The 57,102-nt window shown below is 69.9% G+C and carries 48 protein-coding genes, 3 tRNA genes and 2 pseudogenes (2 of these 53 only partly in view); 31 read left to right on the forward strand and 22 right to left on the reverse strand.

From position 1 onward, the window contains the following. The 3 genes from MNO14_RS05410 to MNO14_RS05420 form a co-directional block, all read right to left on the reverse strand. A protein-coding gene (locus MNO14_RS05410) for a PhoH family protein (protein WP_241946269.1) crosses the window boundary here: on the reverse strand, positions 1-1,003 show its 5' portion. It extends 398 nt beyond the left edge of the window; the window shows 1,003 of its 1,401 coding nt (coding positions 1-1,003); the start codon lies at positions 1,001-1,003; its stop codon lies off the left edge, out of view. 175 nt (positions 1,004-1,178) lie between these two features. Continuing rightward, positions 1,179-1,655, reverse strand: a complete 477-nt coding sequence (locus MNO14_RS05415; RefSeq protein WP_241945721.1) for a peroxiredoxin — start codon at positions 1,653-1,655, stop codon at positions 1,179-1,181. A gap of 85 nt (positions 1,656-1,740) precedes the next feature. Beyond that, positions 1,741-2,307, reverse strand: coding sequence for a glycine cleavage system protein R (locus MNO14_RS05420; protein ID WP_221187474.1), 567 nt, complete (start codon positions 2,305-2,307; stop codon positions 1,741-1,743). A 228-nt stretch (positions 2,308-2,535) separates the two neighbouring features. Between MNO14_RS05420 and dapA the strand changes: the two genes are divergently transcribed. Next, positions 2,536-3,438 carry a 4-hydroxy-tetrahydrodipicolinate synthase gene (gene dapA, locus MNO14_RS05425; protein ID WP_241945722.1) on the forward strand — a complete coding sequence of 301 codons (903 nt, stop codon included), beginning with the start codon at positions 2,536-2,538 and terminating at the stop codon, positions 3,436-3,438. Between the two features lie 21 nt (positions 3,439-3,459). Then, the gene (locus MNO14_RS05430) at positions 3,460-3,969 is read left to right on the forward strand and encodes a hypothetical protein (protein ID WP_241945723.1); all 510 of its coding nucleotides are present in this window, start codon (positions 3,460-3,462) and stop codon (positions 3,967-3,969) included. Between the two features lie 95 nt (positions 3,970-4,064). On the opposite strand, the gene fdxA is transcribed toward MNO14_RS05430, so the two are convergent. Continuing rightward, positions 4,065-4,388, reverse strand: coding sequence for a ferredoxin FdxA (gene fdxA, locus MNO14_RS05435; RefSeq protein ID WP_183426102.1), 324 nt, complete (start codon positions 4,386-4,388; stop codon positions 4,065-4,067). 239 nt (positions 4,389-4,627) lie between these two features. After that, positions 4,628-4,703, reverse strand: a tRNA-Glu gene (locus tag MNO14_RS05440). Between the two features lie 161 nt (positions 4,704-4,864). On the opposite strand from MNO14_RS05440, the pseudogene pcnB reads away from it, so the two are divergent. The 6 genes and pseudogenes from pcnB to pgi form a co-directional block, all read left to right on the forward strand. After that, a pseudogene (gene pcnB, locus MNO14_RS05445) lies at positions 4,865-6,154 on the forward strand (polynucleotide adenylyltransferase PcnB); the annotation flags it as partial. Between the two features lie 23 nt (positions 6,155-6,177). Continuing rightward, positions 6,178-6,668, forward strand: a pseudogene (folK, locus tag MNO14_RS05450) (2-amino-4-hydroxy-6-hydroxymethyldihydropteridine diphosphokinase). A gap of 4 nt (positions 6,669-6,672) precedes the next feature. Continuing rightward, on the forward strand, positions 6,673-7,491 hold the full coding sequence (panB, locus tag MNO14_RS05455) for a 3-methyl-2-oxobutanoate hydroxymethyltransferase (protein ID WP_241945725.1): 819 nt from the start codon (positions 6,673-6,675) through the stop codon (positions 7,489-7,491). A 41-nt stretch (positions 7,492-7,532) separates the two neighbouring features. Next, positions 7,533-8,399: a pantoate--beta-alanine ligase gene (gene panC, locus MNO14_RS05460; RefSeq protein ID WP_241945726.1), complete on the forward strand. Its 867-nt coding sequence runs from the start codon at positions 7,533-7,535 to the stop codon at positions 8,397-8,399. Between the two features lie 110 nt (positions 8,400-8,509). Next, the gene (panD, locus tag MNO14_RS05465) at positions 8,510-8,890 is read left to right on the forward strand and encodes an aspartate 1-decarboxylase (protein ID WP_241945727.1); all 381 of its coding nucleotides are present in this window, start codon (positions 8,510-8,512) and stop codon (positions 8,888-8,890) included. Further along, positions 8,890-10,419, forward strand: coding sequence for a glucose-6-phosphate isomerase (gene pgi / locus MNO14_RS05470; RefSeq protein WP_241945728.1), 1,530 nt, complete (start codon positions 8,890-8,892; stop codon positions 10,417-10,419). The genes panD and pgi overlap by 1 nt, the downstream gene beginning before the upstream one ends. Before the next feature lie 279 nt (positions 10,420-10,698). Here the strand turns inward: pgi and queG are convergent, their stop codons facing one another. Beyond that, positions 10,699-11,781 carry a tRNA epoxyqueuosine(34) reductase QueG gene (queG, locus tag MNO14_RS05475; protein ID WP_241946270.1) on the reverse strand — a complete coding sequence of 361 codons (1,083 nt, stop codon included), beginning with the start codon at positions 11,779-11,781 and terminating at the stop codon, positions 10,699-10,701. A 44-nt stretch (positions 11,782-11,825) separates the two neighbouring features. Here queG and MNO14_RS05480 point away from each other — a divergent pair, with 44 nt between their 5' ends. The 5 genes from MNO14_RS05480 to MNO14_RS05500 all read left to right on the forward strand — a co-directional run bounded on the left by MNO14_RS05480 (position 11,826) and on the right by MNO14_RS05500 (position 18,673). Then, entirely contained in the window at positions 11,826-13,358 is a 1,533-nt protein-coding gene (locus MNO14_RS05480) for an NAD(P)H-hydrate dehydratase (protein WP_241945729.1), read from the forward strand. After that, the gene (tsaE, locus tag MNO14_RS05485; protein ID WP_241945730.1) at positions 13,358-13,843 is read left to right on the forward strand and encodes a tRNA (adenosine(37)-N6)-threonylcarbamoyltransferase complex ATPase subunit type 1 TsaE; all 486 of its coding nucleotides are present in this window, start codon (positions 13,358-13,360) and stop codon (positions 13,841-13,843) included. Before MNO14_RS05480 ends, tsaE begins: the two co-directional genes overlap by 1 nt. 74 nt (positions 13,844-13,917) lie before the next feature. Continuing rightward, positions 13,918-15,396, forward strand: a complete 1,479-nt coding sequence (locus tag MNO14_RS05490; RefSeq protein ID WP_241945731.1) for an N-acetylmuramoyl-L-alanine amidase — start codon at positions 13,918-13,920, stop codon at positions 15,394-15,396. A gap of 89 nt (positions 15,397-15,485) precedes the next feature. Next, complete coding sequence (gene mutL / locus MNO14_RS05495) at positions 15,486-17,399, forward strand: DNA mismatch repair endonuclease MutL (RefSeq protein WP_241945732.1); 1,914 nt, start codon at positions 15,486-15,488, stop codon at positions 17,397-17,399. 95 nt (positions 17,400-17,494) lie between these two features. After that, positions 17,495-18,673 carry a TraB/GumN family protein gene (locus MNO14_RS05500; RefSeq protein WP_241945733.1) on the forward strand — a complete coding sequence of 393 codons (1,179 nt, stop codon included), beginning with the start codon at positions 17,495-17,497 and terminating at the stop codon, positions 18,671-18,673. Between the two features lie 11 nt (positions 18,674-18,684). On the opposite strand, the gene rnfB is transcribed toward MNO14_RS05500, so the two are convergent. Continuing rightward, positions 18,685-19,104 carry an Rnf electron transport complex subunit RnfB gene (rnfB, locus tag MNO14_RS05505; protein WP_241945734.1) on the reverse strand — a complete coding sequence of 140 codons (420 nt, stop codon included), beginning with the start codon at positions 19,102-19,104 and terminating at the stop codon, positions 18,685-18,687. Positions 19,105-19,272: 168 nt separating this feature from the next. Here rnfB and MNO14_RS05510 point away from each other — a divergent pair, with 168 nt between their 5' ends. Both MNO14_RS05510 and asnB read left to right on the forward strand, forming a co-directional pair. After that, complete coding sequence (locus MNO14_RS05510) at positions 19,273-20,685, forward strand: cation:dicarboxylase symporter family transporter (protein WP_241945735.1); 1,413 nt, start codon at positions 19,273-19,275, stop codon at positions 20,683-20,685. 260 nt (positions 20,686-20,945) lie between these two features. Continuing rightward, positions 20,946-22,652, forward strand: a complete 1,707-nt coding sequence (asnB, locus tag MNO14_RS05515) for an asparagine synthase B (protein ID WP_241945736.1) — start codon at positions 20,946-20,948, stop codon at positions 22,650-22,652. 102 nt (positions 22,653-22,754) lie between these two features. On the opposite strand, the gene MNO14_RS05520 is transcribed toward asnB, so the two are convergent. Then, the gene (locus tag MNO14_RS05520) at positions 22,755-23,303 is read right to left on the reverse strand and encodes a cytochrome b (protein ID WP_241945737.1); all 549 of its coding nucleotides are present in this window, start codon (positions 23,301-23,303) and stop codon (positions 22,755-22,757) included. 187 nt (positions 23,304-23,490) lie between these two features. Here MNO14_RS05520 and fabV point away from each other — a divergent pair, with 187 nt between their 5' ends. Then, the gene (gene fabV / locus MNO14_RS05525) at positions 23,491-24,702 is read left to right on the forward strand and encodes an enoyl-ACP reductase FabV (protein WP_241945738.1); all 1,212 of its coding nucleotides are present in this window, start codon (positions 23,491-23,493) and stop codon (positions 24,700-24,702) included. A gap of 61 nt (positions 24,703-24,763) precedes the next feature. Here fabV and MNO14_RS05530 read toward each other — a convergent pair whose 3' ends face one another. Then, positions 24,764-24,979 (reverse strand): hypothetical protein, encoded by a 216-nt coding sequence (locus MNO14_RS05530; RefSeq protein ID WP_241945739.1) that lies wholly within the window; start codon positions 24,977-24,979, stop codon positions 24,764-24,766. Position 24,980: 1 nt separating this feature from the next. Continuing rightward, complete coding sequence (locus MNO14_RS05535) at positions 24,981-25,547, reverse strand: TlpA disulfide reductase family protein (protein WP_241946271.1); 567 nt, start codon at positions 25,545-25,547, stop codon at positions 24,981-24,983. A gap of 380 nt (positions 25,548-25,927) precedes the next feature. On the opposite strand from MNO14_RS05535, the gene MNO14_RS05540 reads away from it, so the two are divergent. Beyond that, complete coding sequence (locus tag MNO14_RS05540) at positions 25,928-26,554, forward strand: alpha-ketoglutarate-dependent dioxygenase AlkB (RefSeq protein WP_241945740.1); 627 nt, start codon at positions 25,928-25,930, stop codon at positions 26,552-26,554. On the opposite strand, the gene MNO14_RS05545 is transcribed toward MNO14_RS05540, so the two are convergent. Beyond that, positions 26,551-29,088: a penicillin acylase family protein gene (locus MNO14_RS05545; RefSeq protein ID WP_241945741.1), complete on the reverse strand. Its 2,538-nt coding sequence runs from the start codon at positions 29,086-29,088 to the stop codon at positions 26,551-26,553. The genes MNO14_RS05540 and MNO14_RS05545 overlap by 4 nt on opposite strands. A 73-nt stretch (positions 29,089-29,161) precedes the next feature. Next, entirely contained in the window at positions 29,162-30,538 is a 1,377-nt protein-coding gene (locus MNO14_RS05550) for an Hsp70 family protein (protein WP_241945742.1), read from the reverse strand. Positions 30,539-30,676: 138 nt separating this feature from the next. On the opposite strand from MNO14_RS05550, the gene bfr reads away from it, so the two are divergent. After that, positions 30,677-31,174, forward strand: coding sequence for a bacterioferritin (bfr, locus tag MNO14_RS05555; RefSeq protein WP_241945743.1), 498 nt, complete (start codon positions 30,677-30,679; stop codon positions 31,172-31,174). A 31-nt stretch (positions 31,175-31,205) separates the two neighbouring features. Here bfr and MNO14_RS05560 read toward each other — a convergent pair whose 3' ends face one another. Both MNO14_RS05560 and parC read right to left on the reverse strand, forming a co-directional pair. Then, positions 31,206-31,856, reverse strand: a complete 651-nt coding sequence (locus MNO14_RS05560; protein WP_241945744.1) for a thiopurine S-methyltransferase — start codon at positions 31,854-31,856, stop codon at positions 31,206-31,208. Positions 31,857-31,899: 43 nt separating this feature from the next. Next, the gene (gene parC, locus MNO14_RS05565; protein WP_241945745.1) at positions 31,900-34,143 is read right to left on the reverse strand and encodes a DNA topoisomerase IV subunit A; all 2,244 of its coding nucleotides are present in this window, start codon (positions 34,141-34,143) and stop codon (positions 31,900-31,902) included. 130 nt (positions 34,144-34,273) lie between these two features. Here parC and MNO14_RS05570 point away from each other — a divergent pair, with 130 nt between their 5' ends. From MNO14_RS05570 to MNO14_RS05580, 3 genes are all read left to right on the forward strand, one after another. Continuing rightward, the gene (locus tag MNO14_RS05570) at positions 34,274-35,050 is read left to right on the forward strand and encodes a Crp/Fnr family transcriptional regulator (protein ID WP_241945746.1); all 777 of its coding nucleotides are present in this window, start codon (positions 34,274-34,276) and stop codon (positions 35,048-35,050) included. A gap of 103 nt (positions 35,051-35,153) precedes the next feature. Further along, a complete protein-coding gene (locus tag MNO14_RS05575; RefSeq protein WP_241945747.1) occupies positions 35,154-39,263 on the forward strand; it encodes a chemotaxis protein CheB in 4,110 nt (1,369 codons plus the stop codon). 105 nt (positions 39,264-39,368) lie between these two features. After that, entirely contained in the window at positions 39,369-39,584 is a 216-nt protein-coding gene (locus MNO14_RS05580) for a hypothetical protein (protein WP_241945748.1), read from the forward strand. 26 nt (positions 39,585-39,610) lie between these two features. Here MNO14_RS05580 and MNO14_RS05585 read toward each other — a convergent pair whose 3' ends face one another. Continuing rightward, a complete protein-coding gene (locus MNO14_RS05585; RefSeq protein WP_241945749.1) occupies positions 39,611-39,838 on the reverse strand; it encodes a hypothetical protein in 228 nt (75 codons plus the stop codon). A gap of 247 nt (positions 39,839-40,085) precedes the next feature. Between MNO14_RS05585 and MNO14_RS05590 the strand changes: the two genes are divergently transcribed. From MNO14_RS05590 to MNO14_RS05625, 8 genes are all read left to right on the forward strand, one after another. Beyond that, positions 40,086-40,172, forward strand: a tRNA-Leu gene (locus MNO14_RS05590). 186 nt (positions 40,173-40,358) lie between these two features. After that, the gene (locus MNO14_RS05595) at positions 40,359-41,651 is read left to right on the forward strand and encodes an MFS transporter (RefSeq protein ID WP_241945750.1); all 1,293 of its coding nucleotides are present in this window, start codon (positions 40,359-40,361) and stop codon (positions 41,649-41,651) included. 72 nt (positions 41,652-41,723) lie between these two features. Beyond that, positions 41,724-41,810: transfer RNA gene (locus MNO14_RS05600), tRNA-Leu, on the forward strand. A gap of 464 nt (positions 41,811-42,274) precedes the next feature. After that, positions 42,275-44,755, forward strand: a complete 2,481-nt coding sequence (gene rnr, locus MNO14_RS05605) for a ribonuclease R (RefSeq protein ID WP_241945751.1) — start codon at positions 42,275-42,277, stop codon at positions 44,753-44,755. Positions 44,756-44,833: 78 nt separating this feature from the next. Continuing rightward, positions 44,834-45,598, forward strand: a complete 765-nt coding sequence (rlmB, locus tag MNO14_RS05610; protein WP_241945752.1) for a 23S rRNA (guanosine(2251)-2'-O)-methyltransferase RlmB — start codon at positions 44,834-44,836, stop codon at positions 45,596-45,598. A 66-nt stretch (positions 45,599-45,664) separates the two neighbouring features. Next, positions 45,665-45,931, forward strand: a complete 267-nt coding sequence (locus MNO14_RS05615; RefSeq protein ID WP_241945753.1) for a hypothetical protein — start codon at positions 45,665-45,667, stop codon at positions 45,929-45,931. Between the two features lie 180 nt (positions 45,932-46,111). Then, the gene (gene sugE / locus MNO14_RS05620; protein WP_241945754.1) at positions 46,112-46,426 is read left to right on the forward strand and encodes a quaternary ammonium compound efflux SMR transporter SugE; all 315 of its coding nucleotides are present in this window, start codon (positions 46,112-46,114) and stop codon (positions 46,424-46,426) included. A gap of 427 nt (positions 46,427-46,853) precedes the next feature. Further along, a complete protein-coding gene (locus MNO14_RS05625; RefSeq protein ID WP_241945755.1) occupies positions 46,854-47,984 on the forward strand; it encodes a metallophosphoesterase in 1,131 nt (376 codons plus the stop codon). Here MNO14_RS05625 and rnt read toward each other — a convergent pair. The 7 genes from rnt to pstS (MNO14_RS05660) all read right to left on the reverse strand — a co-directional run bounded on the left by rnt (position 47,959) and on the right by pstS (MNO14_RS05660) (position 54,849). Next, complete coding sequence (rnt, locus tag MNO14_RS05630) at positions 47,959-48,654, reverse strand: ribonuclease T (RefSeq protein ID WP_241945756.1); 696 nt, start codon at positions 48,652-48,654, stop codon at positions 47,959-47,961. The two genes, MNO14_RS05625 and rnt, sit on opposite strands and share 26 nt — an antisense overlap. Before the next feature lie 64 nt (positions 48,655-48,718). Next, positions 48,719-49,423, reverse strand: a complete 705-nt coding sequence (gene phoU / locus MNO14_RS05635) for a phosphate signaling complex protein PhoU (protein ID WP_183426068.1) — start codon at positions 49,421-49,423, stop codon at positions 48,719-48,721. Between the two features lie 160 nt (positions 49,424-49,583). Beyond that, the gene (pstB, locus tag MNO14_RS05640) at positions 49,584-50,411 is read right to left on the reverse strand and encodes a phosphate ABC transporter ATP-binding protein PstB (RefSeq protein WP_241945757.1); all 828 of its coding nucleotides are present in this window, start codon (positions 50,409-50,411) and stop codon (positions 49,584-49,586) included. A 52-nt stretch (positions 50,412-50,463) separates the two neighbouring features. Beyond that, a complete protein-coding gene (gene pstA, locus MNO14_RS05645) occupies positions 50,464-51,357 on the reverse strand; it encodes a phosphate ABC transporter permease PstA (RefSeq protein WP_241945758.1) in 894 nt (297 codons plus the stop codon). Then, a complete protein-coding gene (gene pstC / locus MNO14_RS05650; RefSeq protein WP_241945759.1) occupies positions 51,357-52,331 on the reverse strand; it encodes a phosphate ABC transporter permease subunit PstC in 975 nt (324 codons plus the stop codon). Before pstC ends, pstA begins: the two co-directional genes overlap by 1 nt. Before the next feature lie 167 nt (positions 52,332-52,498). Then, positions 52,499-53,590, reverse strand: a complete 1,092-nt coding sequence (pstS, locus tag MNO14_RS05655) for a phosphate ABC transporter substrate-binding protein PstS (protein ID WP_241945760.1) — start codon at positions 53,588-53,590, stop codon at positions 52,499-52,501. A gap of 224 nt (positions 53,591-53,814) precedes the next feature. Further along, positions 53,815-54,849: a phosphate ABC transporter substrate-binding protein PstS gene (gene pstS / locus MNO14_RS05660; protein ID WP_241945761.1), complete on the reverse strand. Its 1,035-nt coding sequence runs from the start codon at positions 54,847-54,849 to the stop codon at positions 53,815-53,817. A 295-nt stretch (positions 54,850-55,144) separates the two neighbouring features. On the opposite strand from pstS (MNO14_RS05660), the gene MNO14_RS05665 reads away from it, so the two are divergent. Beyond that, positions 55,145-56,446: a porin gene (locus MNO14_RS05665; RefSeq protein WP_241945762.1), complete on the forward strand. Its 1,302-nt coding sequence runs from the start codon at positions 55,145-55,147 to the stop codon at positions 56,444-56,446. Between the two features lie 277 nt (positions 56,447-56,723). Further along, on the forward strand, positions 56,724-57,102 hold the 5' end (the start) of the coding sequence (locus MNO14_RS05670; protein ID WP_241945763.1) for a M20/M25/M40 family metallo-hydrolase. Its footprint extends 1,208 nt past the window's final position; only the first 379 of its 1,587 coding nucleotides appear in the window; the start codon lies at positions 56,724-56,726; its stop codon lies beyond the right edge, outside the window.

The raw sequence follows: 57,102 nt of genomic DNA on the forward strand, positions 1-57,102 counted from the left end.
TCCACGGCGTCATCTTCTCTTCCTCGGTGCCGGGCAGAAAGCCGATATCCTCGCCGACGCTGACCGTCGCGCGGGTCATGATGATCTCGCGATAGCGCTGCTGGTCCATCGTCTGCGCCAGCCCCGCCGCCAGCGCGAGCAGGGTTTTGCCGGTGCCGGCGGTGCCCAGCAAGGTGACGAAGTCGACGTCCGGGTCCATCAGCGCATTGAGCGCGAAGTTCTGCTCGCGGTTGCGCGCCAGGATGCCCCAGACCGAATGCTGATTGTGGCGGAAATCGTCGACGATCTGCAGCGTCGCGCGGCCGTTCTCGACCGCCACGACCCGGAACTCCGACTCCTCGTCGCCGGGCAGGTACAGGAACTGGTTGGGATACCAGCCGTCCTCTTCGTCGGCGGCGAGTTCGTAGAACGTGCGGCCCTTATCGGTCCACGAGCGCAGGTCCTTGCCGTGCCGGGTCCAGAAATCCTCCGGCAATGCGGTCGCGCCGGTGTAAAGCAGGCTGAAATCGTCCAGCGCGCGATCGTTCTCGTAATCCTCGTTGGCGATGCCGGCGATCGCGGCCTTGATCCGCAGGTTGATGTCCTTGGAGATGAACACCACCGTGTCGTCGGGCTCGTCGCGCTTGAGGGCGAGGATCGCGCCGAGAATGCGGTTGTCGGGGGCGACCGCACCGAACGAGGTCTTGTCCTCCTTGGGCACCGTGGTCTGGAAGCGCAGGTGGCCGACGCTGGCGGCGCCGCGCAACTGCAGGCCCTGCGGATGGGCGAGCGGCAGACCCGAGGCGATGCGCTCGCTGCCCGAGGCTTCGATCAGTTCGTTGATGAACCGGCTGACCTGCCGGGCATTGCGGCTCGATTCGCTGGTGCCCTTCTTGGCGTTGTCGAGCTCCTCGATCACCTGCATCGGCAGGTAGACATCGTGCTCCTCGAACTTGAACAGCGCCGTGGGGTCGTGCATCAGCACGTTGGTGTCGAGGACGTAGACACGCTTGCCTTGGGTCATCATCGTGGTCGCGGCGCTCCGTGACAGGGCGGGGAGAGAAACACACTTGAAGCCAGCATCCGCGCCGGCAGTCGAGAACGGGTGAGGCCGGACAGCTGGCCGGGGTCGAGCGCCCACGGCAGCGCCGCCATGGCCCGGAATCCGGGACGGCGGCCGCCGGGGCGGGCGAGTGCGATCACCTGGATTGCGCGGCCTGCAGCGCGTCGAACACGGCCTGGGCGTGGCCGGCGACGCGGACCTTGCGCCATTGGGCTGCGATGCAGCCCGACGGGTCGATCAGAAACGTGCTGCGCTCGATGCCCAGCACCTTGCGGCCGTACATGGTTTTTTCGCGGATGACGTCGAACGCGCGGCACAGCGCTTCATCGGTATCGCTGACCAGCGGGAAGGCGAAGCCCTGCTTGGCGCAGAAGTTGTCGTGCGCGCGCACCGAATCGCGCGACACACCGAGCACGTCGGCGCCCAGTGCGTGCAGCCGTGGCAGCAGCGCATTGAACTCCAGGCCCTCGGTCGTGCAGCCGGGCGTGGCGTCCTTGGGATAGAAATACAGCACCAGCCAGCGGCCCGCGTAGGCGGCGAGCGTGGTGGTCGTGCCGCCGGACAGGGCCAGCGGCAGCTGCAGCGTCGAGGCGGCGAGAGGCGTGGCGCTCATCGAACAGTCGGCCGTTCCATGCCGGTGGGGCTGCGCATCACGATGCGGCAAGGCGATGCGGGAGGCAAGCGGTGCGCCATCGGCATCAGAACTTCATCGGGTCCATGATGGCATCGAGATTGAGGTGGTCGCAGAACTCGAGGAAATCGTCCCGCAACGCCGCGATGTGCATGTTCGACGGAATACCAATGGTGACCTGGGCCGAGAACATGTCCGCGCCGGTCTGCATGGCGCGATAGCGCGAGGAGTGCAGGCTCTCGATGGTGATGCCTTGGCGGTCGAAGAAATCCGCCAACTGGTACAGGATGCCCGGCTTGTCGGCCGCGACGACCTCCACCACGTAGGGCAGCAGGTTCGATTGCACTGGCTTGGGGCCGGTGCGGTACCAGATCAGCTTCAGGCCTTCCTCGCGCTCCAGGCGTGTGAGCATCGCCTCGAGCTTGGCAACCGCGTCCCAGGGGCCATTGGCCAGCGCGGTGACCGAGACATCGCGGCCCACAGTGGACAGGCGGGTGTCGACGAGGTTGCAGCCGCTGTCTGCGATCCGGCGCGACACCGACAGCAGCGGCGAGGCCGGATGCGTGGTGTAGGCATTGATGAGCAGGTAGTTCTCGTTCGGCGCAGGCCGTGAAGCGGTATCGGAATCAGTCAAGGCGGCGTCCGCGGCGGGAATCTGGTCGACGGCAAGCGCGTCGGGGGGCGACTGGAGGGTGAACGGCAACCCGGCCGGGGCCGGTGCTGCGGTCAGCATACTTGCCCGCGCTTCGCGGCCGCAAGTAACATCGACCGGCATTTTCCGCGTGTTTCCGCCGCTCGTGCGCCCATCGGGCGGGTTCCGGCGAGCACGCCCGTCCCGTCCTCACGCCTTGGATGCCTCATCTTGCGACTCTCCGGCAGCATCACCGCTCTCGCCACCCCGTTCTCGCCCTCCGGCGCGCTCGACCGGTCGGCGTGGAAACGCCTGGTGGATGCGCAGCTGGCAGCGGGGACGCAGGGGCTGGTGGTCGCCGGCTCGACCGGCGAGGCGGCGACGCTGGAGGACGAGGAGTACGACTGGCTGATCGCCGATACCGTGGCGCGGGTCGCCGGCCGTGTGCCGGTGCTGGCCGGGACCGGGCAGCCGGGCACGTCGAAAACGGTCGCACTGACCCGTCGCGCGGCGGCGCTCGGCATCGATGCGGCGCTGGTCGTGGTGCCGGCCTACGTGCGCCCGACCCAGACGGGCCTGGATGCCCACTTCCGCGCGGTTGCCGATGACGGCGATGTGCCGGTGGTGCTGTACAACGTGCCGGGGCGGACCGGCACCGACCTGCTGCCCGAGACCGTCGCCGGCCTGGCGGCGCATCCGCGCATCGTCGGCATCAAAGAGGCGCACAACGGACAGGCGCGCATGCAGGCGCTGCTGGCGCTGCAGGGCGAGGAATTCTCGGTGCTCAGCGGCGACGATCCCACGGCCGCGCGCGCGATGCTGGCCGGTGCCGACGGCACGATCTCGGTGATCTCCAACATCGTGCCGGCTGCGTTCCGGCGCCTGTGCGATCTGGCGCGCGCCGGACGTGTGGACGAGGCCGTGGCCTGGGATGCGCAACTGCAGCCGATCCATGCGTTTTCGGGCATCGAGCCCAATCCGATCCCGGTCAAGGCAGTACTGGCGCGCCAGGGCTTCGGCCACGGGCTGCGTCTGCCGTTGACCCCACTGGCCGAGGCGCATCGCGCGCAGGCCGACGACGCGACGCGACTGGCGGCAGACCTCGAAGGGTCCTGCCGCGCGCGCGCCGCCTGATTTCCCAGGAGAACTCCACCCATGCGTCGATCCCATTCCCCCATCCGTTACGTCGCCATCGCCGTCCTGGCCGTCGCGGTCGTGGGCGCCAGCGGCTGCCGCTGGTTCAAGAAGGACAACGCGCTGTATGCGCAGAGTCCCGAGAGCCGGCCGCTGGAAGTGCCGCCCGACCTCGACCAGCCGCGTACTGACGGCGCGATGGCGTTGCCGCAGACCGGCGGCTCGGCGACCCAGTCGGCGACGGTCGCGGCCGCCTCGTCAAATGTCGCCTTCACCGTGGCCGGCGAGCGCGACGCGGTGTTCGCCCGCGTCGGTCAGGCACTGGCCGGGATTGAGGGCGTGGCCGTCAACAGCCAGTCGCAGGCCCTGGGCACCTACGAGGTCAGCTATGCGGGCAGCCAGTTCCTGGTGCGCGTGGGCGCCGGGCAGGGCGGGGCAACGGTGTCGGCGGTCGATCCGCGCGGTGTCGCGGCGAGCGGCGCAGGCCCCGAGCGCGTGATCGCGGCGTTGCGCGCGGCACTGGCCAACTGAGGGCAGGGCGCCGGTCGGTTCGGACCGGCGTCGGGCCGCAAACGCAGAACGGGCGCCTCGCGGCGCCCGTTTTCGTTGCAATACCCGGTCTGGCCTCAGCGCTCGAGCAGCGGCAGCTTGCCCGGCTTGCCTTCCCAGTCCTTGGCGTCGGGCAGCGGGTCCTTGCGCGTGGTGATCACCGGCCAGACCTGGGCCAGTTCGGCGTTCAGCGCGACGTACTGTTCCTGGCCGGCGGGGACGTCGTCCTCGGGGTAGATCGCGTTGATCGGGCACTCGGGCTCGCACAGGGTGCAGTCGATGCACTCGTCCGGGTCGATGACCAGGAAGTTCGGGCCCTCATGGAAGCAGTCCACCGGGCAGACTTCGACGCAGTCGGTGTACTTGCACTTGATGCAGTTTTCGGTGACGACGAAAGGCATGGAGATCTTCGAGCGCGCGGCAATACGTCAAGTTTAAGGCAGCGCTCCGCGCTCCGGTGGAAAGGATTCGCATTTGCGCGCCCGGCCGTGATGTTGGACGAGCGAGAAAGCGCTTGTCCTGCGGGGCGGTGGTGCGCCTTTCCGCGAAACCGAACCCCGGTTTCGGGCGATGGCTGGCGTTGCGCTGCGCGTCGGCGGAGCCAAGAAAAGGCCCGCTTGCGCGGGCCTTTTTTTGAAGATGGCGCTCCCTACGGGATTCGAACCCGTGTTTTAGCCTTGAGAGGGCCACGTCCTAGGCCTCTAGACGAAGGGAGCTGGGTGTACCGCCGAAGCGGCGACCGGTTGGACGACCGGTCTGCAGTCCGTCGGAAGACGTGTGCAGCTTGCTAGTATAGCAGGCTTGCGGGCCCCGTAACGGGTCGCCCACGGAAAAATTTCATTTGATGCACGACGACATTTCGACTCCGGGCTCCGCGCTGCGGACCATCCCTCGCGACCAGCACATCATCTCGCGCCGGCAGATCAGCCAGAGCGCGCTGCGTGTGCTGTACCGGCTGCACGAGGCCGGGCATGCCGCCTATCTGGTCGGCGGTGCGGTGCGCGACATCCTTGTCGGCCTGGCGCCCAAGGATTTCGATGTCGCGACCGACGCGACGCCCGAGCAGGTCAAGGCGCTGTTCCGCAACTGCCGGCTGATCGGGCGGCGATTCCGGCTGGCGCACGTGGTGTTTGGCCGCGAGATCATCGAAGTCGCCACCTTCCGCGCCAACGTCGACGACGGCAGCGGCGACCGCGAGGTCCACGACGATGGCCGCCTGCTGCGCGACAACGTCTACGGCACGATCGAGGACGATGCGATCCGCCGCGACTTCACCGCCAACGCGCTCTATTACGCGATCGCCGATTTCTCGGTGCGCGACTACGTTGGCGGTTTCGAGGACGTCGAGAACCGCGTGCTGCGGCTGATCGGCGATCCGGACACGCGCTACCGCGAGGACCCGGTGCGGATGCTGCGCGCGGTGCGGTTGGCGGCCAAGCTGGGCTTTTCGATCGCGCCTGAGACCGCAGCGCCGATCCCGCAACTCGCCGGGCTGCTGTCCGAAGCGGCGCCCGCGCGGCTGTTCGAGGAATGCCTGAAGCTGTTCCTGTCGGGGCACGCGGTGGCGAGCTTCGAGGGGCTGGAGCGGCACGGCCTGCTGGGTGCGCTGTTTCCCGAGACCGCCAAGGCGTTGGCGAGCAATCGCAGCGGCGCGTTGCGCACGATGGTGATCGCGGGCCTGCGCTCGACCGATACCCGCATCGCCGCCGGCGATCCAGTGTCGCCGGCGTTCTTGTTCGCGACCCTGCTGTGGCCGGCGTACTGCCGCACGTTGATGAAGTTGCAGGCCGAGGGCGTACAGCCGGTGGATGCGCAGCGTCGGGCCGCGGATCGGGTGACGCTGCACCAGTTGTCGACCGTCGCGCTGCCGCGCCGGTTCTCGTTGCCGATGCAGGAGATCTGGCTGCTGCAGGCGCGCTTCCCGCAGCGCCAGCGCAAGCGCGTGACCCGGATGCTGTCGCACCCGCGCTTTCGCGCCGCCTTCGATTTTCTGGTGTTGCGCAGCGCCGCGTCCGATGCCCATGCCGCCGATGTCGCGTTCTGGGAGGAAGCTCAGCGCGATCCCGACCATGCGCTCGCGCTGTTCCCCGGCGACGAGGACGGCGACAGCGAGGGGCAGGCCCCGCGCCGCAAGCGCCGCCGTCGGCGCGCGCCCGCAGCCGGGTGAGCGCCAGGCCGTCGGCGCCGCGCGTGCGCGCCTGCGTCGGGTTGGGCGCCAATCTCGGCGACGCCGTGGCGACGTTGCATGAGGCGGCGCGCGCGCGCTGGCGGCCTTGCCCGGTATTTCGGGGTTTGCGCTGTCGCGCTTCTATCGCACACCCGCGTGGGGCGTGACCGACCAGCCGGCCTTCGTCAACGCCGCGGCGGCGTTCGAGACCGACTTGCCTCCGGCGGCGCTGCTCGAAGCGCTGTTGTCGATCGAAACCGCGCTGGGGCGACGCCGCGCGTCCGATGGCAGCGACCGCTGGGGGCCGCGCACACTCGACCTCGATCTGCTGCTATATGGCGATGCCGTGCTCGCATTGCCGGGACTCACCGTGCCGCATCCGCATCTGCATGCGCGCGCGTTTGCGCTGGTGCCGCTGCTCGATGTTGCGCCCGATGCGCAGATTCCGGGCATCGGCGCAGCCGCCGATGTCCTCGCAGGCATGGATCGAAACGGCATCGAAGCGATACCCTAGGGCGATGACCACTCCCCACACGTCCGCGCCGGTGACCGTGCCCGCGCTGTTCGAGGCCCGCGCCGCGGGTCGCCGGCTCTCGATGCTCACCGCCTACGACGCCGGATTCGCGCGCACATTCGATGCGGCGGGGGTCGAACTGCTGCTGGTCGGTGATTCGCTGGGCATGGTGGTGCAGGGGCACGGCTCGACGTTGCCGGTCACCACCGACGACATGGTCTATCACACCGCCTGCGTGGCGCGGGCGACCCGGCGCGCACTCGTCATCTCCGACCTGTCGTTCCAGGCCGATGCGACGCCCGAGCGTGCGCTCGAGGCGTCAACCCGGTTGCTGCAGGCCGGTGCCGGCATGGTCAAGCTCGAAGGCGCGACGGCGAACAAGCGCGAGGTCGTGCGCTTCCTGGTCGAGCGCGAGATCCCGGTCTGCGCGCACTTGGGGCTGACCCCGCAGTCGGTGCTGCGCTTCGGCGGATTCAAGGTGCAGGGCCGCGACGAGGCCGCCGCGCAGGCGCTGCGCGAGGACGCACTCGCGATCGCCGAGGCCGGCGCCTCGCTGATCGTGCTCGAGGGCGTGCCGGCCGCGCTGGCCGCCGAGATCACTGCCGCGTCGCCGGTGCCGACGATCGGCATCGGCGCCGGCCCAGGCTGCGACGGCCAGGTGCTGGTGCTGCACGACATGCTCGGCCTGGACAGCGGCCATCGCCGGCCGAAGTTCGTCCGCGACTTCCTGGCCGAGGGCGGCTCGGTCGCCGGCGCGGCGCGCGCGTACGTCGCCGCGGTGCGTGACGGCAGCTTCCCCGGTCCCGAACATTCCTACAGCTGAGCGCCGCGCCGCCGGCCTTCGCCTCCCAGTCCGCACGCCCCATGATCGAAACCGTCGACCGCCTGACCGTCCTGCGCGCCCGCATCGCGGCGTGGAAGCGCGCGGGCCTGCGCGTGGGCCTGGTGCCGACGATGGGCAATCTGCACGCGGGACACTTTTCGCTGGTCGCGGCCTTGCGCGCGCAGGTCGATCGCGTCGTCGCCAGCGTGTTTGTCAACCCCACGCAGTTCGGGCCCAACGAGGATTTCGCGCGCTACCCGCGCACGCCCGAGCAGGATGCGCAGGGGCTGGACGCCGCGGGCTGCGACCTGCTGTGGCAGCCATCGGTGGAGACGATGTATCCGCTGGGGCTGGCGAATACGGTCACCGTGCGCGTGCCCGGCATCACCGAGGTGCTCGACGGCGCGCATCGGCCGGGGCACTTCGATGGCGTGGCGACGGTCGTCACGCGCCTGTTCAATCAGGTGCAGCCCGACGTCGCCGCGTTCGGACGTAAGGATTACCAGCAACTGGCGGTAATCGCCCACTTGGTCGCCGAACTCGCGTTCCCGGTGGAGGTGCTGCCGGTCGCGATCGCTCGCGATGCCGACGGGCTGGCGCTGAGCTCGCGCAACCAGTATCTGGACGCCGACCAACGCGCACTGGCGCCGCAGCTGTATCGCACCTTGCAGGCGATGCGCGACGGCCTGCGCGCCGGTCGCGCGCCGGCCAAGGTCGAGGCCGACGCGCAGGCGCAGCTCAGTGCGCTGGGTTTCGCAGTCGACTACGCGGTCGTGCGCACGCCCACGCTCGGGTCGCTGGCACCGGGCGATGGCGAGGCGGTCGCATTGCTCGCGGCCCGGCTGGGCGCGACCCGGTTGATCGACAACCTCGAATTCAGCCTGGCGCCGGCGTCCACGGCCAGCTGAATCGCCGCCCGCGCGGCCGGGGCGCATGTTGCGATGCCGCACGCGGCGCCTATACTTGCCGACTCCTGCGGAACGCCCGCGTCTGCCAAAGGCCGCACCCGGCCGCCGCCATGCAACTGACCCTGCTCAAAGCCAAGATCCACCGCGCGTCCGTGACCCACGCCGAGCTGCACTACGAAGGCTCGTGCGCGATCGACGGCCATCTGCTCGACCTGTCGGGCATCCGCGAATACGAGCGCATCGAAATCTACAACATCAACAACGGCGAGCGGTTCGCGACCTACGCGATCCGCGCCGAGGCCGGCAGCGGCATCATCTCGGTCAACGGCGCTGCCGCGCACAAGGCCGGCGTCGGCGACCTGGTGATCATCTGCGCCTACGGCGTGCTCGACGAGGCACAGGCGGCCCAGTTCAAGCCGACCCTGGTCTACGTCGACCGGCAGAACCGGATGACCCACACCAACGATTCGATCCCGGCGCAGGCGGCCTGATGACGACGGCGGCGCAGCGGATCGAGGACACGCTGGCGCCGCACGCGCGGCGCCTGGACGCGGCGCGCATCGCCGACCTCGTCGCTGCCGATGCCGCGCGCCCGCGCGACTTCGCGCTGCGCGTGGGCGGGCTCTACGCCAGCTTCGCGCGCCAGCGCTTCGATCGCGATGCGCGCGATGCGCTGCTCGCGCTCGGCGCGTCGGCCGAACTGGCGACCGCGATGCGCGCGCTGTTCGACGGCGCCATCGTCAACACGTCCGAGCAGCGCCCGGCGCTGCACGTCGCACTGCGCTCGGCGCTGTCGCAGGCACCGGCGGCGCGCGATGCACGCGAGCAGGCGCTCGCAGCGCGCACGCGCATGCGCGAACTGGTCGCGCAGCTCGAGGCCTCCGGAGTCACCGACATCGTCAATGTCGGCATCGGCGGGTCCGATCTCGGCCCGCGGCTGGTGGTCGATGCGCTCAAGGACTTCGGCACCGGTCGCTTCCGTGTGCATTTCCTGACCAACGTCGATGGCAGCGACGCCCAGCACCGCCTGGCGAAGCTGGATCCGGCGAAGACCGCGGCGATCCTCGTCTCCAAAACCTTCGGCACCCAGGAGACCTTACTCAACGGCGCGGTCGTGCGCGACTGGTTGGGCGGCAGCGAGCGGCTGTATGCGGTCAGTGCCAACGTGCCGCGCGCGCAGGCCTTCGGCGTCGCGTCCGAGCGCGTGCTGCCGATGTGGGACTGGGTCGGCGGTCGCTACTCGCTGTGGTCGGCGGTGGGCTTCTCGATCGCGCTGGCGATCGGTGCCGACGGTTTCGATGCCTTGCTCGATGGCGCGGCCGAGATGGACGCGCACGCCCTGCAGACGCCGCTGGCCGGCAACCTGCCATTGCTGCACGCGCTGACCGCCATCTGGAACCGCAATGCGCTGGGCCTGGCCACGCACGCCGTGCTGCCCTACGACGAGCGGCTGGCGCTGCTGCCGGCCTACCTGCAGCAGTTGGTGATGGAGAGCCTGGGCAAGTCGGTCACGCCCGAGGGCGAGCCGGTCGGGCTCGACACCGTGCCGGTGCTCTGGGGCGGGCCGGGCACCAACTCGCAGCACAGTTTTTTCCAGGCGCTGCACCAGGGCACGCAGACGGTGCCGGCCGATTTCATCGGCGTGGTGAATCCGGCGCACCCGCATGCAGACAACCACGCCGCGCTGCTGTCGAATCTGCTGGCTCAGACCGAAGCGCTGGCCAATGGCTATGCCGCCGAGGACCCGCAGAAGGCGTATCCGGGCAACCGGCCGTCGACCTTGTTGCTGCTCGACCGGCTCGACCCGCGCAGCCTGGGCGCGCTGATCGCGCTCTACGAGCACAGCGTCTACGCGCAGTCGGTGCTGTGGGGCATCAACGCGTTCGACCAATGGGGCGTCGAGCTGGGCAAGCGCATCGCCGGCGAACTGCTGCCCGCGGTCCAGGGCCAGGACGTCGAGATCGCCGACCCGGTCACCCGCGCCGTGCTCGACGAACTGCGCGCACGCCGCAACGCCTGATCCGTCGTGATCACCTCCCCGCATGCGGGGAGGGCGACGTGCGTAGCGCGCCTGGTGGGGCATGGGCTTGTCGCGCAAAGCGCCCCCGATCCCAACCTTCCACCCGTGAAGGGCGCAATGCCCCGTAAACGGGGGAAGGGGCAAAAAGCCATCATCGCGCGCCGGGTGGGGGCAAGGGCGTCCGGCCCTGTCATTGCGCCGACGCTCGCCTGCCGCAGGGCAACCGTCGTTCGTGCCAAGCCGTGATCGACCGAACGCCACACGCGACGTGCGGCGTCGTCAGCGCGCGTCGTGCCGCGCCAGTGCCCATTCGACGTGCTCGTCGACCAGCGCGTCGCCCGAGTGCCGGCGCGTGCGCAGGGCGGCGATGGTGTCGGGGGCAGTGGGCGCGTTGCCCAGCGCGACAGCGATGTTGCGCAGCCAGCGACGATGGCCACTGCGGCGCAGCGGTGAACCTTCGGTGCGCTGCAGGAATTCGGCCTCGTCCCAGGCGAACAGGTCGGCCAGAGTCGCGGTGTCCAGGCCGTTGCGTGCGCGGAAGTCGGGTTCGTTGTGGCGCTTGGCGAACTTGTTCCATGGGCAGACAAGCTGGCAGTCGTCGCAGCCGAAGATGCGGTTGCCGATCGGCGCGCGCAGCGGTTCGGGAATTGCGCCGTCATGTTCGATCGTCAGATAGGAGATGCAGCGGCGCGCATCGAGCCGGTAGGGCGCGACGATGGCCTGGGTCGGGCAGACATCGATGCAGCGCGTGCAGGTGCCGCAGTGCGCGCTCGCCGGTGGGTCGATCGGCAGCGGCACGTCGACGTAGATCTCGCCGAGGAAGAACCACGAGCCGCCGCGCTTGTCGATCAGGCAGGTGTGCTTGCCGATCCAGCCCAGGCCGGCGTTGCGCGCGAGTGCGCGCTCGAGCACTGGCGCCGAATCGACGAACACCCGATGACCGAACGGGCCGATCTCCTCGGCGATGCGGTGCGCGAACGTCTGCAGCCGGTTGCGCATGAGCTTGTGGTAATCGCGGCCGAGCGCGTAGCGCGCGACATAGGCGCGGCGGCCGTCGGCCAGCGTGTCCCAGGCGCTGTCGTCGTCGTTGCGGCCGTAGTCGAGCCCCACCGAGATCACCCGCACGGTGCCGGGCAGCAGTTCGGCGGGACGTGCGCGCAGCGTGCCGTGGCGCGCCATCCAGTGCATCGTGCCGTACAGCCCCTGGGCCAGCCAATCGCGCAGGTGGGCCTCGTCCTCGGCGAGTTCGATGCCGGCGATGCCGCAGCGCTGGAATCCCATCTCGGCCGCGATCGCGCGGATGCGCGCGGCCACCTGCTGCGGCTCGGGCGGGCGGCGCGCCGGTGGCGCAGCGTCGGGGATGTCGGGGCAGGGACTCACGATGCCTGAAGTATAGAATCGACGCGATGAGCCCCCCCTGTGCCTCGACTGCGGCGTCTATGCCGGGAACCCTGCTGTACGACGCGGCGGCGTTGCGCGCACTCGAGACCGCGGCAATCGCAGCCGAGGGCGGCGATGCCGGCGTGCTGATGGCGCGCGCCGGGCAGGCCGCGTGGCGTCTGATGCAGCAGCGCTGGCCGCAGGTGCGCACCCTCGTCGTGGTCTGCGGACCGGGCAACAACGGCGGCGACGGCTACGTGCTCGCGCGCCACGCGCAGTCGGCCGGCTGCGAGGTGCAGGTGGTCCGGCTCGACACGCACGCGCCACGGACCGACCTGGCGCGCGCCGCTTGCGCGGCCTTCGTCGAGGCCGGCGGTCGTATCGCGACGTTTGGTGGCGGCCCGCTCCCGTCGGCCGGGCTGGTCGTCGATGCCGTGTTCGGCATCGGCCTGTCGCGTGCGCCCCAGGCCGACGCCGCAGCCTTGATCGCCGCGATCGATGCGGCGCCCGCGCCGGTGCTGGCGCTCGACGTCCCCAGCGGCCTGGACGGCGATCGCGGTAGCGTGCCCGGCGTCGCAGTGCATGCCGAGGTCACGCTGCAGTTCCTCGCCGCGCGCGTCGGTCTGCAGACCGGCGACGGTCCAGATCATGCCGGCGAGCTCGCACTCGATACGCTCGGCGTCGATCCGGCCCTGATGGCAGCCGCCGGGCCCGGTGTCGCGCGCCGGATCGAGGCCGGCGATCTCGCGCACTGGCTGCGCCCGCGTCCGCGCAACAGCCACAAGGGGATCTCCGGCCGCGTACTGGTCGTCGGCGGAGACCACGGCATGGGCGGGGCGGTGATGCTGGCCACCGAGGCCGCGCTACGCGCCGGGGCCGGGCTGGTGTCGGTCGCGACCCAGGCGGCGCATGTCGCCCCGCTGCTGGTGCGCAGTCCGGAGGCGATGGCCCGCCGCATCGACAACACGTCCACCCTCGCGCATCTGCTCGATGCCGCCGACGTCGTCGCGCTCGGTCCGGGGCTGGGGCGCGGTGCCTGGGGCCACGGGGTGTACGACGAGGTGCTGGGCAGCGGCCGGCCGCTGGTGCTCGACGCCGATGCGCTGCGCCTGCTGGCGGCCATGCCCCGCGCGCTGCCGCCCGGCACCGTGCTGACCCCGCACCCGGGCGAGGCCGGGCGCCTGCTCGGCGCCGCGGCCGCCGACATCCAGCGCGACCGGCCCGCTGCGGTGCGTCGACTCGCCGCCCAGACCGGCGCAGTCGTCGTGCTCAAGGGCGCGGGCACGCTGGTCTGTGCGCCGGGCGGCACGCCGTGGCTGATCGCCGCCGGCAACCCGGGCATGGCGACCGGCGGCATGGGCGACGCGCTGACCGGTGTGATCGCCGCGCTGCGCGCGCAGGGGCTCGACCCCGAATCCGCCGCGGCCTGCGGCGCGCTGCTGCATGCCGCTGCCGGCGACGTCGCAGCGCGCAGCGGGGGCGAGCGCGGCCTGTTGCCGGTCGACCTGGTCGCCGCACTGCGTCCGTTGGCCAATCCGGCGCCCCGGGAGGCGTGGTGATGAGCCTGTGGCAACTCGACGGCGAGGCCGCGACGCAGGCCTTCGCGCAGGCGCTCGCCGCCACGGCCCCCACACCGGCGGTGGTGCATCTGCAAGGCGATCTGGGTGCCGGCAAGTCCACGCTGGCGCGCGCCTGGCTGCGCGCACTGGGCGTGACTGGCACGGTGCGCAGTCCCACCTACACCCTGGTCGAGCGCTACCCGGTGGCAGGCGGCGAGGCGCTGCACCTGGACCTGTACCGCATCGGCGACATCAGCGAGCTGGAATTTCTCGGCCTGGACGACGTCGCGGCGCGGCTGTGGCTGATCGAGTGGCCCGAACGCGGTGCCGACGCGTTGCCGCGGCCAGACCTGCGGGTCACGCTGGCGTTGTCGGGCCATGGCCGCAGCGTCCGCCTGGATGCCCTCTCGGATGCCGGCCGGGGCTGGTGCGAGACAGTCGCCGCGACCGTCCGTTTGCCAACTGTTGCTGAACCGAAACCGTAGGAAGGACACGCAGGCTGCGGATTTGCAAGGGAAAACGGCTTGCATTGTCCTGGCGGCGATGATTGACTAGCCGCATGCGTATCCGGGGGATCAATCTGTCTCAGGCCTTGCTGGCGCTCGCGCTGCTCGCGGCGCTGTGCTGGAACCTGGCTTACGGCGCTGAATTGCGCGGCGTCGACCTGCAGACCGGCGCGACCGGAACGCGGGCCGAACTGCGGCTCGACGGCAAGGCCGAGTTCTCGGTGATCTCGCTGGCCAACCCCGACCGCCTCGTGGTCGACCTGCCCGGTACCAAGCTCCGCGGCGGCCTGGCGCTCCCGGCCGCGCGCGGCGTCGTGCGCAGTGTCCGGACCGGCCAGCCGGTGGCCGGCACCACCCGGATCGTGTTCGATCTCGCCAGCCCGATCGTGGCGATGACGCCGCGCCTGGAAGAGGGCGGCGACGGGGCCCGCCTGGTCGTCGAGTGGCCGGGCGACGGCGATGCGGATCCGATCGCGCGGGTCGCCGCGCAGACCGCGACACCGCCGCCGGCCGCCGCCGGCGTGGCGCCCGCCGGCAGTGCCCCGGCCGCCAGCACGCCACCGGCCGATCCTGCGCTCGCCTCCAACGATGCCACCTCGCGGCTGATCGCCGAGATGGCGCGAGCCCGTGCACCGGCCACGCCTGCACCGCAGCCCGCCGCGCCGACCCCGGTGCCGGCATCGTCTGCGGCCGCGCCCGTCGCGCAGGCGCCCGCGCCGACCCCCGAGGCCGCCGCACCGGCGCCGCGCAGCGCCGCCCCGCCACTGCCGACCACGGTCGGGCCGGGCATGCGTCCGCTGGTGATCGCGATCGACCCGGGCCACGGCGGCCAGGATCCCGGGGCGATCGGACCGGGCGGCACCTACGAGAAGCACGTCGTGCTGGCGATCTCGCGCGAGCTCGCGCGCCAGATCAACGCCACGCCCGGCATGCGCGCGCACCTGATCCGCGACAACGACAGCTACGTCGAACTGCCGCAGCGCGCACGTCGCGCACGCCAGGCCAAGGCCGATATGTTCGTGTCGATCCATGCCGACGCCGCGCTCAACCGCGCTGCCTACGGCTCTTCGGTCTACACCCTGTCGCTGCGCGGGGCATCCTCGCAGCAGGCGCGCTGGCTGGCCGACCGCGAGAACAGCGCCGACCTCGTCGGCGGCGTGCGCCTGGAGAAGGACACGCTGTCGAACGTTCTGCTCGAGATGGCGCAAAGCGGCCATATGCGCGCATCGCAGGAGGCCGCGACGCATGTGCTGACCGGGCTGCGCGATGTCGGCAAGACCCACAAGTCGAATGTCGAGTACGCGAACTTCTCGGTGCTGCGCAACGCCGATATGCCGGCGATGCTGGTCGAGACCGGCTTCATCTCCAATCCCGATGAAGAAAAGCGGCTGCTCGATCCCGGGCACCAGAGGCGCGTCGCCGCCGCCGTGCTGCAGGGGATCAATGCCTTCTTCACCAGCCAGCCGCCCCCGGGCACGCTCTACGCGGCGCGCGCCGCCGCGGCCGCGGCCGGTGGCGGCGGCAGCCCCTGAATCGGCCGGATCGCGCTGTCGGGCAGGCCCACCCCGCGCCCGCTATCATCCCCATCCCCTTGCTGAAAGCGCCTTGGCGCCGTCGTGCCGTGCCCATTCGTCAACTGCCCGACATCCTGATCAACCAGATCGCCGCAGGCGAGGTCGTCGAACGACCGGCCTCGGTGGTCAAGGAACTGGTCGAGAATGCGCTCGATGCTGGCGCGCGCCGGGTCGACATCGAGCTCGAGGAAGGCGGGGTCCGTCTGATCCGCGTCCGCGACGATGGCGGCGGCATCGCGCCCGAGGAACTGTCGCTGGCGGTGTCGCGGCATGCGACCAGCAAGATCGGCTCGCTCGACGATCTCGAATCGGTCGCCACCCTCGGCTTCCGCGGCGAGGCGCTGCCGTCGATCGCCTCGGTCAGCCGCTTCTCGCTGGCCTCGCGCCGCGAAGACGATGCGCATGGCAGCGTGCTGCAGGTCGACGGCGGGCGCGTCGGCGACCTGGCCCCCAAGCCGCATCCGCGCGGCACGACCGTCGAGGTCCGCGACCTGTTCTTCAACGTGCCGGCGCGCCGCAAGTTCATGCGTGCCGAGCGCACCGAGCTCGGCCACATCGAAGAATGGCTGCGTGCGCTGGCGTTGGTGCGGCCGGATGTCGAGCTGCGCGTGAGCCACAACGGCAAGCCCGCGCGCCGCTACAAGGGCGACGAGGACCTGTTCTCGGGCGCGCGCCTGGTCGAGACGCTGGGCCGCGAGTTCGCCGATGCGGCGCTGCGGATCGACCATGCTGCGGCTGGCCTGCGGCTGTCGGGCTGGATCGCCCGCCCGGCGTACTCGCGCGCCAGCGCCGATCAGCAGTATCTGTACGTCAACGGCCGCTCGATCCGCGATCGCAGCGTCGCGCACGCGGTCAAGCAGGCGTTCGCGGATGTGATGTACCACGGGCGGCAGCCGGCCTATGTGCTGTTTCTTGAACTCGATCCGACCCGGGTCGACGTCAATGTGCATCCGGCCAAGCACGAGGTGCGGTTCCGCGACGCGCGACTGGTGCACGATTTCGTCTATCGCACGCTGCACGAGGCGCTGGCCGATACGCGGGCGGGGCAGACGGGCGATGTGGCGACCGAGGTGCCGTCGCCCGGCGCGACGTTCGCCGCCGGGCCGACGAACGGCGGCTCTGCGGCCGCCTGGTCGCGGCCAATGCCGCAGACGCACCTGGCGCTGCGCGTGGGCGAAGCGCGTGCGGCCTATGCCAGCCTCTACGGCGGCGGCATGGGCGGCGGTGATACCGGGGCCCCCACAGGGACGGACGCGACCTTCGCGCCGGGCCCCGCGGTCGGCGATGCGTGGCCGGGCGCAGGCGGCACGAGCGCCGACGGCATGGCCCTCGACCGCGCGGCCGCCGACAGCAGCACCGCTGACAGCACGGCCTTCGTCCCGCCGCTCGGCTACGCGGTCGCGCAGTTGCACGGCATCTACATCCTCAGCCAGGCGGCCGACGGCATGATCGTTGTCGACATGCACGCCGCCCATGAGCGCATCGGCTACGAGCGGCTCAAGACCGCGCACGACGGCGAGGGCGTGCGCATGCAGCCGCTGCTGGTGCCGCAGACCGTCGCGGTCTCCGAGCGCGAAGCCGACGTCGCCGAACAGGAAGCGGGCACGCTCGCCGACCTGGGTTTCGAGGTCACGCGCACCGGACCGCAATCGCTGCTGCTGCGCGGCGTGCCGGCACTGCTGGTCGATGGCGACACCGAGGCGCTGTTGCGCGATGTGCTGGCCGATCTGCGCGAGCACGGCGAAAGCCGGCGGGTGCGCGCGGCGCGCGACGAATTGCTGTCGACGATGGCCTGCCATGGCGCGGTGCGCGCGAACCGACGACTGACGGTGCCCGAGATGAATGCCTTGCTGCGGCAGATGGAGGCGACCGAGCGCTCGGGGCAGTGCAATCATGGGCGTCCGACCTGGGCGCATTTCCCGCTCGCGGAGATCGACCGTTGGTTCCTGCGCGGGCGTTGAGCGCGCGTCCGCTCGCAGCGCCTGGGCACGTGTCAGAAGACGCGCGCGCGACGACGACTGTCCGCGTTCCGAACCGTTTTCATTCTGGAGTCCGCATGCGTTTGCTCCCTGTATTGCGCGCCGCCCGTGTCGCCGCGCTCGCATTCGTGTTCCTTGGCCTGGCGCCGACGGCATGGGCGCAGTCGCCCGCCGCCGTGGACGAGGTCGCGCCGTCCGCGGTGCCCCACATCGCCGAGGTGCCGGCGCCGGCGCCGCCGGTCCCGCTGCTGTGGAAGGTCTCGGGCGATCACGGTGCGCTGTACCTGCTGGGCTCGTTCCATTTCCTGCAGCCCGCGGACTATCCGCTCTCCGAGGACGTCGCCCGGACGCTGGCTGCGGCAGGCGAGGTGGTCTTCGAGCTGTCTCCCGAGGAACTGGAGTCGCCGACGCTGGCGATGCAGATGATGCAGGCCGGGCTGCGCAGCGATGGCAGCCGCCTCGACGACGACCTGCCGCCGGCGCTCGCCGCCGACCTGGCGGCCTGGGGCCAGGCGAACCTCGCCGCGCAACCGACCGGCGGCATGAGCGCGCAGAGCCTGCAGTTGTTCAAGCCGTGGTTCGCCTCGCTGCTGGTGACCACGACCGAACTGGGCCGCTATGGCCTGCAGGCGCAACTGGGCATGGATGCGTATCTGGCGCGGCAGGCGCGCGAGGCGGGCAAGGCGACCGCGGGGCTGGAGACTGCGTCCGAGCAGATTGGCTTTCTCGACGGCCTGGGCCAGGTCGAGCAGGTGGAGATGCTGCGCGAGGCGCTGGATCAGGCGCAGGGCGGGCAGGCGTCGATCGAGACGCTGCATGGCGCCTGGCGTGCGGGCGACGCGGCGCAGCTGTGGAACGGCATGGCGCTGGACATGCGTGCGCGCTTTCCCGCGCTGTATCGGCGGATCAACACCGAGCGCAACGATGCCTGGTTGCCCAAGCTCGAGCAGATGCTGCAGCAGGACGGCGAGATCCTGGTCGTCGTCGGCACGCTGCACCTGCTGGGTGAGGACGGCGTGGTCGAGAAGCTGGCGGCCAAGGGCTACGAAGTCGAGCGCATCTGCAGCGCCTGCGCGCCCCCGCCGACGATCGAGATCGGCGACGGCACCGCGCCGTTGCCCGAGGAGCGCACGCCTGCCTCGTCGCCGATGACCGCGCCGAAGGACGAAGCGCCCGTACCGCCGGCCGATGCAGACGACGCACCGCCGCCGCAGCCCGATCTGCCCGCGCGCGACCCCGCCCCGCCGGAACGGTGAACCTGGCGGCCTCAGGCCGCCTCGACCATGACGATACAGTCGACCGGACACGCCGGGACGCACAGGGCGCAGCCGGTGCACAGCGGTTCGACGACCGTATGCATCAGCTTGGAAGCGCCGACGATCGCGTCGACCGGGCAGGCCTGGATGCACTTGGTGCAGCCGATGCAGTCCGCTTCGATGACCAGCGCGACCGGCGGGTGTGGGTGGTGCGGGCCGCGGCTGCGATCGAACGGCCGCGCCGGCACGCCGAGCAGGGTCGCGAGCGCGCGCGCGCCGGCATCGCCGCCTGGCGGACACCGGTCGATGTCCGCCTCGCCGCGCGCCATCGCCTCGGCATAGGGGCGGCAACCGTCGAAACCGCACTGGCCGCACTGGGTCTGCGGCAGCAGGCGATCGAGGCGTTCGACGAGATCGGGAGCGGGGGACATGCGGCTGGGGTGAGGCGGGCGGCGCACAGGGTAGCGCGCCGCGCCCGCATGCGCTGCGCTGTGTCGTCAATGGCGGGCCCGACAACACGCCTGCAGGCTATTCCTGACTGCGCGGTCTAGTTCGAATGTATGACCGCGCAGGACGGCGCGGTCTGGCAGGCTCGCCTCATGCCTACCGATATCACGCCTCCGATCGCGCCCGACGCGACGCTCCGCACCGCCGTCCGCCCCCGCAAACCGCTGTGGCACCACCTCTACTTCTGGGTCCTGCTGGGGATTGCCGCCGGCATCGTCATCGGCCTGGCCGCGCCGCAGGTCGGCGCACAGATGAAATGGCTGGCCGACCTGTTCATCAAGCTGGTCAAGGTCGTCATCGCACCGACGATCTTCGCCACCGTGGCGGTCGGCATCGCCGGCCTGGGCAATCTCGCCAAGGCCGGCGGGCTGGCGCTCAAGACCGTGGTCTACTTCAACGTCACCACGGTGTTTGCGCTGGGCATCGGCCTGGTCGTGGTCAACCTGCTCGGACCCGGCCGCAACCTCGGCCTCGACATCGAGACCTTCGACGCCTCGGCCGCGCAGGGCACGCTCGCCAGCGCAGGGGCTGCGGCCGGCGACGGCATCACCGGCTTCCTATTGCATCTGGTGCCCAGTTCGTTCTTCGCGGCCTTCGTCGAGGGCCAGCTGATCCAGGTCCTGGTGATGGCGATCCTGGTCGCCTGTGCGATCACGATGCTCGGCGAGCGCGGCAAGCCGGCGGTCGCCGCGCTCGACACGATCGCCCAGGTGATGTTCGGCGTGATCAAGATCGTGATGTGGTTCGCGCCGCTGGGCGCGATGGGCGGCATGGCGTTCACGATCGGCGAGTACGGCGGGGCGATCCTCGGCTCGCTCGGCTACTTCATGCTCAGCTTCTGGCTGACCTGTCTGCTGTTCCTGTTGCTGGTGCTCGGGCCGATCTGCTGGTGGTCGGGCTTCAGCGTATTCAAGTACATCCGCATGATCCGCGACGAACTGCTGATCGTGCTCGGCACCTCGTCGTCGGAAACCGTGCTGCCGCGCATGCTGGCCAAGCTCGAAGCAGCCGGTGTGCCCAAGTCGGTGGTCGGCCTGACGATTCCCACCGGGTACTCGTTCAACCTCGACGGCACCGCGATCTACATGGCGATGGGCGCGATCTTCATCGCGCAGGCCTTCGGGATCGAGGTGCCGATCGGCACGCAGATCGCGCTGCTGGTGTTCATGCTGATCTCCTCCAACGGCGCGGCGGGCGTGTCGGGCGCCGGACTGGTGACGCTGGCCGCCTCGCTGGCAGCGTTCGAAAGCGTGATTCCGCTGGCCGGCATCGCGCTGATCGTCGGCATCGACCGCTTTATGTCCGAAGGCCGCGCGCTGACCAACCTGACCGGCAACGGCATCGGTACCCTGGTGATCGCGCGCTGGACCGGCCAGCTCGACCGCGAGCGACTGGCGACGGTGCTCGACAACCCGCAGCTGGTCGACCCGGATCGGGTGCTGGCCGAGCAGGCGGCGCGCGATGCCGGCCCGTCGGTCGAGACGGCGCCGGCGCGGCCGGCCTGACGCACGGGGCGGGCGGTTGCGCACGCAACCGTTGCGCGGCGCGCGCGCACCGGGTAGGGTCGATCCCATGTCGCGCCTGTCCGCCCGCAATACCAACCGCAACGCCCCGCGCACGAATAATCATGCGCGGCCGAGGCGGGTGTGGGAGCGGGCGCAGGGATAAGGCAACACGCGCAAGGCACCAGACACACCACCCGCATCGGCCGCGATGCGGGTTTTTTGTGGCCCGCGCGCGGCTCCTCACCCCAAGGAGCCTCACCATGTGTTCGATCTTCGGCATCTTCGGCCTGCAGCCCGGCGATGACATCGCCTCTCTGCGCCGGCAGGCGCTCGCCTGTTCGCAACGCCAGCGCCATCGCGGTCCCGACTGGAGCGGCGTGCACGCCGACGACCGGGCGATCCTCGTGCACGAGCGCCTGGCGATCGTCGATCCGGCCGGCGGCGCCCAGCCACTGCGCTCGGCCGATGGCGCACTGGTGCTGGCGGTCAACGGCGAGATCTACAACCATCAGGCATTGCGCGCCGACCTGCCTGCGCCCTATGCGTTCACGACCGCGTCCGACTGCGAGGTGATCAACGCGCTGTATCGCGAGCATGCGGCCGACCCTGCGGGCCCAACGACCTGGCTCGAACAGCTCAACGGCATCTTCGCGTTCGCGCTGTGGGACCGCACCTCCGGCCGCGCGATCATCGCCCGCGATCCGATCGGCGTGGTGCCGCTGTACTGGGGCCACGACCGCGAGGGCCGGCTGCGTGTGGCCTCGGAGATGAAGGCGCTGGTCGACAGCTGCGCCGATGTCGCGCAATTTCCGCCCGGCCACTGGTACGACAGCGCGACCGGCACGCTGACGCGCTACTACGCGCGCCCCTGGCGCGAGCACGACGCGGTGGCCGGGCACGCGCCGTCGTTGCCGGCGCTGCGCGAGGCCTTCGAGGCCGCCGTGCATCGGCAGCTGATGACCGACGTGCCGTACGGCGTGCTGTTGTCGGGCGGGCTGGATTCCTCGCTGGTCGCCGCGGTCGCCGCGCGCTATGCGCGCCATCGCATCGAGGACGGCGACCGCAGCGAGGCCTGGTGGCCGCGGTTGCATTCGTTCGCGATCGGCCTGACTGGCTCGCCGGACCTTGCCGCCGCCGCGGTCGCGGCTGAGGCGCTGGGCACCGTGCACCACGGCTTCGAGTACACGTTCGAAGAAGGCCTTGACGCGTTGCCGGACGTGATCCGGCACATCGAGACCTTCGACGTGACCACGATCCGCGCGTCCACGCCGATGTTCCTGCTCGCGCGGCGGATCAAGGCCATGGGCGTGAAGATGGTGCTGTCGGGCGAGGGCTCTGATGAGATCTTCGGCGGCTACCTGTACTTCCACAAGGCGCCCGATGCGCGGCAGTTCCACGAGGAACTGGTGCGCAAGCTCGACGCCCTGCATGGCTACGACTGCCTGCGCGCGAACAAGGCGATGATGGCCTGGGGCGTCGAGCCGCGCGTGCCATTCCTCGACCGTGAGTTCCTCGACGTGGCGATGGACATCGACGCCGCGTACAAGATGATCGACCGCGGCAGCGAGGAGTATCAGCGCATGGAGAAGGGCCTGCTGCGCGCCGCATTCGACGGGGCATTGCCCGACGAGATCCTGTGGCGGCAGAAGGAGCAGTTCAGCGACGGCGTGGGCTACGGCTGGATCGACGGCCTCAAGGCACACGCCGAGGCCCAGGTCAGCGACCGCGAGCTGGCGGCCGCCGCGAGCCGCTTCCCGCACGCGCCGCCGCAGACCAAGGAGGCGTATCTGTATCGCAGCCTGTTCGAACAGGCGTTCCCGACGCCGGCCGCAGCGGCGACCGTGCCGGGCGGCAAGTCGATCGCGTGTTCGTCGCCCGCCGCGATCGCCTGGGACGCCGCGTTCGCGAACGCCGCCGACCCGTCGGGCCGCGCGGTCGCCGGCGTGCACAACGCCGCGGTGGCCTAAGGCCACGTCACCGTCACCGCATGGATCACCTTCCCCGCAACGCGGGGGAGATCGGTCCGCATCGCGGACCGGGTGGGGGCCGGGACGGCGCAGCCCGCGCGTCTACAGCCGGCCGGCCATCCGTGCGAGCGTGGTGTCGCGCCAGAGCAGATGGTGCAGCGCGACCATCAGCACGTGACCGAGCACCAGCGCGAGCAGCGTCCAGGCGAGTACGCCGTGCGACAGGTTGGCCGGCGCCATCAACGCCGCCTGCTTCACGCCGGTGGCCGGGAACAGCGGGATCCCCCACGGCGCGAAGCCCTTGCCCGAGCCGTACTCGCGCAGCAACGCCACGGTCGGCACCCAGGCCATCAGCGCGTACAGCGCCGCATGCCCAGCCAGTGCCGCGCGTCCCACCCAGGTCGGCGGGTGCGGCGGCCGGCGCCGCCATTGCGACAGGCCCCAGACGCCGCGCGCGAGGATCAGCAGCATCAGCAGCGTGCCGACCGGCTTGTGGGTGCCGACCAGGAACGCGGTCAAGGCGTGGCGCCCGAGCGCCAGCTTCACGCCCATGCCGAAGAACTGCCACGCCAACAGCGCAGCCATGCCCCAGTGCAGCAGGCGGGTGACTAGGCCATAACGGGCGGGAGAATCGAGCCAACGGGAAGACATCGGGAGCGGGATCCGCAGCAGGGCGCGTACGCCCGGGCCCCCAGTTCAGCCGGCAGCTGGCGTGCTGTCAATCGCGTCGACGCAATGCAGCATCCGTCGCCCTGACGCACCATTGCCCCCCGTACGGGACCGGGACCGCAGCACGCCTTAAACTGGCGCCCGATTTCCACGACAACCGGGCAGCACAGTGATCATCCATCCCAAGGTCCGCGGCTTCATCTGCACCACCACGCACCCCACCGGATGCGCCAACAACGTGCGCGACCAGATCGAGGCCACGCAGGCGCGCGGCGTGCGCGACGACGGCCCGAAGAAGGTGCTGGTGATCGGTGCATCGAGCGGCTACGGACTGGCGGCGCGCATCAGCGCGGCCTTTGGCTTCGGCGCCGACACGCTGGGTGTGTTCTTCGAAAAGCCCGGCACCGAGAAGAAGCCCGGCACCGCCGGCTGGTACAACGCTGCGGCGTTCGACAAAGCCGCCAAGCAGGCGGGTCTGTACAGCCGCTCGATCAATGGCGACGCGTTCTCCGACGCCGCGCGCGAGCAGGCGATCGCGCTGATCCGCGACGAGATGGGCGGGCAGGTGGACCTGGTGGTCTATTCGCTGGCCTCGCCGGTGCGCAAGCTGCCCGACACCGGCGAGCTCAAGCGCTCGGCGCTCAAGCCGATCGGCGAGGCCTACACCTCGACCGCGATCGACACCAACAAGGATCAGGTGATCCAGGCGACCGTCGAGCCGGCGACCGAGCAGGAGATCGAAGACACCGTGACCGTCATGGGCGGTCAGGACTGGCAGCTGTGGATCGACGCGCTGCGCGATGCCGGGGTGCTCGCCGATGGCGCGAAGACGGTCGCCTTCAGCTACATCGGCACCGAGATCACCTGGCCGATCTACTGGCACGGTGCGCTGGGCCGGGCCAAGGCCGACCTCGATGCGACCGCGCGCCGTCTTGATGCGCAGCTCAAGCCCAGCGGCGGCAGTGCCAACGTCGCCGTGCTCAAGTCGGTGGTCACCCAGGCCAGTGCTGCGATCCCGGTGCTGCCGCTGTACATCGCGATCGTCTTCAAGGTCATGAAGGAGCTCGGCCTGCACGAGGGCACGCTCGACCAGCTCGACCGTCTGTTCCGCGAGCGCATGTACCGCACCGACGGCGCCCCGGCCGAGCTCGACGACGAACACCGTCTGCGTCTGGACGACTGGGAGCTGCGCGACGACGTGCAGGCGCAGTGCAAGGCGTTGTGGCCGCAGATCACGACCGAGAACCTGACCGCGCTGACCGATTACGCGGGCTACAAGCATGAGTTCCTGAAGCTCTTCGGCTTCGAGCGCGACGACGTCGACTACGACGCGGACGTCGATCCGGTGGTCGATTTCGACGTGATCGAACTGCGCGACTGAGCGCGCGCGACCGCAGCGCGTGCCCGGCGCCGGCATTGGCCGGCACCGGGCATGTCCGCACTCAGCCGCAACAGTAGCACTGCAGCGGCTGGCCTGGGCCGCCTGGCCCGAGCTGTCCGCCGAATGGCGCGCATTCCTGCGCGCAGGCCCACGCGCTGCACGAGGCCTCGCGGTCCTCGCCGTCGTCGGCCATCGCCTGCATCGCACCGAAGCCCATGCAGCCCACGAACAGGGCAGCAACCGCGGCATTGCGCATCGTCTTCCAGTACCGTGTCATTTCATCGCTCCTCGACAGTGGCCAGGGCCGGCGACGCATCCGTGCGTTGCAGCGCGGCCAGAAGGTCCTGCATCCGCTCCTTGGTATCGAAGGTGCCCACGCGCGCGTAGCGCAGCCGGCCGTCGCGATCGAGCGCCAGCAGCGCCGGCACGTTGCGCGCGCGGAACAGCATCACGTGGCGCCGGTCGGTCAGCGTGGTCACCGCAAACGGCAGGCGATGGGCGTCCGCGTAGGCACGCGCCTGGGCCGGCGTGCAATGGCACACGCCCAGCACCTCGACGTTCTGGCCGTGCGCCTCGGCGATGCGCCGCGCGGCTTCGGCCACGCGCGGCAGCGAGCGCCGCGAGTACGGGCAGGTCGGGGTGAAGAAGTACAGCACCTGGAACGCGCCGGACGGCGCGCCGAGCACGTGCGCGGCCCCGTCGAGCGTGGTCGCGTCGACCTGCGGCACGTACATGCCCAGATAAGGTTCGGTGGTGCGTGTCACGAACCAGCGCCGCTCCTCGCGCAGTTCGCGGTTCTGCCAGGCGAGCACCGCCACCAGCGCGCAGGCGCCCAACAGGCCCAACCAAATCCATGGCATGCGACGTGGCATGCGACCGCCTCCTGCATTCGATCGTGCCTCAACCCTGCGCATGCGGCGGGCCGGGGTCAATCGGCGGCAGGGCGATTGACCGCGCAAAGGCGCGAACTGCACAGGCAGTCACAGTTCCGATGCAATGGCGTTGGCGGCCTTGCGGCACGGGTGCGGCAGTGCGTCACGGCCTGGCGCTTCGCCACGGGGGGGCGCGTGTTCCAGGTGACGATGGATCGCATGGCGATGGCGCACCGGCCCGCGCCGGGGATTGGTCGGATGCCGATGTCGCATGGCGCTTGATCCGATGCGATCGCCCCCGCGGCGGCCCGAGGCGGCTTGCCCGACGTGTCGGACGGCCCCATTTCGGGACCATGGATCTGTTTCCCACCGCCGCGCCGCGGATCCTCGTCGACGACGACGAGGGCGGTATCCGCTACTGGACCGATGCCGTCGATCCGGCGACCGCGGCGGCGTGGTTCGAGGCGCTGCGCGACGGGGCGCATTGGGAGACCCAGAATCGGCCGATGTACGACCGCGTGGTCGCCGTCCCGCGCTTGCTGGCGTCCTATCGGCTTGATGCGCTGCCACCCGAGCTGCCGCTGGCTCAGATGGGCCGTCTCGTGCAGCGACTGGTGCCTGCGCCGTACACCGCAGTCGGGCTCAATCTCTACCGCGACGGCCGCGACAGCGTGGCCATGCATCACGACAAGTTGCATACGTTGGTGCCGGGTCAGCCGATCACATTGCTGTCGCTGGGCGGTGCGCGGCGGATGTCGATCCGCGCGAAGAATGGGCGCGGCAAGTCGATCGCGATCGAACTCGCGCCCGGCAGCGTGCTGGCGATGAGCCATGCCTCGCAGCTGACCCACGTGCACGGGATCGCGAAGACCACGCGCCCGGTCGGGCCACGGATCAGCGCGGTATTCCGCGCGCGCCCGGCGGAGAAGATGGCCGCCGGGCTTTACGGCACCCATTGGCAGGGGGCGCTGGACCGCTAGTCGCGGCGCGCCGAGTCGGTGGGCGCCGCGCGGTGTGCGGGCTGCAACTGCAGCACGTGTGTGGCCGTGCCCGGCAGGAACGGCGAGGCGCGGCCCTGCACCCAATCGTCGTGACCGGCGCCCCAGAACGGTGACAGGGGATGGCCGCTCTGGCCGCCGGGCATGTGCGCGATACCGTCGGCTTCATGCCCGGGCGCGACCACCATGCGCTGCGAGGCGCCGAACGCCGGGGCCTGCACGCGCGGCACGGTGCCGTCGCCGGGCAGCGGCTGCGCCGGCATACACAGGGCGCGCCGGCCGACGAACGGGATCGCGGCCGCGAGCGGGTGGCAGATCGCCGCGGTGTTGTGCTCGCCCCAGGTCCGTTGCGCCAAGGCCCCCTCAGCCTGCAGCGTGTCGCGGACCTCGCGCGCAGCGTCTTCGAGCAACGCGGTCCAGCCGTCGGCGACCGGCGCGCAGCGCCCCTGCTGGGTCTGCGGGGTGCAGGCGAAGCGGCGCGGCAGCAGGTGCTCGGGGCGCTGGCTCACCAGCGGCCAGACCACGCCTTCGAAGTTCGGCGGGTCCGGCCAGGCGATCGCGTCGCCGGCCGTTGTGCGTGCGGGTGCGAGCAGGCCGTCGGCGATGCGCGCATGCACCGCCAGCCGCCATGCGCGGACGATGCGGTAGGCGACCGAATCGACCGCGGCGCGGCCGCGCCAGTCGGCGGCGGCATCGGCGAGCGCGCGCAGGGCGGTGGCGTCGGTACCGGCCGCGTCGGCCGCTCGGACGAGCAGACCCTGCCATTGCGTCAGCAGCAGCGCGCGGTCGTCGAGCTGGATCGCGAGCAGGTCGCGTTCGCCGAAGCGCACGCGGGCATCGAGTCCCTGGCGGATCTGCCAGGCGCGGATGCCCAGCGCCGCACCGCCATCGCCGAGCCGGGCGAAGTCCGCGCCATCGACGACGCGGCTGTTCGCGGTCCACAGCCGCATCGCGTCGGGCGTGCGCACGATCGGCGAGGCGTCTGTGGCGATCGGCCATGGTGCGCAAACGTTGCCGGCATCGCCTGACATGGCGCCAGCCCGGGGTGAATGCGAGACGGTGCGCCCGTTGCAGCCGGGCGCACGCACCGGGACCGGCCCGAGCAGGCGCCAGGCGACCGCGCCGTGCAGGTCGCCGATCACCAGGTTCTGGGTCGGGGTCGCGGTGCGGTCGGCGATCGCGAGCGCGTCGTCGAGGTCGCGGGCGTGGGCGAAGTCCGCCAGCCCGAAGTTCAGTGCACTTGGCAGGTGTGCGGTCCAGCGCAGCGCCAGCGCGCCGCCGTCGACTTCGCGATGGACGACCGGTCCCCAATCGCTGTCGTCCACGGTCAGCACCTCCGCCGCGCGCCCGGCGACGGCGATGGTCTCGGTGTGGCGTCGCAGCGGCGTGCAGCCGGGCGCCTGCGCGGCGGCCGCGTCGCAGGGCACGATGCGTTGCCAATCCAGCGTATCGATGTAGCTGTTGGTGAAGCCCCAGGCGATATGTCCGTTGCTGCCGACGATGACGGCAGGCAGGCCCGGCAGCGTGAACCCGGTGATGTCGACGCGGCCGCCCGGCGCGCGGGCATCGGGATAGCGCAAGCGCGCACGGAACCAGAGGTTGGGCGCGCGCAGACCCAGATGCATGTCGTCGGCGACCAAGGCGCGGCCGTCGGTGGTCAGTGCGCCGCCGACCGCGAAGTTGTTGCTCCCCCAACCAAGATCGGCCGCCGCAGGCGCAAGCGGTGGAGAGGGGGCCTCCCAAGCCATCGCCGCGGGCGGCCCACCGACGTCGCCCGCGTCCGTCACATCCAAGCGGCGCAGGTCCACTGCGTCGGCATCCGGCAAGGTCGCATCGCCGCGCGCTGCGCCCTCGAGCGGGGCATCCCAGCGGCTGCCGTCGTGGGCCACCAGTGCAAGCAGCGCCGGCGGCAGGCGCGGGCCCAGCCGGTGCATCGTCAGTTCGCGAGCATTGCCGGCGTCCTGCAGGTCGAAGTACATCGAGAAGCCGACCAGGGCCGAGTCGGCCGGCGTCCACGGCGCCGGCGGCTGGCGCAGCAGTAGATACGGCCAGGGCCGGGCCCGCAACGCGGCGAGCCCGGCGTTCGCGCCCTCGGCGTAGGCGCGCAGCTGCGGCATGCGCGCGCCGGCGACCTCGGCCAGCGTGGCATCGACGCGGGCGCGCATGCGGTGCAGGCGATGGCGGCGATCGGTATCGAGCGCCCGCTCGCCGAACAGCGCCGAGAGCTCGCCTGCGGGCAGGCGCCGCATCAGATCCATCTCGAAATAGCGCTCCTGGGCATGCACCCAGCCCAGCGCGCGCATCGCATCGGTTTCGCTGTCGGCGGTGATCGTCACCGTCCCCAAGGCGTCGCGCTGGATCGTCGCCGGCGCCTCGAGCCCCGGCAGCGTCCGCGTGCCCGCCAGGTCCGGCAGGCTGCCGCGCAGTTGCCACCACAGCATCGCGACGATCGCCAGCGCGACAACCGCCAGTGCGAGCAGTGCCCGCAGGCTCCAAGCGCGCCACCGATTGCGCATTGCCGAGCTCCCCCTCGCCGCGGCCGCCTGCCGCCGCCCGATTGTTTCAGGTTCCGTGCGCGCCCGCCGACGCTCAGTCCGCGGCGGCGGGCGCGTTGTACGCGTGCTCGGCCAGGCCCGAGACCACGCCCAGCGACGGGTCGCCGCGGACGACCCGGGCTTGCGGGAACCGCGCCCGCGCGGCGGCCTGCACGTACGGTGCGCCGGACATGCCGCCGGTCAGGAACAGGCTGTCGGGCGGCTGCGGCAGGTCGGCGCGGACCGCATCGAGCAATCCACCGATCTGGTCGAGGAAGCGCGCGGCGGCCGTCTCGAGATCGGCGCGCTCGGCGTCCACGCGCAGGCCGTGCTCGATGAAGTCGAGCGGCTGCATCGCCGTGGCGTCGTCGCTGAGCCGGACCTTCATCGCCTCGATCCCGCGGTAGAGCCGGGTGGTGCCGCCCTCGTCCTGCAGCGCCTGAAGACGCGCGCCGTACGGCGCCACGACGTCGCGGTAGTCGTGGCGGTGGAACTCGCGTTGGCGCGGCAGGTCCTGCACGGTGGCGGCCTCGACGAAGTGGTGGACCGGCGTGCGCGTGATGCCCTTGCCGAACAGCGGCATCGCGCGGGCCAGGCTCAGCGCGATGTCGACATCGGTGCCGCCATTGGCGATGCCCCAGGCGCGGTGCACCTGCGGCGCATCGCGGCCCCCGATGCTCGCCAGCGCGATGTCGGTGGTGCCGCCGCCGACGTCGACGACCAGGGTGGTCTGGCGCTGCGGGCTGATCGCGTGGTGGTGCAGCGCGGCCGCAGCCGGTTCTTCGAGAAAGTGCACGGTGTCGAAACCGGCGATGCCCGCGGCCTCGCGCAGGATCGCCAGCGCCTGCGCGCCGCCGGCCTCGCCCATCGAGCTGCGGAAGCGCACCGGGCGGCCCAGTGTGGCCTCGCGCACCACGGTGCCCAGCTGACGGCTCGCGGTGAGCCGGATGTGCTCGAGGATGTGCGCGGCGATCCCGGCGATGGTGGCGCGGGCACGCGGATGCAGATTGAAACCCAGCATCGACTTGGGCGATTGCACCAGGTTGCCGGTGCCGTCCTCGAGGTAGCGTTCGATCGCCTCCTCGCCGAACACCGCGTCCTGCAGGTCGGCGACCGAGGTCTCGGCATCGCGCATCTGCTGCTCCATCCATTGCCGGCGCACGATGCGCACCGCGTCGCCACGCAGCTGCGCCTCGCTGCGTGCCGCGGTGCCGGCGCGGGTCTGCGCAGCTTTGAGGTCGCGCACGATCTCGGCGACCTGCGCCTCCATCGCGTCGGTCAGGGCGAAGTCGGCCACGTCGGGCACGGTGCGCGGGAAGTACACCGCGGTGCGGAACTGCGCCTGCCCACCGAAGCGGATGTGTTCGAGGCGGTCGCCGATGCGCGCGGCGGCGGCCGAATAGCTGGTGCCGAAGTCGATACCGATCTTCATCTGCGCGGGCCGGGAGGCGGAGGGGCGGGCGAGTCTACGTGGCTGGCCCTGAGAATGCGAAATGCATGCATTTGCATCCGATCATCGTCGCGCACGACTGGGCATACTGCGCTCATTCCCGGACCTGCGAGCCCCCCGATGAAAGGCCATCCCGAAGTCGTCGACTACCTGAAGTTCCTGTTGCGCGGTGAACTCGCCGCACGCGACCAGTACTTCATCCATTCGCGCCGCTACGAGGACCTGGGCCTGCACCACCTCTACGCGCGGATCAACCACGAGATGGAGGAGGAGACCCAGCATGCCGATGCGCTGCTGCGTCGCATCCTGTTCCTGGAGGGCGATCCGGACATGCGCCCCGAGGCGTTCGAGCCCGGTCGTACGGTCGAGGAGATGCTGCGCAAGGACCTGGCGCTCGAGTACGCCGTACGCGACCACCTCGCTCAGGGTATCGCCCTGTGTGAGCGTCATGGCGACTTCGTCAGCCGTCAGGTGCTGGTGACCCAGCTCTCGGACACCGAGGAAGACCATACCTACTGGCTGGAGAAGCAGCTGCGCCTGATCGAGATGATCGGCCTGCAGAACTACCAGCAAAGCCGGATGGGCGAAGCGGAAGGCACGCACGCCGGCGTGGGCTAAAGCCCCGCGCATGCGCGCGCCGCGCTGCGCGTCAGTCGCGGCGCGCGACCTGCCAGACCGCGGTCGACAGCGCGGTCGTGCCGAAACCCGGCTCGCTGGCGAGGATGTCGCGGTGCTCGACAAGATCCATGTGCCAATCGGCATCGAGCAGCGCATGGACCTCGTCGGCGTCCACCGAGAACGGCGGCCCGGCCTTCTCGTGCTGTGGATACACCAGCGTGACCAGCAGTCCGCGGCAGCCGGCCGGCAACCGGCGCCACGCGGTCGCGGCGTAGGTCGCACGCAGGTCCGGTGGCAGCGCGATCAGCGCCGCCCGATCGTAGACCGCCGTGCAATCGGCCAGGACCGCCGCATCGAGTGCGAAGGCATCGCCGACGATCAGCTCGAACGGGCCGGCGGTGTAGTGCCGGCCGGCCGCGGTGTCGTGGATCTGCGGCGTCAGCCCGAGGCCGTCGAAGAACGCACGGACGGCCAGTTCCGACAGCTCGACCCCGAGCACGCGGTGGCCTTGTTCGGCCAGCCACACCATGTCCAGCGACTTGCCGCACAGCGGCACGAAGACGCGGGCATCGGCCGGCACGCGCAGGGTCGGCCAGTGCGCGACCAGCAGCGGCAGTGGCGCGTCGCGGTGGAAACCGATGCGCTGCGTGCGCCAGCGCTCGTGCCAGAACTCGGGTTGCATGTCGGTCTTCCGAATAATCGACGGTGGGTGGCGGCGCAGGCCGTCACTCCACCGACAGGCCCTCGACCTTCTGCCAGCCGCGCGGCAGCAGGCCGCCGCGGCTGGCGCGCGCGCCGATGTAAGCATCGAGGTCCTTGAACGCCAGGGTCATCGTGCGCGCGCCCGACTGCACCAGCAGGGCGCCGCCCGGCGACACCACGGCCAGTGCGACGACCTGCTCGGTGCCGCGTTTGGCCTTGGGAATCTCGATGATCTTGTTGCCTTTGCCCTTGTCGAGTTCCGGCAGCTCGGCGACCGGGAACGCGAGCAGGTGACCGGCGCTGGTGACCACCACCAGCCGATCGGCCTGGGCGTCGCGGACCGCCGCCGGCTGCAGCACGGCCGCGCCCGGCGAGAGCGAGAGCATCGCCTTGCCGGCCTTGTTGCGGCCGGTGAGGTTTTCGAACCGAGTCACGAAGCCGTAGCCGTGCGAGGACGCGACGACGAAGCGGCTGTCGTTGTCGCCGGTGGCGATCGTCTGGAACGCAGCGCCCGCGGCCGGCGAGAAGCGGCCGGTCAACGGCTCGCCGTTGCCGCGCGCCGACGGCAGCGAATGGGCGATCGTCGAATAGCTGCGGCCATTCGAATCGAGGAATGCGACCTGCTGGGTGCTGCGTCCGCGGGCGAACGCCAGCAGGCGGTCGCCCTCGCGGTACGACAGCCCGGCCGGGTCGACATCGTGCCCCTTGGCCGCGCGCACCCAGCCCTTCTCGCTGACGACGATCGTCACCGGCTCGCTGGGCACCAGGTCGGTCTCGGCCAGCGCCTGCGCACTGCCGCGCACGACCAGCGGCGAACGGCGGGCGTCGCCAAACTTCTTGGCGTCGGCCAGCAACTCGTCCTTGATCAGCTTGCGCAGCTTGGCCTTGCTGGCGAGCGTGGCGATCAGGCGATCGCGTTCGGCCTCGAGCTCGGCCTGCTCGCCGCGGATCTTCATCTCCTCCAGCCGCGCCAACTGGCGCAGGCGGGTCTCGAGGATGTAGTCGACCTGCTCGTCGCTCAGGCCGAAGCGCGCCTGCAGCACCGCGCGCGGCTCGTCCTCGGTGCGGATGATGCGGATCACCTCGTCAAGGTTGAGGAACGCGATCAACAGGCCATCGAGCAGATGCAAGCGGCGCTCGACCTTCTCCAGCCGATGGGTGAGCCGGCGGGTGACGGTGTCGGTGCGGAACTGCAGCCATTCGCTCAGCAGCGCCTTCAGATTCTTGACCTGCGGCTTGCCGTCGAGCCCGATGACGTTGAGGTTGACCCGGTAGCTCTTCTCCAGGTCCGTGGTCGCGAACAGGTGACCCATCAGCTGCTCGGCATCGACCCGGTTCGAGCGCGGCACCAGCACCACGCGCACCGGGTTGGCGTGGTCGGACTCGTCGCGGATGTCCTCCAGCCACGGCAGCTTCTTGGCACGCATCTGCGCGGCGATCTGCTCGATCACCTTCGACGGCGAGACCTGGTAGGGCAGGGCGGTGATGACGATGTTCGCGTGTTCCTTCTCGAACGTCGCGCGGGCACGCACGCTGCCGTGGCCGGTCTCGTACATCTGCAGCAGGTCGGACGCCGGGGTGATGATCTCGGCGCTGGTCGGATAGTCGGGCCCGCGCACGTGCTCGCACAGGTCACGCACGCTGGCGTCGGGATCGTCGATCAGGCGCACGCAGGCGCTGACGATCTCGCCCAGGTTGTGCGGCGGCACGTCGGTGGCCATGCCGACTGCGATGCCGGTGGTGCCGTTGAGCAGTAGATGCGGCAGCCGCGCCGGCAGCCACGAGGGCTCCTCGAGCGTGCCGTCGAAATTGTCGGTCCAGTCGACCGTGCCGTGGCCGAGCTCGGAGAGCAGCATCTCGGCGATCGGAGTCAGCTTGGACTCGGTGTAGCGCATCGCCGCGAACGACTTGGGGTCGTCGCTGGAGCCGAAGTTGCCCTGGCCGTCGATCAGCGGATAGCGGTACGAGAACGGCTGGGCCATCAGCACCAACGCCTCGTAGCAGGCGCTGTCGCCATGCGGGTGGTACTTGCCGATCACATCGCCGACGGTGCGGGCGGACTTCTTGGGCTTGGCGGACGCGCCCAGGCCCAGCTCGCTCATCGCGTAGACGATACGGCGCTGGACCGGCTTGAGGCCGTCGCCGATGAACGGCAGCGCACGGTCGAGCACCACGTACATCGAGTAATCGAGGTAGGCGCGCTCGGCGAATTCGCGCAGCGGCAGCTGCTCGAAGCCATGGAAGGCGGGGCGGACGGACTCGGTCATCGGGACTGCGGCTGCGGGGGAGCCGGGGATTCTAGCGGGTGCCGGTCGCAGGGGACGAGCCACCGCCCGGGGCGGGGCCGAAGGGGCATGAATGCGGGAATTGCACCCGGCCACGCTATGATGCCGTCCCATGGATACCAAGCTGCGCGCGCGCGGAGTCTCCGATCCCACCTCCTCTGGCGCCCGCCATCCGGTGTCGGGCGCGCCCCGACGTGCCTCCCACTCGGGCTGCGAAGCCTGCCTGAGCCGGCATCTGGCGGTCTGCGCCGCACTGCCGGCCTCCGAGACCCATGCCCTGGAGGCCGCAGCCGGCGAGGTTGTGCTGCCGGCCGGCGCCACGCTGGTCCACGAGGGCGGTCCGCGTCGGGACGTCTACACCGTGACCCGCGGCATGCTGCGTCGGGTGCGGCTGCTGCCCGATGGCCGCCGGCTGGTCGCCGGGTTCCTGATGGAAGGCGATTTCATCGGCTTCAGCAGCGCCGCGCACTACAAGCACACGATCGAGGCGATCACCGAGTGCGTGCTGTGCGTGTTCCCGATGCAGAACATGCGCCGGCTGTGCGAGCGCTATCCCGAGCTCGAGGCCGGCATGCTCGCGCAGGCCTGCACCGAGCTCGATGCCACCCGCGCCAGCCTGATGCTGTTGGGCCGGTTGGGCCCGAGCGAACGGCTGGCAGGCTTCCTGGTCGACATGGCCGAGCGCCAGCAGCGCCGCGGCGGCCGCGTCGATCGCGTCGATCTGCCGATGACCCGCGCCGACATCGCCGACCACCTCGGTCTGACGATCGAAACCGTCAGCCGCAGCTTCACCAAGCTGCGCCAGACCGGCGCGCTTGCCTTCGACGATCCGCGCCGCATCGATCTGGTCGACCTGGCGACGCTGCGCACCACCGCCGGGCTGTCATAGTCCGCAGGCGCCGTGAAGGCGCCGCATGGCAACGGCCGCGTGTTGGATTTTGACCGGCCCGGCAGCGCATGATGCCGGCCATGACGATCCGGCGTGATCCACGATGACCGACCGCTACACCGGCGTGCCGTACGGGCAGGACGCCGCACTGCGCAGCCATTTGACCTTTCCGGTGGTGGGTATTGGCGCCTCGGCCGGCGGCCTGGTTGCGTTGCGCCGCCTGTTCGAGCAGGCGCCGGCGACCGGCGGCATGGCCTACGTGGTCATCCTGCATCTGTCGCCGCGGCACGAAAGCCAGGCCGATCAGGTGCTGCAGCGTTGCACGCGGATGCCGGTGATCCAGGTCAATACGCCGACCCCGGTCGAGCCCAACCACGTCTATGTGATCTCGCCGTCCAAGTCGTTGACGATGAACGACGGCTACCTGCGGGTGAGCGATGTCGAGCGCCCGCCGGGGCGGCACATCGCGATCGATCGGTTCTTCCGCACGCTGGCCGATGCGCATATGGACCGGGCGATCGGCATCGTGCTGTCGGGCACCGGCAGCGATGGCACCGTCGGCCTGGCGCGCCTGAAGGAGCAGGGCGGGGTGGCGATCGCGCAACTGCCCGAGGATGCCGAATACGAGGACATGCCGCGCAGCGCGATCGCCAGCGGTCGGGTGGATTTCGTGCTGCCGGCGGTCGAGATCCCGGGCAAGCTCGTGGAACTGTGGCGCAACGCCAGCCGGATCCAACTGCCGCGACCCGAGCCGCAGGCCGAGCACATCCTGGAGACGGCGCCGATCACCGGCGAGGCGCCCGAGCAGGCGATCCGCGACATCCTGGAGATCCTGCACAGCCGCACCGGGCACGATTTCCGCCACTACAAACGCGCCACCGTGCTGCGCCGGATCGAACGGCGCCTGCAGGTCAGCCTGCTGAGCGACCTGTCGGCCTATTGCGAGCACCTGCGCCGGGACATCGACGAGCCGCGGGCGCTGCTCGACGACATGCTGATCGGCGTGACCAACTTCTTCCGCGATCGCGAGGCCTTCGAAGCACTCGAACGCGACATCGTGCCCAGCCTGTTCGACGACGGTGAGAACGGGCCACGGGTCTGGGTGCCCGGTTGCGCCACCGGCGAGGAGGCCTACTCGATCGCGATCCTGCTGGCCGACCATGCCGACCGCCTGGCGTCGCCGCGGGGCTTCCAGGTCTTCGCCAGCGACATCGACGAACACGCGATCGCGATCGGCCGGACAGGGCTCTACCCCGAGGCGATTCTGACCGACGTGCCGCCCGCGCGGCTGCGGCAGTTCTTTTCCAAGGAACAGAACCGCTACCGGGTCAACAAGGCAGTCCGCGACCGGGTGCTGTTCGCGCTGCACAACGCGTTGCGCGATCCGCCGTTCTCGCGGGTGGACCTGATCAGTTGCCGCAATCTGCTGATCTATCTGGATCGCGAGATTCAGATGCGGCTGCTGGAGATGTTCCACTTCGCACTGCGCCCCGGCGGGCTGTTGTTCCTGGGCAGCTCCGAATCGGCCGACGCGGCGGCGCAGTACTTCGAGGTCGTGGACAAGCGCAACCGGATCTTCCGCGCGCGGGCCCAGGCCCGCGGCACGCGACCGTTGGCGATGCCGTCTTCGCGGGTGTTCGAGGCCGGCCCGTTGCAGGCGCCGCCGCCACGCACCCCGCGCAAGGAGTTCTCATTCGTCGATGTGCACCAGCGTGTGCTCGAGGCCTATGCGCCGCCGAGCCTGATCGTCGATGCCGAGTCCAACATCCTGCACATCTCGCCTGGTGCGGGCCGCTACCTGCGCTTCTCGGGCGGTGAGCCCAGCCGCAACCTGATGGCGGTGATCGACCCGGCGCTGCGCCTGGATCTGCGCACGACGGTCTATCAGGCCCTGCACACGAACGGTCGCGCCGAAACGCGGGTGCGGCTCGACGCGGGCGAGACCGGCGATCCGCCGGCGCGACAGTTGCGCCTGTCCGCGCAACCGTTCCGCGACCAGGCCGCGGGCGCGGATTTCCTGCTGGTCATGTTCGACGAACGCGAGGCCGCGCCAGCGCAGCCGCCCGCTCCCGATCGACGCGCCGGCGACAGCGAGGCGCTGCTGCATCTGGAGCAGGAATTGCAGCGCACCCGTGACCGGCTGCAGGCCACGATCGAGCAGTCGGAGGCTTCGAACGAGGAGCTCAAGGCCTCCAACGAGGAATTGCAGTCGATCAACGAAGAATTGCGCTCGGCGACCGAGGAACTGGAGACCAGCAAGGAGGAGCTGCAGTCGGTCAACGAGGAGTTGATCACCGTCAACCACGAACTGAAGTCGAAGGTCGAGGAAACGGCGAAGATCAACGACGACCTACAGAACTTCATCAGCTCCACCGACATTGCCACCGTGTTCGTCGATGCCGGGCTGCGCATCAAGCGCTACACGCCCAAGGCCGAGCTGATCTTCAACATCATCCCCGGAGATGTCGGCCGCTGCCTGCTCGATATCACCCACCGGCTGGAGTATCCGGAACTGGCCGACGATGCCGGCAACGCGTTCGAGACCCTGCAACTGATCGAACGCGAGATCCGCAGCACCGACGGCAAGTGGTACGTCGCGCGCGCGGTGCCTTACCGCACCGCCGAGAACCGGATCGATGGCGCGGTGCTCACTTTCGTCGACACCACCAGCCTGCGCCCCGCCGACGAACGGCGCGGTCAGGCCGACGCCAGTGTCCTGGCCCCGACAGATGTTGCGGTGCTGGTCGCCGACAGCCAGCGGCAGGTGATCTCCGCCAGCGGTGGCGTCGTCGACCTGCTGGGCTATGGCGAGCGCGACCTGCTGGGCATGCGAGTGGACGCGCTCTACGGCGAGGAGGAGCGCGACAGCGGGCAGCCCGCGCACGACTTCGCCCAGGCCGGGGCCGGCATGGCGGTCGAGGGCTTGCGCTGGTACCGCAATCGCCGCGGCGACCGGACCCAGTGCCGGGTCGCGCTGTCGGCGATTCGCGCGCAGGACGAGGTCGTCGCGTACGTGCTTCTGCTCGGCGCCAGGCGCAAGGGCGGCGCGCGCTCGTGGGCGGGGCGCTACGAGGCTGAGGCGTCGGTCACCTTGCGCGACGAGTTCCTCGCGGTGATGTCGCACGAGCTGAAGAATCCGCTGAACCTGATCAGCGTCAATACCGAACTGATGGCCCGGCTGCCGGGCGTGCGCGAGTCGTCGAGCGCGATCGCCTCGATCGAGACCGTGCGGCGTGCGATCCGCAGCCAGACCAAGATCATCGACGACCTGCTCGACATGTCGCGCATCCGCACCGGCAAGCTCGCGCTCAAGCCCGAGCCGGTCGATGTGGGCATGGTCGTCACCGAGCTGGTGGAGGTCGCGCGGCTCGATTCGGCATCGGTGGGCATCGAGTTCCGGATGCAGATCCCCGACGCGCCGATCATGGTGCGCGGCGATGCGTCGCGGATCGAGCAGATCGTCTGGAACCTGCTCAGCAACGCGATCAAGTTCACCCCGCAGGGCGGACGGATCTCGCTGATGGTCGGGGTCGAGGAGAACTACGTGCGCCTGCGTGTGCAGGACACCGGGCAGGGCATCGATGCGCAGTCGCTGCCGCGGATCTTCGACCTGTTCGGCCAGGGCACCGGGCGCGCGGTCGGCGGGCGCGGCGGCCTGGGCATCGGGCTGTCGCTGGTGCGGCAGCTGGTGGACCTGCACGGCGGCCGGATCGAGGCCCATTCCGACGGTCCCGGTCGGGGCGCCATGTTCACGCTGTGGCTGCCGCGTTTCACCTACCCGCTGTTCGGGCCGGGCGAATCGGATGGCCGGCACGAGGCGATGCGCTGGGACGGGCTGCGGATCCTGGTCGTCGACGACGATGTCGGCACGGCCGACGGGCTGGCGCAGTTGCTGGAACTGCAGGGCGCCGCGGTCGTGGTCTGCCACGACGCGGCCCATGCGCTCGATCGGCTGGGAGTGCAGGCGTTCGATGTCGTGTTGTCGGACATCGGCATGGACGGCATGGACGGCTACGCCTTCGCTCGCAAGGCGCGCGCGCTGGCCGGCGCCGACCGGCTCGCGCTGGTGGCGCTGAGTGGCTACGCCCGGCCCAGCGACATCCAGGAGGCGAGCGCATCGGGGTTCGACGCGCACCTGAGCAAGCCGCTGTCGATGGATGCGCTGGCGGCGGCGATGCGCGACGTACTGGCCAAGCGCCAGCCGCAGGCCTGAGTCCACGCAGCAATTGCAGCCTGCGGGGCGAATCGGTGGCGCCCTTGTCACTTGCGCTCGCGTCGCTTGCCCGACGATGTCGGTTCTTGCCGATGGAGCCGAATCATGGGCCACAGCGAATCGAACGACGACCGGCGCGGGCCGCGGGAACGCGAGCGCACGCCGGACGGGCCGCGCGCGCCCGGCGAGTCGCCGGCCAAGCGCGATCAGGACGACCACAACGACCCGGCGGTGCAGCCCGGTGCGGCCGACGGCGCGCCGCCTCGGGGCGATGTGGGCGCTGCACGCGGCCTGCGCAAGTCGACGCGCGCCGCCGACTGAGCCCTCACGTCCCCGCCTGGCGCCGGCTACGACGCCTCGTCGGTCTCGCCGTCGATCGACGCGCGCACCAGGGCGAGTAGGTGTGCGCAGCCACGTTGCGCGCGCGCGATACTGCGGGCGACGGCGGGGCGATCGTCGTGCTGGAGCAGCAACTCGATCATCTCCAGCGCAATGCCGACGCCGTTGGCCGCATTGCGCAGGTCGTGGAGCCAGGCGGCGTGCCTGGCTCGGGCATCCATCTGCGGCGACGCCATCGGTCAGGTCCTGTGGGTGGGGGAGGGTGCGTCGCCAACGGGCGACGGCGCATCCACAGGTCCGGTGTAGCCACAGCCATGTCGCCGGTGCGTGCAGCACCGGCCGCGAGCGCGACGATGGCCGGAAGCCGTTGCCAATCGGCCTTCCGCGCGCGCCGTGCAGCGGGCCTGCGCGATCGCGCTCGGACGCCGCGCTCAAACGCGTTGACAAGCCGTGCACGGATCGACAACATACGCGCCCTGACCTGCCCAGGTGGCGGAATTGGTAGACGCACTAGCTTCAGGTGCTAGCGGGGGCAACTCCGTGGAGGTTCGAGTCCTCTCCTGGGCACCAGGTCATCGCAGCCTTACCGACTGCGACAACGAACCCGCCGCGTGCGGGTTTTTTTGTCCCTGCCATTCCTGACCCGCCGCCGTGGTCGGGAATGGCGTCGCGACACGCGCCGGGCGTGTCCGACGGCGATCGTCCTGCCGACCGGTCCGCACGGTCCCGGCACCCGCGGGCAGGAGCGCGCGTGTCGTGTCCCGAGAACTGCTGAAGCTGGTCCTGGGTCCGCTGCTGGGCTTGTTCATCGTTTGCCTCGGCAACGGCTTCGTCTCGTCGCTGACGGCGTTGCGGCTGGACGCGGCCGGCGTGTCGGACACGATGATCGGCATCGTGTCTTCGTCGTACTTCGTCGGCTTGGCGCTGGGCGCGATGTTCAGCGACCGACTGATCGTACGGATCGGGCACATCCGTGCCTACAGCAGCTTCGCCTCGCTGACGGCGGTGACGTTCCTGCTGCAAGGACTGGTGTTCGATCCCTGGGCCTGGTTCGTGTTCCGGTTGATCAACGGCTGGGCGATCGTCGGCATCTTCCTGGTGGTCGAGAGCTGGCTGCTGCTCGCGGGCGATTCGCGCATGCGCGGGCGCCTGCTCGCGGTCTACATGATCGCGCTGTACGGCTCGGGCATGCTCGGCCAGCTGCAGTTGGGGGTGATCGATGGCTGGGGCGCGATGGCGCCGTTCATGGTCGCGGGCATGCTCGGCTCGCTGTCGGTGTTGCCGGTGGTGATCCTGCCGCGGGTCTCGCCCGAAGCCGGGGCGATCGAACCGCTGACGCCGCGCGATCTGCTGCGGGTGACACCCTCGGGCGTGCTCGGCTGTTTCGGCTCGGGCGTGGCGATCGCGGCGATCTACACCCTGCTGCCGATCTACCTGCAGCGCGTGGGCATGGATGTGGCCGAGGTCGGCCAGTTGATGGCCTGCACGATCCTCGGCGCGATGGTGCTGCAATACCCGGTTGGCCGCTGGTCGGACCGGCAGAACAGGCAGGTGGTGTTGCTGGTGCTCAGCCTGGCGTGTGCGGCACTGGCGCTGGCGATCCTGTGGCTGCCCGATGAGCGCTGGTTGCTGGCGGCCTTGCTGTTCCTGCTCGGCGGCGGAGTGTTCGCGATCTATCCGGTCGCGGTCAGCCACTCGGCCGACCGCGCCGCATCCGACGAACTGGTGCGGCTGATCCAGGGCCTGCTGCTGGTCAATTCCGTCGGTGCCGCGCTCAGCCCGCTGGTGATTGCGCCGGTCATGAACCAGGTCGGCGCGCAGGGGTTGTTCTGGTCGTTCCTGGTGCTCAACCTGCTGCTGGCCTGTGTGTTCCTGTGGCGACGCAGCACGTCGCCGGCGCCGCTGCCGGCCGCGCCGTTCGAGCCTGTGGTGCAGGTCTCGCCGATCGGTGCGGAGTTCCGGGTCAGCGAGGCGATGGTGCAGGCCTCGCTCGATCGCGAGCAGCAGGAGGAGGATGCGCTGCACACCGACGATGCACCGCGCGCCTGACGCCGCCGCCGAATGGGCCGCGACGGCGCGTTGACAGCAGCGCACGCGCACCGCAAAATGCGCGTCTGACCTGCCCAGGTGGCGGAATTGGTAGACGCACTAGCTTCAGGTGCTAGCGGGGGCAACTCCGTGGAGGTTCGAGTCCTCTCCTGGGCACCAGGTCACGCAGCCTTACCGACTGCGACAACAAACCCGCCGAGCGCGGGTTTTTTTGTGCCTATCGCCCGCGTTGTAAGGCGCGTTCGGTGTCGTGCGAGGAGCGTTCTTCGCTCTTCTGCTGCCCGCTACGCAGTCCCTGCCCAGCACAGTGGCCGAAAGCGCGTGAAGTTCCGCTGCACGCCATGGTTCATCAACCCGAAGTCGGGTGGCAGCCGTCCTGAGCTGCAGACTGACGGCCGGTGGCCGCGTTAAGCGCGCCAGGGATGGCGCGCGCCCGAGTCAAGGCAGGACGCCTTGACCGAGGGGAGAGCGGCTTCCGGCCGACAGGCGGCTGCCCATCCGAAGTGAACCCCCTCCCGCACTCAAGAGCGGAAATTCACGTCTGTCCTTAATCGTATTCCCGCGCGCAGCGGCGAGGCCACTCTCGACGCGGGCCTCGCAGCGCCGGGTGTACCATGGCCGCAATGGCAAAACCTCCCAGCAAGCGCGGCAGCCGCCGCGATTCCGAACGTCCCGCCCCAGCCGCCAAGCGCGGCGAAGCCGGCGGATCCTCCCGCAGCGGCAAACCGGCGGCCTCGCTGCCGCCGTGGATGCCCGATCCCGGTCTGCAGCGTGCGCTGCGGTCCGGTGCGCGCTCCGGAGCGCGCCCGCCTGCCGAACCCACCCCGGCGGCTCCACGCCCGCCGGCGTCGCGTGGCGGGCGGATCGACGACCCGCACGCAAACCGCGAAGCGGCCCGCTACGCCAATCCGATCGCCAGCCGCGAGGCGATCCTGCAACTGCTCGCCGACGCCCCCGGGCCGCAGACCGCGACCGAACTGGCCCAGGCGCTCGATCTGACCGATCCGGAGCGCTTCGACGCGCTCGGCAAGCGGCTCGCCGCGATGCTGCGCGAGGGCCAGTTGCTGCAGAACCGCCGCGGTGGGCTGGTGCCGGCCAAGCGGCTGGACCTGATCCCCGGCACGGTGATCGCCAATCCCGAGGGCTTCGGCTTCCTGCGCCCCGATAGCGGCAGCGGCGACGACCTGTTCCTGCCGCCGGCCGAAATGCGCAAGGTCATGCACGGCGACCGCGCCATGGCCAGCCTGACCAACGTCGACGCACGCGGCCGCCGCGCCGGTGTCATCGTCGAAGTGCTCGAACGCCGCACAACCCGGCTGATCGGCCGGTTCTCGGTGGAGTCGGGGATCAGTTTCGTGGTGCCCGACGACCGCCGGATCCAGCGCAATGTGCAGATCCCGCAGGACGCGCGGCTCGACGCGCAGGACGGCCAGTTGGTCGTCTGCGAGATCGTCGCCCCGGGCGACGCGCGCCGACCGCCGATCGGCAAGGTGCTCGCGGTGCTGGGCGATGCGCTGACCCCGTCGCTGGTGGTCGAGGCGGCGATCCACGGCCACCATCTGCCGCACGAGTTCCCGCAGCCGGTGCTCGAGGAGGCCGCGGCGGTCCCACTGACGGTCGAGGAACGCATGCTCGGCGATCGTGTCGATCTGCGCGCATTGCCGCTGGTGACGATCGACGGCGAGGACGCCAAGGACTTCGACGACGCGGTGTACTGCGAGCCCAACCGGGACGGCTTCCGTCTGGTGGTGGCGATCGCCGACGTCTCGAACTATGTGCGGCCGGGCACGCCGCTCGATGACGAAGCGCAGCTGCGCGCGACCAGCGTGTACTTCCCCGGTTTCGTCGTGCCGATGCTGCCCGAGACGCTGTCCAACGGCATCTGCTCGCTGATGCCGCGGGTCGACCGCATGTGCTTCGTCTGCGACATGCAGGTCGGTCGCGACGGCGAGGTGAGCGGCGCGAAGTTCTACGAGGCGGTGATGAACTCACACGCCCGACTGACCTACACCCAGGTGTGGAAGGCGGTGGGCGAGCAGGACGAGGACGCGCGCGCGTCGATCGGCGCGCTGCTGCTGCCGCAGGTCGAGCATCTGCACCAGTTGTTCCGCGTGCTGGCCAAGGCGCGGGCCAAGCGCGGCGCGATCGAGTTCGAGAGCTCGGAGGTGCGCTTCGTGCTCGACAATCGCGGCGAGGTCACCCAGGCGGGCATGCTGGTGCGCAACGACGCGCACAAGCTGATCGAGGAATGCATGATCGCCGCGAATGTGGAGGCTGCGCGCTTCCTGCTCGAGGCGGGCATTCCCGCGCCGTACCGCGTGCACGACAAGCCGCCGGAGTCCAAGTACACCGACCTGCTGGAATTCCTGAAGGAATTCGCGCTGCGCATGCCGCCTTGGGCGAAGGTGCAGCCCAAGGACTTCACCAATCTGCTCAAGAAGATCCGCGATCGCAGCGATGCGACGCTGCTCGAGTCGGTGCTGCTGCGCAGCCAGAGCCAGGCGGTCTACTCGACCGAGAACCTGGGCCACTTCGGCCTGGCGCTCGCAGCCTACGCCCACTTCACCTCGCCGATCCGCCGCTATCCCGACCTGCTGGTCCATCGCGCGATCAAGCATGTGCTCTCGGGCAAGCCGCTGGCGAAGTTCGACTACACCCCGCGGATGATGGAGAGCCTGGCGCTGCAGTGCTCTGAGCGCGAGCGCCGTGCCGACGAGGCCGAGCGCGAGGTCGACGAGCGTTACCGCGCGGCATGGATGGAGCAGCACGTCGGCGGCCAGTTCGACGGCGTCATCAGCGGCGTGACCAGCTTCGGGCTGTTCGTCGAGCTCGACCAGTCGAAGGTCAACGGCCTGGTGCACGTGACCCAGCTGCCGAACGATTTCTACCGCTTCGACCCCATCCGCCGGATGCTGACCGGCGAGCGTGCCGGCCGCGAGTTCCGGCTCGGCGACCGGGTGCGCATCCTGGTGCTCAAGGCCAGCCTGGAAGACCGCAAGATCGACTTCCGTCTGGTCGAGGAGGGCGCGCCGCAGCCCGGTGAGCCGAAGCCACCGCCGCCGCGCGGCAAACCGGCGAAGCGCGAGAAGGCGCCCTACCGGTAGAATGGATGCCCCTTCGGGGCCGGGGCCCGGGTCCCGGCCCCGAAACGTTTGAGCCCTCCTGAGCCCGAAGCCCGACGCATGAGCAGCAAACAGAACCAGTGGATCGTCGGCATCAATGCCGTCGCCGCGGCCGTCGAACACGACGCCGAGAACGTACGCGAAGTGCTGCTCGAGGCGGGGGCCAAGAACCCGCGGATCGTGGAGATCGAGACCGCCGCGCGCCGCCGCGACATCGACGTGCGCCGGGTCGCACAGCAGGCGCTCGACGGCGTCGCTGGTGGCCTGCGCCACCAGGGTGCGGTCGCGCGCTACGCAGCGGCCCGGACCTGGGACGAGCACGAACTCGAAGGCCTGGTGGAAGCGGCGGAAGGCCGCGCGCTGCTGCTGGTGCTCGACGGCGTGCAGGACCCGCACAACCTGGGCGCCTGCCTGCGCAGTGCCGCGGCGGCCGGGGTCACGGCGGTGCTGATCCCCAAGGACAAGGCCGTGCAGGTCAACGCGACGGTGCGCAAGACCTCGGCCGGCGCCGCCGACCATGTCCCGGTCGTGCGCGTGACCAATCTCTCGCGCAGCCTGCGCGACCTGCAGAAGCTCGGCGTGTGGATCTACGGCCTGGCCGGCGAGGCGAGCGCCTCGCTGTATGGCCTGGATCTGCGCGGCAACGTCGCGCTGGTGCTCGGCGGCGAGGCCGACGGCCTGCGCCGGCTCACCCGCGAGCATTGCGACCAGTTGGTGACGATCCCGATGCCTGGCGCCGATGCCGCCGGGGGCGTGGAGAGCCTCAATGTCTCGGTCGCCTCGGGCGTGGTGCTGTTCGAAGCCGTGCGCCAGCGGCTGGGCTGAGCCGTGCTTGCCCGCCGGGGCGGGCGGGCGGATGATGCGATCGGCTTCCGCGTAGAGGAGAACGGAATGGACCTGCTCTGGCACCAATGGTGCGGCATCGTCGGCGCGTCGCTGATCGTGCTGGCTTACTTCCTGCTCCAAGTCACACGGCTATCGGGCGCTGGCCTGCCGTATCTGCTGCTGAATCTGTTCGGCGCCATCGGCGTGGTGCTCTCGCTCTATGGCGGCTTCGATGTCACCGTGCTGGCGATGCAGCTGGCCTGGATCGCGATCAGCCTGTTCGGCATCGTCCGGACGCTGAGCGCCCGCAGTCGGGCGACCAGTCCGCACTGACGGCGACGCGTCCGACACGGCGCGTCCGACTACAGCGCGTCCGATCACGGCCGCGGCGGGTCAGGCCGCGGTCATCCCTCGCGTCATGGCCTGCGCCAGAATGCCGCGCAGGAAGCGGGGACGACCCCGCCGCTCCATCCACATCCGGGGACGGCCCCATCGCCACGATGGAGGTGCGTCATGTCCTGGATCATTCTCGTACTGGCCGGTCTGTTCGAGATCGCATGGGCGATCGGCCTGAAATACACCGAAGGCTTCACGCGGTTCTGGCCCACGGTCGGCACGGTGGCATCAATGGTGATCAGCGTCGGCCTGCTGGGGATCGCGATGCGCACGTTGCCGGTCGGCACCGCGTACGCGGTCTGGGTCGGCATCGGCGCGGTCGGCACTGTGATCCTGGGCATCGTGCTGATGGGCGATGCGGCCAGTCCCGGGCGCCTGATCAGCCTCGCGTTGATCGTTGCCGGCATCATTGGGCTCAAGCTCGCCAGCTGATCTGCGGGGCTCGCGTCGAAGTGAAGGCGCTGCTCCCTAATGCGTGAATGGGCGTTTCACTTCGGACGGGCAGCCGCCTGCCATCCCGAAGCCGCTCTCCAACGGTCGAGATCCAGCCCTCGCGAAATTGCACTCTGACCCTGGTTCTGCCCCAAGCCGGTTTCGGGTGGATGCAGCACCGCATGCCGGGACAAGTCGCGCCCCGGAGAAGAGCTCTGGATCGAGTGAGCAGAAGCTGGTGTCCCCTGACGTCGGCGAAGCACCAAGAGACCGCAGCCGGCCGCGGTTCAGTGCCCGGTGCGCGCTGCGTGCCAGGTGAATCGCCGCCATCGCGATGCTGGCACCGGCGCGCCGCATCGAACACCATAGCCGGCCCCCACGTCGGCACGTCGCGCACGCGCCGGCCGATTGCTGCCTGGAATCCGTCGTGCTCAGTGTCGTCGCCCTCGTGCTCGCGTCCTATCTCGCCCTGCGTCTGGTGCTGCCATTGCGTTGCGCGTGGCCGCTGCGCGTCGCACTGGCAGCGCTGATCTACGGACTGGCGCTGCATCACCGCATCGTCGCGCGCTTCGCCGGCAGCATGGCCTCACCCGAGTTGCCAAAGCTGGTCATTGCCGCGCTTGGCACCGGGTTCGTGGCGCTGCTGCTCACCGCGCTGCTGGTGCTGCTGCTCGATCTCGCGACGCTCGCGGCCTGGGCGCTGCGCCGGCCGGGGGCGTTGTCGGCCTTGCGCGCGCGGTGGCTGCGGCCGGGTGCGGCCGCGCTGGCGTTGCTGCTGTCGCTGTACGGCACCTGGCAGGCGATGGTGGTGCCCAAGGTGCGTCAGATCGAGATTGCGATCGCCGATCTGCCGCCGGCGTTCGAAGGCTATCGCGTGCTGCAGCTGACCGATATCCACACCAGCCGGTTGCTGACCGGCGACTGGGTCGCCGAGGTCGTCGCGCGTGCGAACGCGCAGCACCCGGACCTGATCGTCATCACCGGCGATCTGGTCGATGGCAGCGTGCGTGCGCGCAGGGACGATGTGCGTCCGCTCGCCGAGCTCCGCGCGCCCGACGGGGTCGTCGCGATCACCGGCAACCACGAGTACTACGGCCAGTACCGCGACTGGATGGATGCGTTCGCCGCGCTGGGCATGACGGTGCTCGAGAACGCGCATCTGCGCATCGCACGCGGGGACGCCGCGCTGACCGTGGCCGGCGTCACCGATCCGGTCGCCGCGCGTTACGGCCTGCCGTTGCCCGATGCCGCGGCGGCGCTGGCCGGCGCCGATCCGGACGCGCCGGTGATCCTGCTCGACCACCGTCCGGGCGAGGCCCGCGTGCATGCTGCGCGCGGGGTCGCGCTGCAGCTCTCGGGCCACACCCACGGCGGCCACATCATCGGGATGGATCGCCTGGTCGCGCGCGCGAACGGCGGTTTCGTGTCCGGGCTCTATCCGGTCGACGGCATGCAGTTGTATGTCGGCAACGGCGCCGGCCTGTGGCCGGGCTTTGCGACCCGGATCGGCGTGCCGTCCGAGATCGCGCTGATCACACTGCGTCGGGCGGCGGACTGAGCACTGTTGATGCGTCGGCCTCGGCGGGCGCGGCCATCGCCGGCCAGGCATTGGCGATCCGGCAGAACAACTGCGCGGTCAGCGTGGTGTCGTACAACGCCGAGTGCGCCTGCGACTGGTCCCAGGTCAGGCCGGCGGCCTGCACCGCGCGCGCCAACACGGTCTGGCCGTAGGCCACGCCGGCAAGGGTCACGGTGTCGAATACGCTGAAAGGGTGGAACGGGTTGCGCTTGTGGCCGCTGCGCTCGACCGCGGCATTGACGAACCCCAGATCGAAATGGGCGTTGTGGCCGACCAGGATCGCGCGCTGGCACTGGTGCCGCCGCACCGCTGCACGCACGTGGGCGAACACGTGCTCGAGCGCATCGCGCTCGGGCTTGGCGAAGCGGAACGGATGATGGATGTCGATTCCGGTCACTTCGAGCGACTTGGGATCGATCGTCATGCCTGGCGCCGGCTCGACGTGCGCATGCGCTGACTCGCCAGCGACCAGGCGGCCGTCGGCGTCGAGATCGAGCGGGATCGCGGCGATCTCCAGCAGCGCGTGACGGCGCGCGTCGAAGCCGCCGGTCTCGACGTCGACTACGACGGGCAGAAAGCCGCGGAAGCGGCGGGCCATCGGCGGAAGGGCAGTGGGGGCGGCAGTGGCCGGCGCGTCGATCTCTGGCATGCGCGCAAGCCTAGCAGAGCGCCGCCCGCGGCTCGGCCGCGGTGGCGGTCGCGCCGTCGACCGTTCAGACGACCGTGTTGGTGCCGTCGCGCTTCTCGCGCGGCGGCAGGCCATCGTCGCCGTGCTCCAGAAACCAGATGTTCTCGGCGATATTGGTCGCGTGGTCGCCGATGCGCTCGATGTTCTTGGCCATGAACAGCAGATGGGTGCTCGGCGTGATCGCGCGCGGGTCTTCCATCATGTAGGTCAGCAGCTCGCGGAACAGACTGGTGTAGACCGTGTCGATTTCCACGTCCTGAGCGCGCACGCGCTGCGCCGCCTCGGCATCGGTGTCGCGGAACGCGGCCAGCACTTCGCGCACCTGGCGCACGGCCAGCTCGCCCAGCACCGCCAGGCCGCGGGTATGCGGCAGCGGCGGAGCGAGGTTGAGCGCGGTCGAGCGCTTGGCCACGTTCGCCGCGTAGTCGCCGATGCGCTCGATGTCGGCGGCGATGCGCAGTGCGGCGAGGATCTCGCGCAGGTCGCGCGCCATCGGCCCGCGCAGCGCGAGCTTCATCACGTCCTGGCTGATCTCGCGCTCGAGGATGTCGATCGCATCGTCGTTGGCGACGATCCGGTCAGCGGCGCGGTCGTCGCGGCGTTCGACGACGTCGAGCGCCGATTCGAGCTGCGCGGCCGCCATCTCGCCCATGCGCAGGATCTCGCCGGTCAGCCGGCTGCGTTCTTCGTCGTAGCTCTTGACGATGTGGTCGTGCGGTTGGGTGGGCATGATGGTTACCTGGAAGGAAAGGCGCGGAAGCGTTCGTCTTGGGAAGGGCGTCGCCATCCATGGCGGGGTGTCGCCGGCTTCGGATCGACCGGCCCGGCCATCCCTGGCCGGGCGTTCGGGGGCGCGGTCGAGGCCGGATGGCCTCGACCGCGCGCGCCCCTCACCCAAACCGTCCGGTGATGTAGTCCTCGGTCTGCCGCTTGGAGGGGTTGGAGAAGATCGTCTCGGTGGTGTCGTGTTCGATCAGGTCGCCCAGGTACATGAAGGCGGTGTAATCGGACACGCGGGCGGCCTGCTGCATGTTGTGGGTGACGATGACGATCGTGTAGTCGACCTTCAGTTCCTCGACCAGTTGCTCGATGCGGCTGGTGGAGATCGGATCGAGTGCCGAGGTCGGCTCGTCGAGCAGCAGCACGTCGGGGCGCAATGCGACCGCGCGTGCGATGCACAGGCGCTGCTGCTGGCCACCCGACAAGCCCAATGCGTTCTGGCCGAGCTTGTCCTTGACCTCGGTCCACAGCGCGGCCTGGGTCAGGGCCTGCTCGACACGGTCGGCGAGCTGGCCCTTGGAGAGCTTTTCGTGGTGGCGGATCGCATAGGCGACGTTCTCGAAGATCGTCATCGGAAACGGCACCGGCTTCTGGAACACCATGCCGACCTTGGAGCGCAGCCGGTTCATCGGGTAGCGCGGCGAGAGGATGTTCTCGCCGTCGAGCAGCACGTCGCCGCTGGCCACCAGCTTGGGGTACAGCGCATAGATGCGGTTGAGAATGCGCAGCAGCGTCGACTTGCCGCAGCCCGAAGGCCCGATCAGCGCGGTCACGCGCTTTTCGGGAATCTCCAGGTCGATGCTTTTGAGCGCGTGGAAGTCGCCGTAGTGGAAGTCCAGGCCGCGCGCGGCGATCTTGACCGGCCGCGGGGCCAGCGCTTCGCGGGCGTGGGTCGCCAGCTGGATGCGTTGCGACGGCGCGGTATGCAGGTCGTTCATGGCCGGATCCGGTCGAAAGGAAGGAGTGGGGTGGGGAAGGCGGGGCGCGGCGTCAGTCATGCGGCACCCGGTTGCGCAGCAGGATCGCGCGGGCGCCCAGGCTCACCAGCAATACGAAGCAGGTCAGCACCAGCGCGCCGGCCCAGGCCAGCTGCTGCCAGGATTCGTAGGGGCTGCCGGCGTACTGGTACATCACCACCGGCACGCTCGCCATCGGGCGCAGCACGTCACTGTTCCAGTACTGGTTGCCGAACGCGGTGAACAGCAACGGCGCGGTCTCGCCGCTGATGCGTGCCAGCGCCAGCAGCACGCCGGTGACGATGCCGGCCGATGCGCTGCGGTAGAGCACTTGCACCACGACCTTCCAGTGCGGCACGCCCAGCGACAGCGCGGCCTCGCGCATCTGCGTGGGCACCAACTGCAGCATCTCGTCGGTGGTGCGCACCACGACCGGCAGCACGATAAACGCCAGCGCGATCGCACCGGCCAGCGCCGAGAAGCGACCGCCAGTCTGCATCACGAACAGGGTGTAGACGAACAGGCCGAGCACGATCGACGGCGCCGACAGCAGGATGTCGTTGATGAAGCGCACGACCACGCCGGCCTTGCGCGCCCGGCCGTATTCCGACAGCCAGGTGCCGGCGGCCACGCCCAGCGGCGTGCCGATCGCGATCGCCAGCGCGCACATCACCGCGCTGCCGAAGAACGCGTTGAGCAGGCCGCCTTCCTGCATCGGCGGGGGTGTCATTTGCGTGAACAACGGCAGGTTGATGCCGCCGGCGGCCTTGCTGACCAGCGTCCACAGGATCCAGCCCAGGAAGAACAGGCCGAACGCGGCGGTCAGGCAGCCCATGAGAATCGCGATGCCGTTGCGCACGCGGCGGCGCGCATACAGGCGGTCGGCGACCTGGCGTTCGCGCTCGGTGACAGTAGCGACAGCGGTCATCACTTGCCCTCCCGGCGGGCGAGTTGCATCAGCATCAAGCGGGCGATCGCGAGCACCACGAAAGTGACGATGAACAGCACGAAGCCCAGCAGCAGCAGCGCCGAGCGATAGGTCTCGGTGGCTTCGCCGAAGTCATTGGCGATCAGTGCGGCGATCGTCGTTCCCGGTTCCAGCAACGACGGCGTCAGCCGCACCGAGTTGCCGATCACGAAGGCCACCGCCATCGTCTCGCCGAGCGCGCGGCCCAGTCCGAGGAAGATGCCGCCGATGACCGCCGAGCGGGTGTAGGGCAGCACGATGTCCCAGCTGACCTCCCACTTGGTCGCGCCCAGCGCGTAGGCCGATTCCTTGAGCCGCGTCGGTACGGTCAGGAAGACCTCGCGCATCACCGCCGAGATGAAGGGGATCACCATGATCGCGAGGACGAAGCCGGCGGTCAGCGTGCCGATGCCCAGCGGCGGGCCCTGGAACAGCAGGCCGATGCCGGGCAGCGTGCCCAGGTGGTCGTTGAGCCAGGGCGTCACCCAGGTGGTCATCACCGGCACCAGCACGAACAGGCCCCACATGCCGTAGATGATCGACGGGATGCCGGCGAGCAGTTCGATCGCCGTGCCGACCGGGCCGCGCAGCCAGCGCGGCGCGACCTCGGTCAGAAAGAACGCGATGCCGAAGCTGACCGGCACCGCGATGATCATCGCGATCAGCGCGGTGACGATGGTGCCGGCGATCGGTGCGAGCGCGCCGTAGCGGTTCTCGACCGGATTCCAGTCGGCGCTGGTGAAGAACGACAGGCCCTGCGAGGCGAGCGCATCGCGGCCGCCCCACAGCATCGACAGCGCGGCGCCGGCGAGCGCGAGCATCACCAGCACCACGGTCGTGGTCAGGACGAAGCGGAACAGACGATCGGCGCGTGCGTCGCGCAGGTCGCGGTCGCTCGGGGCAGGAAGCGCAGCGGTAACGGTGGCGGCGGTCATGGGAGGTCCGAGAAGGAGGTTGGGCCGCAGGTGGCGGGTGCCGTCATTCCCGCGTGGTGGGAAGCGCCTGGAGAGTCGACCGACGGGTCATCCAGGGATGTGCGCGACCCGACGCACCGCGATGACGCGGCGTGTCCGCGCCCGCTCGCACGGGCGCGGAGGGACCGTCACTTGAACTCGGCGGCCCAGTAGGCCTCGATCTGCTGCACCAGTTCGGGCGGCAGCGGTACGTAGTGCAGCTCGCTGGCCTGTGCCTGGCCCGACTCGAACGTCCACTTGAAGAAATCGCGCGTCGCCTGGCTGCGCGCCGCGTCCTTGGGCTGCTTGTGCATCAGCATGAAGTTGGTCGCGGTGATCGGCCAGGCATCGGCGCCCGGCGCGTTGGTGATCACCAGGTTGAAGTCCTGCGCGCTGGCCCAGTCAGCGGTGGCGGCGGCCGCGGCGAAGCTCGCTTCGCTCGGCTGCACCCAGTGGCCGGCCGCGTTCTGCAGCGAGGCGTACGGCATGCCGTTCTGCAGCGCGTAGGCCAGTTCGACATAACCGATCGAGCCCTTGATCTGCTGCACGTACGAGGCCACGCCCTCATTGCCCTTGCCGCCCACACCGGTCGGCCATTGCACCGAGGTGCCTTCGCCGACCCGCGACTTCCAGTCGGGGCTGACCTTGGACAGGTAGTTGGAGAAGTTGAATGTGGTGCCCGAACCGTCGGAGCGGTGGACGATGCTGATCTTGCTGGCCGGCAGGGTCACACCGGGGTTGAGCGCGGCGATCGCCGGGTCGTTCCAGGTCGCGACCTTGCCCAGGAAGATGTCGGCGAGCAGCGCGCCGGTGAGCTTGAGCTGGCCGGGGGCCAGGCCTTCGACGTTGAGAACGGGCACCACGCCACCGATCGCTGAGGGAAACTGGCCCAGACCCGCGGCCTGCAGTTCGGCGCTGTCGAGCGGCTTGTCGGACGACCCGAAGTCGACGGTGCCGGCCTTGATCTGGGCAATGCCGCCGCCCGAACCGATCGACTGGTAATTGACCTTGTTGCCGGTGGCGGCGTTGTAGTCGGCCGACCACTTGGACACCAGCGGGTAGATGAAGGAGGCGCCGGCGCCCGAGATCTCGGCGGCGACGCGATCGCGCGCGCCCGGCTGCGCGGCGGGCGTACCGTCGGCGGTCTGGCCGGCCGGAGCGTCGTGGCCGCCGCCGCAGGCGGCGAGGAAGAGCAGGGAGGACAGCGCGAGGGCGCCGATGCGGACCGGATGACGGGACATGCGCAAGCTCCATGTGGGGGGAGGCGACGCCGCGCGCCGCCGGGGTGCGCTCATGAAATGATGTTTTTGTTACAGGCGTATGACGTCGGGGCCGTTGGCCGATGGGCGGTCAAAAAAAAGGGCCCGAAGGCCCGTCGAGGAAGAAAGGACGCAGCGCGAGGCCACGGGCCGGCTGGGAGAGGGCAACCGGCCCGCGGTGTTGCCGGCGCGATGCGTCGAAGGCGTCAGTACTGCGCGTTCTGGCTCCAATAGCGCTCGATCTGCTGCACCAGCGACGCCGGCAACGGCACGTAGCCGAGCTGGCGGGCCTGCTGGCCGCCGTTGGCGTAGACCCAGCGGAAGAATTCCTGCGCATTCTTGGCGCCGGCACGGTTTCTCGGCTCGCGGTGCATCAGGATGAAATTGGTCGCCGTGATCGGCCAGGCGTTCTCGCCCGGGGCGTTGGTCATGACCAGATGGAAGTCGCGGGTCGAGGCCCAGTCCGCGCTGGCGGCCGCGGCCGAGAAGGTCTCTTCGCTCGGATTGACGAAGTTGCCCGCGGCATTCTTCAGGCGCGAATAGGCCAGGCGGTTCTGCACCGCATACGACAGTTCGACGTAGCCGATGCCGCCCTTGATCTGCTTGACGTACGCGGCGACGCCCTCGTTGCCCTTGCCGCCGATGCCGACCGGCCATTTGACCGTCGTGCCTTCGCCCACGCCGTTCTTCCACTCCGCGCTGACCTTGGACAGGTAGTTGACGAAGTTGAAGGTGGTGCCCGAACCGTCGGAGCGGTGGACGACGGTGATGCGCGCATCGGGCAGCGCCAGGCCGCCGTTGAGCGCGACGATCGCCGGGTCGTTCCAGCGGGTGATCTTGCCCAGGAAGATGTTGGCCAGCGTGTCGCCGTCGAGCTTCATCGCGCCGGCGGCGATGCCGTCGACGTTGACGATCGGCACCACGCCGCCGATCACCGACGGGAACTGCACCAGGCCGGATTTCGCCAGATCCTCGGGCGAGAGCGGGGCGTCCGACGAGCCGAAGTCGACGGTGCCGGCCTTGATCTGGGCGATGCCGCCGCCCGAGCCGATCGACTGGTAGTTGACCTGCTTGCCGGACGCGGCGCGGTAATCGGCCGACCACTTGGTCATTGCCGGATAGACGAACGAGGCGCCGGCGCCGGTGACATCGTTGGCCAAGGCGGGCGCGGCAAAGGCGCTCGCCAGCAGAGTGGTCAACAGCGCGAGGGTCGCGACCCGGTTCTTGAGCAGTGCGTACATGAGGTTCCCTGGAGTGATGGACGGCTCACAGCGCCGTGCGGCGTATTGCACGCATGCGGCATGACGATCCGGCGTCAATCGCGTGACCGTGCGATGACGCCCGCGCGAGATCGGCGCGACGCGCCGTCGGGCGCACTGTCATCGGACTGTCATCGCGTTGCCATCGGCCTGTCAGCGAGCCCGCGCAGTCTGCGCAGCGTCGCTAACGGGCGCTTAACGCCGGCTCGGGTCACGCGGGGCGTGACGCACGGACATAGCGCTGCGACACCTCTCACTCTCTCCACGGGAATCCACCATGCGTCATTCCATCCTGGCCGCGTCCGTCGCCGTCGCCGTTGCGTCCATTCCCTTCGCTGCTGCCGCACAGTCCCCGCGCGATGCGGAGGTCGCCGCGCTGCGCGCGCAGCTGGCCGAACTTCAGGCCAAGGTCGACGCGCTGGAAGTGCGCACCGACGCGCAATCGGACATCAACATCGGTACCCAGGAGAGCCTGGACAAGATGGCGACCACGATGCCGGTCGTCGACACCAAGGGCGGGCTGAAGGTCACCTCGGCAGACAAGCAGTTCGAGTTCTCCGCCGGCGGCCGCCTGCATTTCGACGCCTATGCCTTCGACCGCGACCAGGCCTCGAGCACCGGCACCACCGAGTTCCGCCGCGCGCGCATTACGCTGCAGGGCAAGGCCTATGGCTGGGACTATAAGTTCGAGCAGGACTTCGCGGCCGGCAGCGGCCTGGACGGATTCCGCGACGTCTACATCGCCAAGTCGGCGCTGGGCGGCAAGTTCACCATCGGCCACTTCAAGCCGTACCGCTCGATGGAAGAGCTCACCAGCTCCAACGAAATCCTGATGATGGAGCGGCCGTTCGCGACCGCCACCGGCCTGTTCAGCGGCCGCCAGTTCCAGCAGGGCGTGGGCTACCTGCGTGCCGATGGCAACTACACCGCCGGCCTGTCGGTGTTCAACCTGCGCAGCGCGTCGGGCAGCCGCAATGAGGGCGTCGGTGCGGCCGGGCGCGTGACGTTCGCGCCGATCAACACCGAGGACAGCACGCTGCACTTCGGCGGCTGGGTCAGCCAGGAGAACCTCAACCAGGGCTCGGCGGACTTCTCGGCGACGGCCAACTATGCCGGCCGCCGCGGCCCGTCGCAGACCATCGCCACCACCACCGGCGCCAGCCGCAACCAGGTCACCGCGGTCGGTGTCGAGGCCGCGGGCTCGTTCGGGCCGCTATTCTTCCAGGGTGAGTACGCCAATGCCACGTTCGGCCAGCCGGTCGGCCCCGATCAGGATGTCGCGACCTGGTACGTGCAGGGCAGCTGGCTGCTCAACGGCGGCCACAAGGCCTACAAGCCGGGCAATGGCATCTTCGCCTCGCCCAAGGTCGCCGACCGCGGCCTGTGGGAGCTGACCGCGCGCTACGACACGATCGAAAACAAGGACGTGCGCAACATGGACGTCAGCAGCTGGATCGTCGGCATGAACTACTACGTCAATCCGAACCTGCGCTTCATGTTCAACTATACCAAGGGCGACAACACGCTCACCGGCGATGAGACCGGGCAGTACGCACTGCGCACGCAGTTCGCGTTCTGATCCACGCCCGTTGTGTCATGCATGCGGCCCGCGGCGAACGCCGTGGGCCGCATGCGTTTGGGCGACTGCGATCAGGGACATGCGCGCACGACATGCCGACAGGGCGGATCGGATGCGCAAGGGATGCGTCGCGGCCTGCGGCTGCGGTTAGCATGGCGGTCCGGCGCCGCGGGGGCGGTGCCGTCGCCGGCCCGTCCGTTGTGCGGGCCTTCGTTCCGCAGTCCCGGGGAGTCTTGTGAGTACGCAATCCCACGTTTTCCGTCTGTTGCAGGCGGCATTGGCCGCCGTCGTCCTGTTGCCGGTGCTGGCGTCCGCCCAGGCCATCGAGCCAGTCGACCTCGATGTCGTGGCCAAGATCCGCCACGAGGCCTTCCATCGCTCGCAGGCCGCCGCCAATCTCAAGGAACTCACCGAGACCGTCGGGCCGCGGCTGACCAATTCGCCGGCCTATGCGCGTTCGAGCGAATGGGCGCGCGACAAGCTGCGCGGCTACGGCCTGAGCCGGGTGCAGGACGAGGTCTACGATCCGGCGTTCGGCCGCGGCTGGGACTTCCGCGCCTCGCGCGTGGAGATGATCGCGCCGCGCGAACTGCCGATCCACGCCTTGCCCAAGGCCTGGACCCCGGGTACCGAAGGCCCGGTCGAGGGCGAGGTGG

Source organism: Luteimonas sp. S4-F44 (assembly GCF_022637415.1).
GTDB lineage: Bacteria > Pseudomonadota > Gammaproteobacteria > Xanthomonadales > Xanthomonadaceae > Luteimonas.

Excerpts from the sequence above, each read along its gene's own strand:
- MNO14_RS05575 (WP_241945747.1), top strand. The coding sequence starts at position 35,154 with ATGACCGACCGCTACACCGGCGTGCCGTACGGGCAGGACGCCGCACTG.
- pgi (WP_241945728.1), top strand. The coding sequence starts at position 8,890 with ATGACGACGGCGGCGCAGCGGATCGAGGACACGCTGGCGCCGCACGCG.
- MNO14_RS05510 (WP_241945735.1), top strand. The coding sequence starts at position 19,273 with ATGCCTACCGATATCACGCCTCCGATCGCGCCCGACGCGACGCTCCGC.
- rlmB (WP_241945752.1), top strand. The coding sequence starts at position 44,834 with ATGAGCAGCAAACAGAACCAGTGGATCGTCGGCATCAATGCCGTCGCC.
- panB (WP_241945725.1), top strand. The coding sequence starts at position 6,673 with ATGACCACTCCCCACACGTCCGCGCCGGTGACCGTGCCCGCGCTGTTC.
- MNO14_RS05570 (WP_241945746.1), top strand. The coding sequence starts at position 34,274 with ATGGATACCAAGCTGCGCGCGCGCGGAGTCTCCGATCCCACCTCCTCT.
- sugE (WP_241945754.1), top strand. The coding sequence starts at position 46,112 with ATGTCCTGGATCATTCTCGTACTGGCCGGTCTGTTCGAGATCGCATGG.
- phoU (WP_183426068.1), bottom strand. The coding sequence starts at position 49,423 with ATGCCCACCCAACCGCACGACCACATCGTCAAGAGCTACGACGAAGAA.
- MNO14_RS05580 (WP_241945748.1), top strand. The coding sequence starts at position 39,369 with ATGGGCCACAGCGAATCGAACGACGACCGGCGCGGGCCGCGGGAACGC.
- MNO14_RS05585 (WP_241945749.1), bottom strand. The coding sequence starts at position 39,838 with ATGGCGTCGCCGCAGATGGATGCCCGAGCCAGGCACGCCGCCTGGCTC.
- MNO14_RS05545 (WP_241945741.1), bottom strand. The coding sequence starts at position 29,088 with ATGCGCAATCGGTGGCGCGCTTGGAGCCTGCGGGCACTGCTCGCACTG.
- MNO14_RS05490 (WP_241945731.1), top strand. The coding sequence starts at position 13,918 with ATGCGTATCCGGGGGATCAATCTGTCTCAGGCCTTGCTGGCGCTCGCG.
- pstS (WP_241945761.1), bottom strand. The coding sequence starts at position 54,849 with ATGTACGCACTGCTCAAGAACCGGGTCGCGACCCTCGCGCTGTTGACC.
- MNO14_RS05550 (WP_241945742.1), bottom strand. The coding sequence starts at position 30,538 with ATGAAGATCGGTATCGACTTCGGCACCAGCTATTCGGCCGCCGCCGCG.
- panC (WP_241945726.1), top strand. The coding sequence starts at position 7,533 with ATGATCGAAACCGTCGACCGCCTGACCGTCCTGCGCGCCCGCATCGCG.
- asnB (WP_241945736.1), top strand. The coding sequence starts at position 20,946 with ATGTGTTCGATCTTCGGCATCTTCGGCCTGCAGCCCGGCGATGACATC.
- MNO14_RS05615 (WP_241945753.1), top strand. The coding sequence starts at position 45,665 with ATGGACCTGCTCTGGCACCAATGGTGCGGCATCGTCGGCGCGTCGCTG.
- pstS (WP_241945760.1), bottom strand. The coding sequence starts at position 53,590 with ATGTCCCGTCATCCGGTCCGCATCGGCGCCCTCGCGCTGTCCTCCCTG.
- MNO14_RS05540 (WP_241945740.1), top strand. The coding sequence starts at position 25,928 with ATGGATCTGTTTCCCACCGCCGCGCCGCGGATCCTCGTCGACGACGAC.
- parC (WP_241945745.1), bottom strand. The coding sequence starts at position 34,143 with ATGACCGAGTCCGTCCGCCCCGCCTTCCATGGCTTCGAGCAGCTGCCG.
- pstC (WP_241945759.1), bottom strand. The coding sequence starts at position 52,331 with ATGACCGCCGCCACCGTTACCGCTGCGCTTCCTGCCCCGAGCGACCGC.
- rnt (WP_241945756.1), bottom strand. The coding sequence starts at position 48,654 with ATGCCAGAGATCGACGCGCCGGCCACTGCCGCCCCCACTGCCCTTCCG.
- MNO14_RS05530 (WP_241945739.1), bottom strand. The coding sequence starts at position 24,979 with ATGACACGGTACTGGAAGACGATGCGCAATGCCGCGGTTGCTGCCCTG.
- pstB (WP_241945757.1), bottom strand. The coding sequence starts at position 50,411 with ATGAACGACCTGCATACCGCGCCGTCGCAACGCATCCAGCTGGCGACC.
- rnr (WP_241945751.1), top strand. The coding sequence starts at position 42,275 with ATGGCAAAACCTCCCAGCAAGCGCGGCAGCCGCCGCGATTCCGAACGT.
- MNO14_RS05520 (WP_241945737.1), bottom strand. The coding sequence starts at position 23,303 with ATGTCTTCCCGTTGGCTCGATTCTCCCGCCCGTTATGGCCTAGTCACC.
- pstA (WP_241945758.1), bottom strand. The coding sequence starts at position 51,357 with ATGACCGCTGTCGCTACTGTCACCGAGCGCGAACGCCAGGTCGCCGAC.
- tsaE (WP_241945730.1), top strand. The coding sequence starts at position 13,358 with ATGAGCCTGTGGCAACTCGACGGCGAGGCCGCGACGCAGGCCTTCGCG.
- MNO14_RS05500 (WP_241945733.1), top strand. The coding sequence starts at position 17,495 with ATGCGTTTGCTCCCTGTATTGCGCGCCGCCCGTGTCGCCGCGCTCGCA.
- MNO14_RS05430 (WP_241945723.1), top strand. The coding sequence starts at position 3,460 with ATGCGTCGATCCCATTCCCCCATCCGTTACGTCGCCATCGCCGTCCTG.
- MNO14_RS05480 (WP_241945729.1), top strand. The coding sequence starts at position 11,826 with ATGAGCCCCCCCTGTGCCTCGACTGCGGCGTCTATGCCGGGAACCCTG.
- rnfB (WP_241945734.1), bottom strand. The coding sequence starts at position 19,104 with ATGTCCCCCGCTCCCGATCTCGTCGAACGCCTCGATCGCCTGCTGCCG.
- MNO14_RS05665 (WP_241945762.1), top strand. The coding sequence starts at position 55,145 with ATGCGTCATTCCATCCTGGCCGCGTCCGTCGCCGTCGCCGTTGCGTCC.
- fdxA (WP_183426102.1), bottom strand. The coding sequence starts at position 4,388 with ATGCCTTTCGTCGTCACCGAAAACTGCATCAAGTGCAAGTACACCGAC.
- bfr (WP_241945743.1), top strand. The coding sequence starts at position 30,677 with ATGAAAGGCCATCCCGAAGTCGTCGACTACCTGAAGTTCCTGTTGCGC.
- MNO14_RS05560 (WP_241945744.1), bottom strand. The coding sequence starts at position 31,856 with ATGCAACCCGAGTTCTGGCACGAGCGCTGGCGCACGCAGCGCATCGGT.
- MNO14_RS05415 (WP_241945721.1), bottom strand. The coding sequence starts at position 1,655 with ATGAGCGCCACGCCTCTCGCCGCCTCGACGCTGCAGCTGCCGCTGGCC.
- panD (WP_241945727.1), top strand. The coding sequence starts at position 8,510 with ATGCAACTGACCCTGCTCAAAGCCAAGATCCACCGCGCGTCCGTGACC.